The organism is Bacillus sp. z26 (genome assembly GCF_058313635.1).
The window spans coordinates 57,672-115,342 of the sequence record NZ_JBZFQM010000005.1 but is presented as its reverse complement, the minus strand read 5'-3'; the positions used below and the strand labels follow the sequence as shown (position 1 = coordinate 115,342).

Below are 57,671 nucleotides of genomic sequence, written 5' to 3'. Positions count from 1 at the left end.
AGGGTTTGAGTGGCATTAGAGATGAATAGGAGCAGGAGCTTTTCCTGCTGGATCATGAAGAATGGGAACAGAAACAAGCCCGGATTCGTATTGGATGGAACCCGGGTTGATATTGAGTCAGACCCGGAAATCGGAAAAGTTTACTTTACCAAAAACCGAGTCTGAATCGGAAAACTTTATTTTGTCTAGGAAAACTTTATTTTATGGTTACACCTTCAGCATAATTTCCACAACACATTCGACGTGGGAAGTTTGTGGGAACATGTCCACTGGTTGAATGTATTTTGGTCTGTATTTTTTGCTTAGGTAGTCCAGATCCTTTGCCAGTGTGGATGGGTTACAGGATACATAAACGATTTTTCTTGGACGTGTCCGCAGAATGGCATCCATTAGCTTTTGATCCAAGCCGCTTCTCGGTGGATCAACGACAACGACATCCGGCCTCCAGCCTTCGCGCAGCCATTTAGGCATGAGGACTTCCGCTTTACCTACTTCGTAACTGACGTTATCCATGTTATGCTTCTTAGCGTTTTGGATGGCATCTTCAATCGATTCCGGAATGACATCCATTCCACGGACTTCTTTACAATAATCTGCAAGCCATAGTCCAATGGTTCCCACTCCGCAATAAGCATCTACCACTCGTTCATGACCATGAAGGCGGGCAGCTTTTTTCACTTCATCATAGAGCTTTACTGTCTGAACCGGATTCAACTGGAAGAAGGTACGTGCGGATAACTCATAAGATAGATTGCCAAGTTCTTCTTCTATTGCTTCCTCTCCCCAAAGGTGAATGGTCTTTTCACCGAATACAAGTGGGGTCTGTTCTTTATTCACGTTTTGAACAATCGAAACCACTTCTGGTAAGCGCTTGTTGATTTCTTCAATGATTTGGCGCTTCTTAGGTAGCTTTTCAGAAATAGTGATAATCACTACTTGGACTTGATCCGAAGAGAAACCAACACGGGTTACGACTGTTTTAACGATCCCGCTTTTCTTCTTCACATCATAGGCCGGCAATCCAAATTCCTGCAGAATATCTAGTACCGTACGGGTAACTTTGTTTGTCGCATCATGCTGAACGATACAATTTTCGATATTGATCAGATCATGAGTGTTAGCCGCATAAAGGCCCGCAATCAGTTCCTGTTTCTCATTGGTACCGACCTGGAATTGGTTCTTATTACGGTAATTCCATGGATTCTCCATGCCAATTGTTGGGCGGATATCTACATTGCTGGCATCGAATTTGCTATGACGCTCCAATGATTGAATGACAATATCACGCTTTTCCTTCAATTGTTGGCTGTATTCCAAATGCTGCAATTGGCATCCGCCGCATACGTCATAAACCGGACATGGTGCGTCGACTCGATGTGGCGATGCTTTTTTAATCTTTTTCACAAGACCTTCCGAATACTTCGGATGGACCTTCGTAATCTTTACTTCTACGATTTCATCTGGTAGAGCACCTGGTACAAATACAACTTGGCGTTTATAGTAGCCGACTCCCTCACCGTTTATACCAAGGCGTTTAATTGTTAGTAAAATCTCTTGTCCTTCACGGACTAATGTTGCCTGCTCGTTCATCCATATTCCTCCGTTTTTCAATGCTTCTCCATAAGTAAAGCGTGGCGTAGCTTAAATAAGGGTGCCACTCCTTACTGAATTGCTCCATCTCTTCCATTGTTGGCTTTCGTTCTAAGTTATATAGCAACTTAATGGCATTTTGAATACCAATATCTGCTTTTGGAAATAAATTCGGACGGCCAAGGCCAAATAACAGGAAGTTTTCCGCTGTCCATCTCCCGATACCGCGAATACTAGTTAATTCTGCTATAACTTCTTCATCCGTCTTTGTACGTAACTCTTCTAACCTGAGTTCACCACTTGCGACTTTTTCTGAAAGACCAATCACATACTCCGCCTTCCTGCCGCTGAATTTTAATCCTTTTAGCTCATCCACCGTCAGAGCAGCGGTTGTGGCTGGAGATGGATAAAACCATACTCCATCCTTTTGAAATCCATAAGTTTTGACAAAATCCTTCGTCAATCTCTGGGCAAACGCCATATTTAGCTGCTGGTGAATAATGCTTTTTACGAGGCAGCTATATAGATCAAATTCCAAAATAAGCGGGGTTCCACGGTGGAGAGTGAAAATATCATTTAGTTTCGTCCCGCCAAAATGGGCATGTATATCGGAAAGTGGCAGATGCCACTGAAAAATCTCCATTAAACGATTCGTGGCTAAAGCCTGTTCCTCTTTACCGGAAATCGTAAATGCTGGTTCATCTACCGTCCCAATGGCTTGAACAGAATAAACATTCGGTTTGCCATGGATCAGTAAAGGCACTTGAATCAATCGATTATGGTAATCTATTTCATACAAAGGATCAAGACCGATCCTTTCCAATACAAGGTCAAAATCATAGGGAGCTTCTACATGGATGGTTTCTTTCCACATCACTAACACTCCTTTACAGACTAGTCCCGTTATTATAACAGGTTTCACTGCTATATGGGTACATAGGAAAACGGCCCATCAAATCGGAGCTGTATCCATTTTCCGCTTTAGCAACACTGCCTTTATGGCACTATAACTGATTTCATCGGGAAGCTGTTCTTTTATTGGCTTTAAAAATTCACTATCTGACTTCTCAATTGCCTGTAAAATCTGGGTCTCCTCATCAGGTGAAAAGAAGTAGTTCCAATCAAACGGCAACCCTTCCTCTACACAACGGAGCAAGTGCCCTTCAACTGTAATTGGAGACAATTCTCTCTCCTTGGCTATGTCCTTCAACGTATGACCTTGTTTATATAATTCGTACGTATCCAAATGTGAATTAGCTGATCCAGCCTTCGCTTTTTTCACTGCCGGCTTAATTTCATCTGCCGCCGCAACCGATACCTCATATTCATTTTCCTTTAAAAATCCACTGATTACCTCTACAAATCGAACGCCATATTTATCAGCCTTTTGGGCACCGACCCCTTTAACCTCAAGGAAGTCACCCGTAGTCTGTGGCAGTTTTATACACATATCATGCAAAGCTTGATCGGAGAAAATTAAATATGGCGGCACTTTTTCTTGACCTGCAATTTGTTTTCGAAGGTCACGCAGTACTTCAAATAAAGGATCATCTTTTGAAATGGTTGCAATACGCACATCTTCTTTTCTCATTACCGTTCGTTTACCGAGCAATACTTCCTTACCGGCAGGTGTTACAAATAAAAGTGGATATTGCCCGCCTGTAATTCCAATCAATTGCTCAGAGGTTAGAAAATCGATAAAATCAGCTACCTCTTTCGTCGATTGATTTTTCATCAGCCCGTAAGTAGATAAGGATTGAAAGTTCTGTTCAAGCAGTTTTTTATTAGATGAGCCTGTTAACACCTGAGCAATCATCGTTTTTCCAAAACGTTCACCCGTCCTGATCATACAGGATAAAACCATTTGCGCATCCTTTGTTACATCCTTGGTGCTTCTTTCATCCAGGCAATTGGAGCATCGTCCGCAATCCTCTGCCTTCTGTTCACCAAAATAGTGCAGTATATAGGACTGCAGGCAGCCTTGTGTATGGCAATAATCACGCATTTGATAGAGCTTTTGCAGCTCTTGATTTTTATGATTCTCGTCCCCAAATGATTGATCGATCAAAAAACGCTGAACCTGTACATCCTGCTCAGAATGAAGCAAAATACATACACTCGGCAAGCCATCACGTCCGGCACGACCAGCCTCTTGATAATAACTTTCCATATTTTTAGGCATTTGAGCATGAATCACATATCGTACATTTGATTTATCAATCCCCATGCCAAACGCATTGGTTGCAATCATGATGGAAATTTCATCGCTCAGAAATCTACTTTGCTCGATGTCACGTTCTGCACTTGATAGACCCGCATGATACCTGCCAACGGCGATGCCTTTTTGCTGAAGGCGCTCATATAGATGATCCACTGTTTTTCTTGTAGCGCAATAAATAATCCCAGATTCTTGTTTATTTTCCCTTACATATGCATCAATATATTTTTGCTTATTCTGCCCCTTTACGACCTGGAAGCTTAAATTCTCCCGTTCGAATCCGGTTATGACCGTACGTGAATCTTCAATATTCAGAGATTGGCGTATATCTGCCTGTACCCTCGGAGTAGCTGTTGCAGTTAAAGCCAGGACAACCGGGTTTGAATCCAATTGTTCAGCTAATGATTGGATTCGTAAATAACTCGGGCGGAAATCATGTCCCCATTGTGATATACAGTGGGCTTCATCGACGGCAATTAATCCAATCGGCAATTGGCGAATTTCTTCGATAAATCCCTGTGATTCAAGTCTTTCAGGTGCAAGATATAATAGCTTATAAGCACCCTGATGGATATCATACAAACGATCATTCGCTTCACTCGCGGTTAAGGAGCTATTAATAAAGGTTGCGGGAATACCTGCCTGGTCCAGTGAATCTACCTGGTCCTTCATGAGAGAAATTAATGGAGAAATAACGAGGGTAACACCTGGTATCATCATCGCCGGGATTTGGTAACAAATCGATTTACCCCCACCTGTCGGCATAATTCCGAGTGTATCGATCCCTTGTAATACCTGCTCAATAATTCTGGCTTGTCCATCGCGAAATTGATCATACCCAAAATACTTTTTTAAAAGAGAGCTTGCTTCTGTAAGCATAAATTCCCTCCTCCGTTCATTTATCATTCTACCTTTCATTATAGCTTATCTGCCTCTACCAATTCTAGTAAGGCAGAACAGCGGTGTCACAAAATCTCAAAAAACAATTCCAATATTATGGTAAAATGGCAGCAAGCAATGATTGAGATTTCCTAATGCTACCTGATTCCCTAGTAATGCTTAAAACAATATGAGGTGAAATTAGTGAGAACATTAGTCTTGTACGCTTCTCTATTGATATTGGCAGCAAGCCTACTATCCTGTCAAAAAATGGACGATGGAGTATCTTTCAAATCAATCTATTCAAACAACGACATAAATAAAATCATAATCAGAGATAGAAACTTAAAATTTAAAGAAATAACTGACAATGAAAGTATTAACAACTGGACAGAAAAGGTTGGAGAGATAAAATTTATTCGTGACGAAAATCAAAAAGAACGAGATTTCCTTTTAATTTATGATGGTTGTTTAGTTAAAGCATTTCATCAAGATCAAGAGATTGGTGACTTTAGGCAAATAAAATTAAAAGATGTGTACTATAAAGATAACGCTGAATTTAATAAGCAGGTAGAATTGTTGTGTAAATAGAAGTTAGAGTTTTCTTATTCGCCCATCGGAGACGTTGATTCAATAACGGAGACAGCAAAAACTATCTCTTTTTTGTTTCAGGAAGGCAAATTAATCGCAAGTTAAACTAGGTGTGTTGTTTATCCGCATAAAAAATAAGACAGATAGCACAGAGAATGGATTTGCACTCTCTTACTATCTGACTTTTTCTATTCTCGATCATAGACAGCAAATATGATTTGTCTACTCACGAAGTTGTGTACTCTTTTGGTGATTCTTCTTTTATTTCTTTCACATTTTCTTCATCAAAGAAGAACCTGTAATCCATTGAGTCCACCAACCATTTCTTAGCCTTCTCATCATAAATCAGCGTAACCTCATAGGTATCATTTTGATCTTCAAATTCAGGAGTTTCATCCTTATAATAGTAATCACCCTGACTCTTGATAAGGGCATCAACATTGGCCTTCCAAGCTTCCTCTTCGTATGAAATCGCAAATGAATTAAGGTCGAATGTCGTACTCAGGTATTTCCCTTTGAATAATTCCTCAAATACCTTAGCTTCATCAATTTCTTCCTGAACAGACTGCTTGAAATCTTCAGTGGCCCTTGTCATTTTGGAAGTAGTACCGCTCGTAATGGCAATCAGACTTTCACGAGTATTCTGTACCACCGTATCCATGATTTGTTTTTGTGTTTCTTCATTTTCCCCTAGATTAATCTCTGTATAAGTACTGTGAATTTCTTTTTCTTTTGTTTTAATGGTCCCCCATGGAAGTTCAGCCTCAATAGCTGCCTTCATGGTTCCGTCTGTTAAGACCGGTCCAAATTCTTCGTTCTGAAATGGATTTATTCCTACATCTTTACCATTTATATAGAGTTTCCCCTTAAGTTCAACTTCTTCCGAGTCAATCGATGTATCAATATGCACATCTTCGCCTTCTAGATACAAATCAACTGTAGGCTGATCTCCGCCATGTGTTGTTATAGAATCTTCAACGACTAAGTCAACAAAATCAGTTTTTAACTTTGCTTTTACATCATGGATACCTGGAACATACGGCCCATATGTTTTTACAAAATCAGCTTGATTCGCTTGATCCACTTTTTCGTTATTAATATATAATTCTGTATCCTTATAATTAGTTTCTACTGTTAAATAGGCAGAATCAATCATTAATTGATATTTGTCATAAAAGATAAACTTTCCATCTTGGAGAATAGTAACCATTTCATCAGATGTGGAGCTGAAGAGATCGTCAAAGTTTTCAGCATCCTCCTGTAAATCCGTCATTTCCGATTGATTTCTTAAAGACTCTACGGTTACCTTTATTTCGTCTGGATTCTCTTTATAATATTTCATAAATGCCTTAACGGTTTCTTTGTTTATATCAAGCTTTTTATCATTTGAATGTAAAAGTTCTGCCATTGCCTTTTCATCATGATTAATTAATGCTTCTTCAAAATTATTGATTAATCGTTCTTTCGAAAAAAGACTTTCCCCAATTTTATAAGCGCCAATCAAAAGTATCGCAGCTACTACTCCGGCAATAATCCATTTCTTTTTTTTGGGCGACATCGGTTTTCTTTCAGAAACACTTTGAGAATTGGAAACCTGCATGTTCGTTTGTTGATGAACTGGTGTGCCGCACTCCTTACAAAATTGGGCATTTCCACTCAGTTCTTTGCCACAATTCTTACAGAATTTCATCCTTATTCCTCCATCAATTATTGGTCTATGAATAATCAAAATATCTTATGATTACTATCAATCAATGTATGACTGAATATTGGTTATTAGCGAATCAAAAAGCATTTCTCCCATAATCAATATGACAAGAAAAGTAAGTATGTAAGTCAGCAAAGTTCCATATACGGCATCCAAACCTTCACCAGGTGAACTTTTTTTATAGAAAGTAATTAGAACAGGAACCGCGATATATATAGATCCAATCAATCCAATTGCCAGGAAATAAACAAATAGGCTTACTTCTAGAATGGACAAGACAAGTCCGACAGTGAGAATAAAAACAAAAGGAATAAGCAATAATCCAAATCTAGAAAATACTTCTTTAAACGTTACATTCACACCTCCCAATTTGATAGACATATAGGTAAAAGCAGATACTAATACCATAAAGATTGCAAAAGAAAAAAATGGCTGTATAACGACGTCCATAAACGGTAGCGTGATATTATAAGCTGTTGAAAAACTGAATAAACTCAAGCTGTTTATGACTCCTTTTATTCCAAAGTAAATCATTAGCGGCATGAACAAGCAGTATAAAATTAACGTGATGATTGCATAAGTAAAATGTTGATTTTCCATGGAAGCATGGAGGCTCGCATATGGTTTTTTTAGTACATCCATAAAATAGGTGAAATATTGTTTAGATTGATCCTTTGTCTTTTTTAAATAGTCCTCTGTCCGGTAATTCTCACTACTTTCAGCATTCGCTTGGGATAAAGGTTGTTGACTATTATTTTCAGCTGTTTCAACTAACTGATTGCCACATTCTTCACAAAATCTCCCTCCTTCATTTTCGTGACCACAACGTTGACATTTCATCTGAATCTTCTCTCCTTTTCCTCTATATTCTTTAAATTTCAAAATCAAGCCATCTTATACCGGAATTATAGGTATATAGACCTATAAAATATTATATAAATTTTTTTCCTCTTAATCACTTTTTTTGTGATAAAAATCAAAAAATTCAAAATAAACATTCCTCTATTAACATGAATTGGATAATTTAAGGACTATTTTTTCGGAAATTATTTAAAAGAGATAATCTTTTTTTCTGAAGAAATTAGAATATACATTTAATCCATCTTTTCCTTCTTTTTCGCTGACTTCCTCTCTTCACTAACTCACCATAGTCCTCTATACGCTAAAAAAACCGCTCACTCTAACGTAAGCGGTTTTGGTTAGGAAATATAAATCAAATCTTTACCTCTGTTTGCTTTTTTTGTGGCATCTGCTCAGGCTTTACACAATTTATATCATCCAAGCTTTTAAAGGTATATCCTCTCTTTTTCAAATCCGTAATAACACGGCCCAGGGCTTCTGCATTATCCCTGGAGACTGAATGTAAAAGCAATATGGCTCCGGGATGAATTTGGGCCATAATCTGATCATAGGAGTGTTTCCAGCCCTGCTGACGATTCACATCCCAATCCAGGAAGGCAACCGACCATAAAATGTGCTTATACCCAAGGTTATTAGCCGTCTGGAGCGTACGTTCACTAAAGATTCCACGAGGCGGTCTTATATAGGCCATTTCTTTTTGCCCAGTAATTTCCTCTGTTTTCTTCTTAACCTTATCCAATTCCTCTGCTATTTTCTCATCAGATACCTGTGTAAAGTCTGGATGACCCCAGGAATGGTTACCGATTATATGTCCTTCCTTCACCATTCTTTTCACAAGAGGTTCAGCTGTATTCAAATAATGCCCTGTTACAAAAAATGTAGCCGGTACTTTATGTTCTTTCAATACATCCAGCACCTTTTCCGTGTATCCATTTTCATATCCATTATCAAACGTTAAGTAAATCTCTTTCTTTGTTGTGTTTACTTTATAGATCGCTCCATATTTTTCAACAACTGCATTATATTTTGGCCCCGCATCTGCAGGTTGTTCATTCTTCCCCTTATTAAATCCCCAATCATACCGAACATTTGAAATCGCCTCCGCGACACCAAAGAATGTACTCGAAAGTATGATGGCAGATAATCCGGTAATAAGCCATTTCTTCACTGTATTCCCTCCTGCTTTTACTATTGATAGAGATAGTTTTTATCATAGTAAAGGAATTTATGCAGTCGCTTTAGTCAATGTATGGTTATTATTTAGTTTTAAGGAAATCTCCTCCCCCTAAATAAAAAGGCAAATCCTAATGGTTTTAGGATTTGCCTCATACTACTTACTTATGCTTTATCGGGTTCTGTGTCCGGTCGATTTTGAAAGCTTTGAAATTTCTCCTCAATTGAATCCACGATTTCAATTAGGCGGTCAATATCTTCAATATCTGCTGTTTCAGGCTCTATACGGTCTAAAACCTCCATAAATAACTCAAGTCGGTCTTTTAGGTATTTTACTTGTTCATCTTTGTTATAAATTGGTGTTGTCAAACTAATTCGGCTCCTTTCATGCATAAATCTTATCCTAAACGATAGTAATCCAAATCGCAACTAGTCACTTCTCTTTTTCCCTAAAGAAAGAAGCTTCAACCATTCCCGGCTGAAGCTGTTCAAAATCTCAAATTTATGCAATTAGTATGGTCTGTTTTCTGCTCTGAATTGATAAGAGACATGATCCTGAATGGGTATCCAGGCTCCTATCCCTTGTGAGGTCACATTTCTTACTGCAATTTCACGTTTGCTTCCTTTTAACTGCAAATAGACCTCACCATACGTAACTTTCCCTTTTTCATTAATGGCAGGTGCATATCCATAAAGATAACCAAGTCTCATTGGGGGAATATTATATACTCTATCTTTCTTTGTTCCGCCACCAACAACCGTTTCAAACGCAAGTGGCAGTTTCGACTTTTCAGATGCTCTAGCTAGCATCATTTTTTTTATATCGTCACTGGATGGAACTTTAGCTGTCAATCCACCTCGAACAACTTTTTGTGCTTCTTGTACATAATGAATTTGGTGATTCGTATCCCCTCCGCGATTATCATAAAAATTTGTATTAATTTTTTGGTACTCCCAATTTGGAGAGGTTTCCATGGATTCATAATTTAAAGCCCATTTACCTAAATAAACGGTAGCCCGATACCAAAAAGCAACAGGATTATTTCCAATATTGGTTTCATTAAGCATGTGAATCAGTTCAGGATTTTCAATTTTCACATTGCTGGATTCAAGTAATTGTTTGGATAAGTCACTTGGCTCCAGCATAGGCGTGTCCTGACTGGGATTCGGATACGTATTTTCTTTATTAATCGATAAAACGGAATCCGGAATTTTATACTTGGCATCCTCCACCTTAGGTTCAGGTCCATCCTTTGGGGCAGCCCAATTATGCTGAGCAGGAATGATGATAAGCATGGCGATTACGATCAATATAAAAGCATTTTTTCTCATGCTTGAAGCTCCTTTCATACATACAAAAAAGAATGATTGTGCATTTATTTTCCCTCTTTAGCAAAAAATCTATTCAGAATGCAATTATTCTTTTATCCGTTCTGTAAGACCATCATAAACAAGCTGTAAAACAGGGTAAAAGACATTTAATGCCTGCTTATAATACGCGTATTTGTAACACTTTTGTAAAAATCAGAATATTTACAATTCTTATATCTGCTGCTATAATGAGATTAACATATTGTAAAGGAGGCGAAATCAACAGCCGGAATAACTACGGGGAGGAATGCTTATCGAACAATCCTCACACAAGAAAACATAATGTGGATTTCGTCACGAAATTAAAAAATTTTGTATAAGGATGTGACTTATAAAGCTAACTAACATGACTGTTTTATAAACGGTAAGACTCCTTTAAAAAGAAAACTTAACGTTGGAAAGATTAGAATGTAGTTAGACAAAACTTATGAAGAATCAAATGATAAAAACATAAAAAGACTCTGAATCTAAAGTAGATCAGAGTCTTTTTATATGTTTTTATCATAATAGGAAAAATCCGATTCCCATAATTAAATACGCAGCAATTAAGGTAAGGCCTTCAAACCAGTTTGTTTCCCCATCGTTTGTAATGACAATCATTAAAAAGACAGATAGCACCATGGCCACCAGTTCAGGCATTGTAAAAACGAGCGGCATTTGCGTTTCAAATAATAAAGAGATCAGAACTAACGCAGGTGCTACAAACATGGCCACCTGCAAAGTGGAACCAACGGCTATTTCAACAGCAATATCCATTTTATTTTTATAAGCAAAAATTATAGCAGATGCATGCTCAGCTGCATTTCCAACAATTGCCACAATAATGACCCCAATAAACAGTTCAGACCATCCCAGCTGGTCCCCTACATCTTCAAATGTATGTACCAAATTCTCTGACACATAAGCTACTGCCACAGTTGCTAAGGCAAGAATCATAATCGCCCATTTTTTACTCCACTCTGCTTCTTCAACTTCTTCTTCTAGATGAGTCAATTCATCCTTACGCTGATAAACTCCTCGATGAGTCACCAGTCTAAAGAACAAAGCTGCCAGATATAAACAAATCAAAATAATAGAAATACCTGCACTCATAACCATTTGGTTGTTCGCTTCCATTTCCCCGGCAAATACCTCAGGAATGATAAAAGCAACCAAAACACCAAATGTCAAAAGCCCTGCATTATGCCTGGCATCAAATACATTAAATTTTTGCCGCTTATACTTAATACCGCCCAAGAAAAATGAAGCTCCGGCAACTAATAATAAATTGCCTATGACACTCCCCGTCAAAGAGGCCAATACAATTCCAACCAGTCCCGCTTTCAAAGAAAAAATAGATATTATCAGTTCAACTGCATTACCAAATGTTGCATTTAACAGTCCGCCGATTCTCGGTCCGGATATGATGGCTAAGCTTTCAGTTGCTCTCCCCATAAAACTTGCTAATGCAATAATCGTTAGACAATACACAGCAAACATTAATAGGCTTGGCCAATGTAAAATAGAACCCGCAACAGAAACTGGTAGCCCAATTATTAACATAGCAAAAAATATTTTTTGTCCCATCCCTCAAATTCCTTTCCAAACTAAATATATCTCTTTAATTCCCAAAAAAATATTAAATTACTCCTCTCAATTTCTCTTGCTAAAGTTTACAAACAATTCTAACATGGACTTCAGATAGGTAGAGGAGCGATAAAAATGAACTATCAGAAAATCAGATTTTCCGCACTTATTATTTTGGTTGCCGTTTCAGGTTTCTCACAGGGGATGCTATTACCGTTAATTGCCATCATTTTTGAACAAGATGGCGTCAGCTCCGGACTAAACGGATTAAATGCTACTGGACTTTATCTTGGAATTTTATTAATCTCACCCTTTATGGAAATTCCTTTGCGAAAATTCGGGTATAAACCTCTGATTGTTTTCGGCGGACTGTCTGTCATTATTGCATTTTTATTATTTCCGATTCTTAATACTTTTTGGTTCTGGTTTATCCTCCGTATGATCATTGGGATTGGCGATCATACGCTGCATTTCACTACCCAAACATGGATCACTGCTTTTACTCCAATGAACCGTAGAGGCAGAAATATATCGATTTATGGATTATCCTTCGGGATCGGTTTTGCTGCAGGCCCATTATTAACCAATCTAATTGAAATCAATCGAACATTGCCCTTTGTAGTTGCATCTGCCATCAGCTTAGTTGCTTGGTTAACCGTCTTCTTATTAAAAAATGAATTTCCGGATGAGGATTTGGAAACAACCAATGTTTTCGGTACTTTATATCGCTTCAAAAAAGTGGCCAAATATGCATGGGTCGCCTTCTTACCTCCTTTTGGATATGGCTTTTTGGAAGCATCTTTAAACGGAAATTTTCCTATTTATGCACTCCGGCTTAATATGGATGTCCAACAAGTCTCCATCATTCTCCCTGCTTTTGCAGCTGGTAGTATTATTACTCAAATTCCCTTAGGGATATTAAGTGATTCTTTAGGAAGGAAACGTATCCTGCAATATGTCCTTTTTGGTGGATTTTCTATCTTCTTAACAGCGGCCTTAATTGAACAAACTGTTACAGGATTATTTATATGCTTTTTTATTGCAGGGATGCTCGTCGGTTCAACATTCTCTTTAGGAATCAGTTATATGACCGATTTACTGCCTAAACAACTGCTTCCTGCCGGTAATATTATTTGTGGTATTGTTTTTAGTCTAGGAAGCATTTCCGGTCCGTTTTTTGGCGGCTTGGCCATTCAATATTTGCCAAACGGAAATTTCCTTCTGGTCATCAGTATCATTCTATTGCTGATTTTCATTTCTCTTAATCAGTTTAAACAAAAATCATATACCAACCACATTCAATCCTCTGTGTAAGCAGAGGATTTTTTAATTCAAGATGTTTAATTGTTTCGTATACTCTCTCTAAATATCCTTTTTTAAAACCTCATAGACAATAATATAAGTTTCCTACTTTCCCAAAACAATTCCCTTAACATATTAGGCTATACATGTTATAATGATACGTAGATAATAATTATTATAAATAAGTGGTTAAATTATTGCTGTCACAGTATTTGTGGCAGCAAAAGTTGTTTTATAAGCTTAATGACTTTGAACATCATTCTCAATTAGAAATGGAAAATAGGTAATAGATGAAATCTATTCTCAATTACGGGAGGTTATTGACATGGAGACGGCTCTGAATAAAATGAGCGCGAAAAATTCACCTAAACCATCCAATAAATGGAAAGAACTAAGAGATAAACTCACATCCAATTGGGAGCTTTTAGCTGCCGGTTTAAGTGGTATTCTGATTTTATACGGATGGTTATTGTCTACAAAGGATTCGGCTTCTGCATCTGCGTTCATCTATATCCTGGCTTATGTGATTGGCGGTTATGCAAAAGCTAAAGAAGGAATCACGCAAACAATAGAAGAAAAAAAACTAAATGTGGAACTTTTAATGATTATGGCTGCAATTGGTTCAGCCATCATTGGATATTGGACTGAAGGAGCAATCCTGATCTTTATTTTCTCATTGAGTGGCGCACTTGAAACATACACGATGAATAAAAGCCATAAAGAAATTTCTTCATTAATGGATTTACAGCCAGAACAGGCTTTAAGGATTATGGATAATACAGAAGAAATTGTACCCGTATCTTCCTTGAAAGTTGGAGATCTAATTCTTATCAAACCTGGAGAACGCATTCCCTCTGATGGGAAGATTTCATATGGCGAAAGCACCGTTGATGAAGCGGCCATTACTGGAGAATCGATTCCAGTCAGTAAAAATGTCCAAGATGAAGTTTTTGCAGGAACAGTTAATGGACATGGAACTATAAAGGTACGAGTTACGAAGCCCAACAGCGAAACATTGTTCCAAAAAATTATCACACTAGTTCAAAATGCACAAAGTGAAAAATCTCCTTCTCAATTATTTATCGAAAAATTTGAGGATATCTATGTAAAAGTAGTTCTTATCGTTGTAGGAATTATGATGTTCCTCCCACATTTTGTGTTGGGATGGTCCTGGACCGAAACGTTTTATCGTGCAATGGTGTTATTAGTTGTAGCTTCACCATGTGCACTGGTCGCTTCCATCATGCCGGCGACTTTATCTTCAATCTCGAATGGCGCTAAAAACGGAATTTTATTCAAAGGCGGTGTCCATCTCGAAACCTTAGGTAATGTTAAAGCCATCGCATTCGATAAAACCGGGACACTTACTCAAGGAAAACCAGTGGTAACGGATATTTTAATCCGTGATGATATCGATCGAAAAGAATTTTTATTTAGTGTGGCTTCCCTTGAACAAAATTCGAATCATCCTCTGGGTCAATCCATTGTTAAATTTGTGGAACAACAATATCAACAGACATTGCCACGTATAGTTTCAGAAGAGATATCCGGATACGGTGTTCAAGGATACGTAAACGGACACTACTGGAAAATTGGTAAGAAAGATTTTGTTGGACATGAAGCTGCTTTATCATTTGAAGATGGAGCTGCAATTGAATTAATGTCTGAGGGGAAAACATTATCCTACGTAGAAGATGAGAAGGGTATAGCTGGAATTATCGCTTTAAAAGATGTCATCCGTAAAGAGACTGCAGAAGCACTCCATACTTTAAAAGAATTAGATGTATACACTTGTATGCTGACTGGAGATAACGAGCACACAGCTCAAGTCATCGCCAAAGAAAGCCAATTATCAGGGTTTGTGGCTGGTTGTTTGCCTGAACGTAAGGTAGAAGAGGTTAAAAAGCTAAGGGAAAAATATACAACTGTGGCTATGGTAGGAGATGGTATTAATGATGCACCGGCTTTAGCAACTGCTTCTGTCGGAATTGCCATGGGTGAAGGCTCTGATGTGGCTCTTGATACAGCGGATATTGTCCTGATGAAAAATGATTTACCAAAAATAGCTGAGGCCATCCAATTATCCAAACGTATGAATCAGATCATCCGCCAGAATGTAATTTTTTCTATTTTAGTCATTATGGTTTTAGTGGCATCAAACTTTTTCCAGGTACTAGACCTCCCCTTTGGCGTAATCGGCCATGAAGGTAGTACTATTCTTGTCATACTAAACAGCCTCCGTTTGCTAAAATCTAAATAAGCTGGATAGTCTATTTAATCCCAAATCAACCATGGGTGGAGAAAAACCGTTTTGTTTTCTCCACTTTTTTGTATCTTCATATCACTATTCTTAAGAAAACTATACATTTCGATACAATAACATAAATGCCAATTTAATCAGCCCAGAAACTTACTGGAACCGATCCCTCGCTACCCAGACAATGATATACAGGACAATTCCCCTAAAAGTGCCATCAAAAAAGAGACTGTACGATAAGCACCTAAATAACTCATCGGACGGTCTCATTTTTTAATCAACGTACACTTCTAAAAGCAATACATCTGTCCTCCACAATATGCTGACTATTCATTTAGTAAACAATTGCCATTCATCTATACTTTAGTCACCCTGTTCTTGGACCATACCGCATTTACTTCTCCTCCGATAATAATCACAAGTCCGGTTAAATAAAACCAAAGCATTAATACGATTAATCCTCCAAGACTGCCGTATGTAGATGAATAGTTCGCAAATCTACTTACGTAAAATGAAAATGCCAAGGATGATCCAGCCCATCCAACACTTGCAAAAATTGCTCCAGGCAAAGCGTTCATGAATTTCATCTTTAGATTAGGCCCAACCCAATATATGATTAAAAATACAAAGGTAATTACAGCAATGGATATCCCCCAGCGTAACAAATCATAAACAAAGGATGGTTCAAAACCAAGGAAATCAAATACAATATTGAGAATGTATTTTCCAAACACCGGCAATAGTAAAGACACCACTACTACCAAGATTAATCCAATGGTTAAAATCAGAGCTAATCCTCTTACTTTAATAAATGATCTGGTTTCCTCAATATCATATGCATGGTTGAGTGCACGCATTATGGCGTTTGTCCCATTGGATGCAGACCAAATCGTTGCCAGGATCCCGAAGGATAATAAGCCGCCATTCTGGTTACTCATGATTTCTTTTAAACTTGCTTCTAATAGCTTTGCCGATTCTGCCGGTGCATACGTATGCAAGATGTCCATTATATCTGCTTGATTAACCGGTAAGAAAGGCAACAAAGTGATAACAAATATCAACAGCGGAAAAATGGATAGTAAGAAGTAATAGGCTAACTGTGCCGCTAGTCCTGTTACTTCATCATCTTTAATTTTTTCAACTAAATGTTTAATCATAGATTTATTTACATGCTGTTTTGCATCATTCATCCTGGAGCCACCTCTATTCAACTGATTCACCTTACTTAGTAGAAGTGGTACTTAAGCCATCAGATGAAGTGCTATTAGACTTGTCAGAAGATTTTTTGTCCACTAGAACTTCTTTTGTTTCTTTAATAACCCCTGCTACTTGCGGAGGCATTTCTTTCATTTCATCTACTTTTTCAGAGATAAATTGAACGTCTTGACCAATTTGATCGATGTTTGTACGAATTTTACCAGAAATATCTTTCACATTTTCCACAACTGAATTAGGATCTTTCGCTACCGATTTAAGATTGGTCAGCATATTTTGACCGCCTGTGATCACGGTATTGCGAGTATTCTTATCTAATAAACTAATCGCAAAACCTGCCGCTGCTCCACCTAAAATTGCCATCCACAGTTTACTTCCCTTTTGATTGCTTCTATTCATCATTATCCCTCCAGAATTAATATTACTTACTTATCTTATATTCATAGATTTACCTATAATGACGGATTTCTAAACATAAATGTCACTAGATTATTATTATTATTATTATTACTCGAGGCAGAAGTATTCTTATAATATTATTAATAAAATAATTCATTTGATATTTTTTTATAGAGTTTTAAGGGATTTAACTGTATTTTCACAATCGATTAATGATTTTCTTTGGGGTCGTTGTACTTAGTTTTAATAGTCAGTAACAGCGAAAACAAAATAAACAGGCACAGAATTTTAAACTTGAATTTGACAGATAACGAATTACATGGAATGATATTGCTAATATAAGTGAAGAAGGGATGAATGAAGTGGCAGATTTATCAATTAAATCCACTGAGAATATCAACTTGATGATTACGGGCATCCAAGAAAAATTACAAATGATCAATAGTTCCGCCATGCGACCAGACAGCTTTAATGAGAGTACTTATGAGGATTTATTAGAAATATATGAAATGGTCATGTCCAAGGATCGCTTCAGTCCCAGTGAAATGCAAGCAATTGTAGAAGAAATCGGAAATCTAAGAAAATAACTAAAGTAAAATAACTCCTCTGCTATCCTAGCAGAGGAGTTATTTTTTATTTAGATAGTAAAGCCAATGATTCTCTGTTAAATGCGGGAATATCATCTGGTTGTCTGCTTGTAACTAATTGCTCTCCACATACAAATACCTCTTCATCATGATAAGTGGCACCGGCATTTTCAATATCGACCTTAATCGATTTGTATCCCGCTACATCTCTTCCCTCAAGCGTCTTTGCGGTAATTAATAATTGCGGGCCATGGCATATCGCAAATACCGGTTTCTTTGCATCCATGAAAGCTTTCGTAAATGCAACAAAACGATCATCAGCTCTTAAAATGTCAGGTGAGAATCCACCGGGAATGAATAAAGCATCAAACTCTTCAGCCGTTACCTCATCAATTCCTTTTTGGATTTCCACTTTTTCTTTTCCTTGCTTTCCTTCAACTGTTTGTCCCTTTTCAATGCCGATTGTTACCACTTCATGACCTGCCTCCTTATAAGACTTGGCAGGATCTGTATATTCTACATCTTCAAACATATCTGTTATAACACATGCGATTTTTTTACTCATCTAATCAATCTCCTTTATAAAAGATAGTACATACCTATTTCTTCTTCCCCGGCAGGATTTTTATAAACATTAGCTGTTCACCATATCAAATAAAAACCAGCGTGAAATATATTCACACTGGTTCATCAGGTCATTCCTTGTTACTGTAAGCTTCCTTAGAGAAACTTCACCCCAAAAAGTCAGTCAGTTTCTGAGTAGATGAATGCTACATTCTATCAAAACAATTTGCTCTTCGATTACAAAAACGATAAATAACTTATTCTTAATGATTTCAAAACCATGATAAGTTAGTTACCAATTAAGGTTTTACGGGGCATGATGAGGATTTCCACACGTCTATTTTTCTCTCTCCCACTATCAGTATCATTGGAATATACCGGCTTAAATTCTCCAAATCCTTTTGCACTAAACCATTCTGGACTTAACCTTTTATTATCTTGCAGAAGCTTCATAAAATTGACAGCCCTCATAACGCTTAATTCCCAGTTCGATTCAAAGTCAGCATTACTGATCGGTACATTATCCGTATGTCCACTAATGATAATATTCCTCGGCGGTTCCATCACTAACAGGTCTGATATTTCCTTAGCTATTGTTTCGTCCTTCTCCCTGACCAACGCTATTCCTGAGTCAAATAAAACATTATCACTAATAGTTAATAACAGTCCTTCTTCTGTCAAAGAGGTTTTTAAGTTTTTCTTTAAATCGCTATCTTTAATATAAGCATCCAACTTCGCCTGAACTTCCTTAAGTTCTTCCATTTCAGGGCCAGGTGACTCTTTCCCCTCCTCTGATTTACCATCAAACTTTTCGGGATCTGTCTCTGTCATTATCCCCTCAGGCAATGGACTGGGATTTTCAAAAACACCCGTTCCTCCATCCAATGCTTCATTAAAAGCTTTAGATATTTCCGAAAATTTCTGTGCATCTACAGAGCTTGTAGCAAATAGGACAATAAATAACGCCAATAATAACGTCAATAAATCACTGTATGGGAGCAACCATGCTTCGGACATATGCTCTTCATGCCGAGATTTCTTTTTTCGCTTGGACATTGTTCCTCATCTCACCTTCCAACCATTTCTTTCTTTCCGCAGCAGGCAAATAAGAAGATAGTTTTTGCTCTATTGTCCTTGGTGCTTCACCTTCCAGGATAGATAGTATGCCTTCTACCATCATTTCTTTAATCCGTACTTCCTGAGTGGATTTTCTCTTTAATTTATTCGCAAACGGGTGCCACAACAAATATCCCGTAAAAATTCCCATTAATGTAGCAACAAATGCAGCACTTATAGCATGTCCCAGCACCTCTGTATCGCTCATATTGCCCAAGGCGGCAATCAACCCTACTACCGCTCCTAAAACTCCGAGAGTCGGGGCATAGGTACCAGCTTGTGTAAAAATCTGAACCCCAACTGCATGCCTATCTTGCATAGCATCAATTTCTTCTGAAAGAATGTCCCTGATATAATCAGCACTTTGTCCTTCTACTGCCAAATTTAAACCATTCCTCAAAAAGGGGTTTTCTACAGATTCCGAAATTTTTTCTAACGCCAGCAATCCCTCTTTACGTGCTGTTTGAGCCCATTCAGAAAATGTATGAATTAATTCTTCCTGTGAAATCATTACTTTTTCCGTAAAAATAATGGAAAGCAGTTTCGGAATCTTAATCAATTCATCAACCGGAAAAGCAACTGCAATGGCTGCAGCTGTTCCTAAAAAAATAATTAATATGGCAGCCGGATTAATGAGAACTGCTATATCAACACCTTTAAGAACCATTCCAACACCAACTGAAATGAAAGCCAAAATAATCCCTATGATCGAAGATTTATCCATATAATTCACCCGTTTTCTACTATTCTTTTATCTCTTCTAGTATCGACATTTAAGAGAATTCCTTTACATAAATTAATTGTATAAAGCTCAAGTTTATCGACAATTAGGTATAAAGACACAAAAAAAGTGATGAAAAATCATCACTTTTTCTAATAGATTAAAGACAAATAAATAGCTGGACAGATTAATTGAAGCTAACACTTATCTGTTAGCTATTATGTTCAGTTTGGCAACTCTGTTACAGGCCCTTACGTAAATATTTTGGTGGTTTTTAACAAATATGTCGAAGGTAACATGTTTTTGTAATATTAATGTAAATTAAACTCAATAATGCTGTAACCATAGAAACTAGTATTTTAGTTATAGTAAGAAAGTAGAGAAAAGGCGGTAGGATATCATAATGCTGCTAAAAAAACATTTTGGGGGTCAATATGAAAAAAATTATTATTGCTCTAGCTATTTTTCTGTCGTCCACACTTGTGTCTTTTGGACCATTTGAATCTGAAGCCTCAGCTGCTATGTCGAATAATAACATCAATAAAGTCATATCCACTGGAAAAAAATATATTGGAACGCCTTATCGATACGGCGGAACGACACCTAAGGGTTTTGATTGCTCTGGTTTTGTTGGTTACTCCTTCAAAAAAGGAGCAGGAAAGAATCTTCCAAGGACATCAACGAGTATGTATAAACAAGGAAAAAAGATTGCAAAATCTAAGCTTAAAAAAGGAGATTTAGTGTTCTTTAACACTTCCGGAAAAGGAGTCTCCCATGTCGCAATCTATATTGGAAGCAACAAAGTTATTCACTCAGTGTCTAAAGGTGTAAAAACTGACTCACTAAGCTCATCCTATTGGAAGAAACGCTATGTAGGAGCTAAGAGGTTATAAATTCAATTTTCCAGGCGGACATGTTTCGCCTTTTTATTTTGCTTATTTTTTTATACCCATCTGTAATAATTGAAAACCTTTTATTATATATACATTTAGAATTAATCATAAAACCCGAATCTCACTTTCTAGTAATAGCCCTAATAAGGCAAACTTGAACCGTCCGCATTAATTTAATCTCGTTGAAACGTATAGCATGGTCTCTGTTTGTTTATACATACTTTTACCTTAAGTTTAATTAGAATCCACCTTTGTAGAAATACTCCAACAGATTCACCGCAGCCAGTATTCGATTTCTATCGCTCTCATTATAGATTTGTATTCGCTTTTAGTATCTCCAGTTCTCTAATTACCTTCCATGCTTATTTCCATTTAAAACAAAAAAATAGCAGGAAACCTCAAAATGAAGTTTCCTGCTATTCAAATTCGAAAACGATTCGTAATAGTGGACAGGTTGGATAGTGACTCGAAAGACTGTTTTTCCCAACCTGCGTTGCAAGCCGGTTAGACTGCTTTTACGTTTTTCATATACTTGGTTAACATTTTATAGGCATGTTCTACACTTTCATCACTAGGAGATTGGATTCCGGCCAGTGGATATTTATAGCCCAGCGTTTCCCATTTATAAACACCCAGTTGATGATATGGCAAGATTTCTACCTTTTCAATATTATTCAGTGTACCTAAGAATTGTCCCATTCTTTCCAGATATTCGTCTTGATCATTAACAGTTGGAACTAATACATGTCTGATCCAAACCGGTTGGCCCTTGTCAGAAAGGTAACGGGCACATTCCAGGATGTGTTCATTTGGTTTACCCGTGAGCTTGATATGACGTTTGCTGTCTATATGTTTAATATCCAATAGGATTAAATCTGTATATTCAAGTAGTTCGTCAAATTGCTGCAAGAAATCGGGTGATTTGGAAAAACAACCTGCTGATGAATCAATGGTTGTATGGATTCCTTTTTCTTTACATAATTTAAATAGTTCTATTATGAACGGAATTTGCAGAAGCGGTTCACCGCCACTGACAGTAACTCCTCCGCCTGATGCATCCATGAATGGTTTATATAATTCTATATCTGCAACAATTTCTTCAGGACTCATTTGCTTGCCTGTGCCAATTTCCCAAGTGTCGGCATTATGACAATATTGGCAGCGCAATAAGCAGCCTTGGGTAAAAATAATGTAACGGATCCCTGGGCCATCTACTGTACCCATTGTTTCAACGGAATGAATGTTCCCGTATGTTGTCATGAGAACCCATCCTTTCTTTTGATGAAAATATCCATCTGACAGTTAAAAGTTAGTCTCCCTGATAATACAGGGAGACCTCCTAGTAACGTGCATAATTTATATTACATAGTTTCGTGGAACGTACGGTTAATAACATCAATTTGTTGCTCACGAGTCAACTTAATGAAGTTTACAGCGTATCCAGATACACGGATTGTTAATTGTGGATACTCTTCTGGATGTTCCATAGCAGCTAGCAATGTGTCACGGTTGAATACGTTGATATTCAAGTGGTGACCTTCTTTGGAAGCATAACCATCCAGGATTGCAGCAAGATTCGCTTCACGTTGTTCTTCTTCACGTCCAAGTGCTTTTGGAACCATGGAGAATGTGTTAGAAATACCATCTAAAGAGCAATCGTACGGAAGCTTAGATACAGAAGATAGAGAAGCTAAAGCACCTTTTGTATCACGTCCGTGCATTGGGTTCGCACCTGGTGCGAATGGTTCGCCAGCGCGACGTCCATCTGGAGTGTTACCAGTTTTCTTACCATATACTACGTTAGAAGTAATTGTAAGAATGGATTGTGTGTGCACAGAGCTGCGGTATGTTTTATGCTTTTTCAATTTTGTCATAAAGTTTCTAACAAGTTCCACTGCCAAGCTGTCAACACGATCATCATTGTTTCCGTATTTAGGGAAGTCGCCAATGATTTCAAAATCAACTGCTACTCCATTTTCATCACGAATTGGTTTAACTTGTGCATATTTAATTGCGCTTAATGCGTCAGCTACTACAGACAATCCAGCAATTCCAGCTGCCATTGTACGAAGGATTTCAACATCATGCAACGCCATTTCAATACGCTCATAGCTGTATTTATCATGCATGTAGTGGATTACATTCAATGTATTGATGTAAAGCTCTGCAAGCCATTCCATCGTACTATCGAAGTTAGCCATAACTTCATCAAAATCTAACACTTCAGAAGTAATTCGTTTGAAGTTCGGGCCGACTTGAATTTTAAGTTTTTCATCCACACCGCCGTTGATTGCATATAGCAATGCTTTCGCAAGGTTTGCACGAGCTCCGAAGAATTGCATTTGTTTACCAATACGCATAGCGGATACACAGCAAGCAATTCCGTAATCATCGCCGTATTCTCTGATCATGATATCATCGTTTTCGTACTGAATCGCACTTGTTTGGATAGACATTTTCGCACAGAAGCGCTTGAATCCTTCAGGTAACTTCGTAGACCACAACACAGTCAAGTTTGGCTCTGGAGCTGGACCAAGGTTTGCTAATGTGTGCAAGAAACGGAAAGAGTTTTTCGTTACAAGTGTTCTTCCGTCTAATGCCATACCACCGATTGATTCTGTTACCCAAGTAGGATCTCCACTGAACAATTGGTTGTAATCAGGTGTACGAGCGAATTTTACAAGACGGAGCTTCATGACAAAGTGGTCAACAATCTCTTGTGCTTCTTGTTCTGTTAATGTGCCTTCGCGAAGGTCACGTTCAATATAAATATCAAGGAAGGAAGAAGTACGTCCAAGAGACATTGCCGCACCATTTTGTTCCTTAATTGCAGCAAGATAACCGAAGTACAGCCATTGTACTGCTTCTTTTGCATTTGTAGCTGGTTTAGAGATATCGTATCCATAAATTTCTGCCAATTGTTTTAATTCACCTAACGCGCGAATTTGTTCACTTAATTCTTCACGTTGACGAATAACTTCTTCTGACATTGTTCTTAAACCGTAGTTTTTCAGATCTTTCTTACGTTCAGCGATTAAGAAGTCTACACCGTATAATGCTACACGACGGTAGTCACCGATGATACGTCCGCGTCCGTATGCATCTGGAAGACCAGTGATGATACCAGCTTTACGAGCAAGTTTCATTTCATCAGTATAAACATCGAATACACCTTGGTTGTGTGTTTTACGATAATCAGTGAAGATTTTTTGTACTTCTTCATCTACTGTAAATCCATAAGATTCTGCTGCAGCTACCGCCATACGGATACCACCGAACGGTTGAAGAGAACGTTTGAATGGTTTATCTGTTTGGAAACCAACAATTGTTTCAAGTTCTTTGTTTAAATATCCAGGACCGTGCGATGTAATAGTAGATACTACTTTAGAATCTAGATCAAGGACACCGCCTGCTTCACGCTCTAATTTAGCTAATTCCATTACTTGTTTCCATAATTCTTTTGTTGCTTCAGTTGCGCCTTCTAAGAATTCATCGTTTCCTGTATATGGAGTGATGTTTTTCATAATGAAGTCACGTGTGTTAACTTCTTTCTGCCAATCGCCGCCAGCAAAGCCTCTCCATGCATCTTTATTAGTTACTTTATCCATAACCATTGCCATTTTGTTTACCTCCTAATTTTACATTCAGGAATCTTCTTTTTATTACTAGTTGTTAATTTTCCGAATAAATATAACAGCTATCTATAGCTATATAATACACCTTGAATGTGAATTAGTGAACATGTAAATTATGACAATCCAGTGAAATCGGAATCAATGTTGTTAAATCAACATTTGTTATATAATTTCAAACAATTATGAATTTATAAGTTTGAGTTAACTTATAAATCTGTTATAGTAAAATCATCTATCCGCACATATCTGTACTATAAAAGGCATCTGTTTCTTTAATACAGATGCCTTGTGTACCATTATATAACAAATTTGTTATTTATGCACATCTCCCCTGTTTTTAAAGGCTTCCTTCGTCACAATATATTGTTCATGGTTTGTATGCTGTTCCTGATTTCCACCCGTTTCTGCATGATGCGGAAAATTTCCGGGGTGGCCTTTACGTTTATGATTAAAACCTTTGCCTCGAGCCATAACTAACCCTCCTTTCCCTTATCATCATTTTCTGCAGAAAGGTGAGAATTATGGCAGGTAAGTTGAGGCAATATAAAAAATAACACCCATTATTGATAACCATAAACCGCGTGTTTAAGCAATTTCGGAACAATTTCAGTGGAAAATGGGATATGGAGTCTTTCTGTACGCTTATGTGCATCCTTTCCATATGGACCTATATTTATGGCCGGTATATCCAGCTCCCCAATAACAGAAAGCGGAAGGTTATACCCTTTCCCATATAGCGGCATTTCATTTTCCAGCACCGACATAACTAAATCACGATCGCGTAATCGACAATAACTTACATCAGAAAGACCAGGGAAATAAGACAGTATCGTTATTTTCTCATTAAATTTCTTTTCAGCAATTACAACACAGTCTTCTACTATTTCTTTTGCTTTTTGATCCCTCTCATCCTCCTCCAAATAAACATGCGGATAATATGGCGGAGCAAGCATTATCATATAGAAAGGAGCCTCTGATTTAAAAAAGGCTGCCACCACGTCCGCAATTTCTGCTGTTAATTTAGCCATATTCATGCCTGAGTCCTGTTCAAGCAAAGCAATCTTTGCTTTTATTTCTTTAACGAACACATCACCATATTTTATGCGACCTTTTTGAAATAATTCATGATAGGAATATACTTTTGGCTTAATGATCGGCTTTCTTAAATTATTCTTGTCATATCCAAGTGAGTCATAAATCGTTGAAAGTCTCTCCGAAATATACTGACTGCTTTCTTCTACAATTGCTTTCAGCTTGTTTAAGATCTCTTCAGGATTTTGCTTCAGCGTAAGAATATTCGCAAGTACATATGCAGCTGTTGGTGTCTGGACATTATATCCTTCTTTTAAATCCATTAGTTTTAATGTAGTGGGCAGAGGATTTCGTTCCTCATGTTCATACTCTAGAAAAGCTAATGATAACTCCAGTTTGTCCGCAATTACACCTGCCATCCAGGCTGCATTCATCCCTTCGAGTGGTTCGCCCACATGGGTTTCCGTTCCTGCACAAAAAATTAGCGGGAGTAACTTACCTACAGATCCCGTATAGAAATATTTAGAACGATCTCCTGGGTAAGCCCCAAAACTTGGCTCCGAACAAATGACCACTTCCAAATCTAGTTGGAATTGATCCCTGATTTCTTTAACCATTTCCACTCCGGCAAACATACCTGCTGAATATCTCTCTTCGTCCGGAGTAGCCAAAAATAACAGATTATATTCCAAATCACTCTTTTCAGCCACTTCTGAAAATAATGCCATTTGTATGGCCAACCCTGCTTTCATATCCATAATCCCTCGTCCAAATATCCAGTCTCCCGACTTCAAATCCTCCTCTGCATCATCAGGAATTTTTTCGTCCGCCATAGCACTGGTACACTCCAATGGCGAGAAAGCCAGCGGTGCAAGACGACCATAATCCTCAACACCCACGACATCATAATGGCTTAATAAAATAATGGTTTTTTTGCTTTTTTTATTCCCTTTATAAAATCCAGCTATCGCTCTTCGATTTAAGATATCTCCTGGAATTTGTTTTCTGTATATTCGATCCGGGTATTTTTGAAAATAAGGCATTTCCATCAGGATTGCAGCAATTTCATCCTCCATACGCAACTCACCCCTTGTACCAGTAACACTTGGTACCCTCACAACCCGGTATAATAATTCCAAAATTCCTTCCTTAGAATTCCAGTGTCGCATGCCTCCACCCCTATTTTTCTCTATCTCTTCCTAAAATTATATCAGTAATATATGGAATATTCAGTTAAATGTTCGTTTGCAGGGTTCCTTTTTTTGATGTAGGAAAACAGATATGATACGGTATTCTTACAATTAAAGGAGCGATTGAAAAATGAATAATCCCATCATAATTAAAAAGATAACCCTCCATTATATTTCGATGGAATTGAAGAATCCTTTTACGACGAGTTTTGGTACTGTGAAAGACCGAGAAATGATTATTATTGAAATGTTAGATAAGGATGGTACTGTAGGATGGGGGGAATGCGTGGCTTTCCAGGAACCATGGTATACAGAAGAAACACTCCAAACAGCGGCGCATATGATGAAAGATTTTTTAATCCCCAAGCTACTTCAACAACCAATCCATCACCCAGATGAACTTCAGCAGCTTTTTTCTCCTGTTCGTAAAAATCCCATGGCCAAGTCAGCCTTGGAGGGAGCTGTATGGGATTTATATGCAAAGAAACATGATATTTCATTATCGAGAGTTTTGGGCGGTACAAAAACAGAGATTGAAACGGGGATCAGTATCGGACTTCAGTCCAGAGATACAGATTTATTCCACTTGATTGATCAAAGCCTTGAGCAGGGATATAAAAGAATCAAATTAAAAATTAAACCGGGCCGGGACATCTCTCTTATTCATACGGTCCGTAAAAGATATCCTTACTTACCGATTATGGCAGATGCCAACTCTGCCTATAGTTTAGCTGATATTGAACGATTAAAAGCGCTGGATGAATATGAACTAATGATGATTGAACAACCACTTCGTTTTGACGACATCTATGAACACAGTATTCTTCAAAAGGAAATCTCAACACCGATTTGTCTGGATGAAAGTATACAATCATTCGACAATGCTAAACAAGCAATCGCTTTAGGCAGCTGTAAAATCATTAATGTAAAAATAGGACGGGTTGGGGGATTCACAGAGGCTGTTAAAATCCTTCATCTTTGTGAAGCTGAAAATATCTCCATTTGGTGCGGCGGTATGCTTGAATCAGGAATAAGTCGTGCACACACCATTGCGCTCGCTTCCATGCCACAAGTTAACCTGCCCGGTGACATCTCAAGTTCGAGTAATTATTGGAAACAGGATATCACGTATCCTGAAGTTATTGTCCAAAACGGGATTATCCAAGTACCCGAACAAGCAGGATTAGGATTCGAAGTTGACCGAACTTGGTTAGCCTACTACTCTACACATAAAGAAATATTCACTTCCAAATAATGTGTATTCATTTTCTATATGGGTATAAAAATAGAAAACAAACAATTGGAGGGGATATTTATGACAAAGGAAAAGCAGCCCTTATCAAACAAAAAAATGGACAATCCTGAGAATTCTATGACAGACAAAGAGCATATGCTCGATAAATTTGAAGACGAACAACATGTAGATACAATTCCTATTGAGGATTTACGTGAAGAAGTTCTTGAAGAAAAAGACAAAACAGCTACGAAAAGCACCTCCTCGAGTGAAAAGAAATATGAACCTGAAAAACAGTAAGAGTACGGAATGCGTGGTTCAGCTGTAAGGTAATTTAAAAAATGGCCCATGCAGGCGATGTTTACTTTCGTTGCTATGAACTTGATGAAGTTGACCATTTGGACTTTGGAAAGTCCAAAAACGACTAAATAATAGTAGGGGATAGGTCTATCCCATGTGAGAAAGCGAAAAAAATAAAGAAGGAATTCAGTATATGGCCCATACAGAGCTATTCTGAATTCCTTTTGTCTACACTCTACTCTACTCATTAATTTTATAGAATTTTTTATTACAGGAAGACTATTTAAACAAAAAAAAGACTCAAATAGAGTCTTTTGAATGAATTAATTAAGCTTTTTGAACATTTGTAGCTTGTGGGCCACGTTGTCCTTGTTCTACTTCAAACGTTACGCTTTGACCTTCGTCTAAAGATTTGAAACCTTCGCTTTGGATTGCTGAGAAATGTACGAATACGTCTTCTCCGCCTTCACGTTCGATGAATCCAAAACCTTTATCTGCATTAAACCATTTCACTTTACCTTGTTCCATAATTGTTGCCTCCTAGTGTGAATCATACCCACACAATTTATTACTACTCTTGCTCAAATACCTTAGACGAAAAACAAAATTTATTCTCAATCTGAAACCGAACAAAAATAATTCTTCTTAAGAATAACATGCTATTTAAAAAATATCAAATATTAAGAATGATCAAGTTAATTTTACCGACACTTTTCCTGATATTTCTTTGCTAGATGATCCTAGTCTGTTCACATTGTACCTATAAAACATATATTATTATTTGCAAACTCAAAAAGAGCCGTCTAAATAACTTCGACAGCAAATGTATAAGAAGCCTCCCCATTTGACCATTTACCCCTCACTTCAATGACTTGCCTCCCTGTTTCTGAAGGCAGGGTTATTTCTTGACCGGATATCGGCAACTCTTTTACCACCTTTTTTTCATTCCATAAAAACACCTGCAATTCAGGCTTAGATCCATCATTGAAAGAAATGGCTGCAACAGAATCTTTATTAACTTTGCCTGCTCTCAATTTTAATTCTTCAGCAATTGATTAGGTGTCAGTGCATCTACATTAGCGGTCTCTGTAGTAAACCATTTTTCCACGCTCCATTCATACCCTCCTTTTGCTGATTCGAGTTCTTCTCCATTAATTTTGATAATGATAGAAGGCGGTTCTTTTAATTCACCATTCGTGCATCCTCCGATGTACAGTATAAGTAGGCTTAATCCTACTATATATATCCACTTTTTCATTGTATACCTCCAGTTCACATCTGTATAAATATTGCATAGTATAATAAACCAGTTCGTTAATTGGAGCGCAAAATCCTCTTTCCCAATAAAAAAATGACGTGCTCTTCATTCACACGCCATTCAACAATTTAGTATAAAGTTTTATTCCTCTGAATCTACATACCCATTGACAACCACAGACAATTTCCCAGTCGATGGATGAATAACCATTCCCGTTACCGGTATATGATTCGGCATTAAAGGATGATTCTTAACCAAATTGACACTTTCCGTTACCGATTCATTGACATTCGAAAAGCCTTTTACCCACTGCTTCACATTAATTCCTACGTGTTCCAGAGTAGAAAAGGTGTCTGCTGGAACTCCATTTTCAACCATTTGTCCAATTAATTGATCGGGATCCATCGCAGCCATACCGCAATCCTCATGACCAACGATAAATACCTCTTGCGCTCCCAGGGCATGAATTGCCACAAGGATTGAACGCATTACTCCGCCGAATGGATGATTTACGATTGCCCCAGCCGTTTTTATGATCTTAACGTCCCCATTGGCTATGTTCATTGCCTTTGGCAACAGTTCAACCAATCTGGTATCCATACAGCTTACAATAACGATCTTTTTATCCGGGAATTTTGTAGTTTGATATGGTAAATATTCTTTATTTTTTACAAATCCCTCATTATAAGCAAGAATTTCATCTAAAGTATTCATTTCTCTCTCCCCCTTCATATAACCTTACATTCATTGTACATAAGTGTTTATAATAGTTGAAATAATATACAATTTTATGTGAGGGAAACTTTAATCGATTAGATGCGTACACTATCATAATAAGGAAGGGGCTAAACGGTACTTCTGTAAAGACTAAATGAAAGGATCCATTTACGGTGAAAACAAAATTAAGTCTACTCGAGCCTTATGTACTTTCTATTTTTAAATATTTGCACACAAATCCTGAAATAAGCTGGAAAGAGCATGAGACTTCAGCCTTTATAGTACAACGATTGAGCGAAGAAGGGATTATATGCAAACCGTTCGACTCCTTTCCAGGTTTAGTTGCTGAAATTGGTTATGGAAAGCCAGTTATTGGTGTTCGCGCTGATATGGATGCACTTTGGCAAGAATGCGACGGAACTTATAAAGCTAATCATTCATGCGGACATGATGCGCACATGTCGATTGTATTGGGTGTAGCTTTGATGCTCAATGAGTTGTCTGCCATTGAAAAAGGAACTGTCCGTTTTATCTTTCAGCCAGCTGAGGAAACAGGTGAAGGTGCCAAGGCAGTTACGAACCTCGGAATTGTGGATGATGTTGATTATTTATACGGCCTGCATCTTAGGCCAATAGAGGAATTGCCTCTTGGGCTGGCAGCACCTGCTATTAATCACGGAGCAACCTATCATGTATCAGGAAAAATAATCGGAGAAGATGCACACGGAGCACGCCCGCATTTAGGGACAAGTTCTATAGAGGTCATGGTCATGATGCACCAGTTGCTTCAACAAATTAAACTGTCACCGATGAAACCTCACACCATTAAAATCACCCGATTTGAAACGGGCAATGAAAATTTAAATATCATACCAGGTACTGCTTTATTTGGAATTGATGCCAGAGCTCAGTCATATGATGATTTACGCATCATTAAGGAAAAAATACAACAATCATTCGCCCATTTAGAATCTATATTCAAGATCCGAATTCAGCTTGAACACCATCCGGATACACCGGCATCCATCATCTCCGACCAAGCAACTCATTTTATGGAAAAGGCTATATTAGATACATTAGGACGCGAGGGATTAAGTCCAATGGTCGTTACACCCGGAAGTGACGATTTTCACTTTTATACGAAACTTCGGCCATCCATAAAGGCGACGATGCTGGCGCTGGGTGCTGATTTAACTCCCGGACTCCATCATCCAAACATGACATTTAATCGTTCCTGTTTGATGCACGGGGTTGAAATACTGACAAGAGCAATCCTCCACACGTTAAAGGCTGAATCTCACTCATAAAGATTCAGCCTTTCGTTATATCCTATTCCAGCGCTTGTTCTATATCCTCCCATAGGTCTTGCCAGTTTTCTAATCCTACAGATACACGCAGCAACTGGTCTGTTAAACCCATTTCCAATCGTTCTGACCTTGGAATAATGGCATGTGTCATGGAAGCTGGGTGACAAATCAATGTTTCGACATCCCCCAAGCTGACTGCAATTTTAATAAGTTTCATCCGGTTAAGGAAGGCTTGAGCATCCTCTTTACTGCCTTTTATTTCGAATGCAATGATCCCTCCCGGCTGACGCATTTGTTTCATAGCTGCCTCATATCCCACATTTTGCTGATCTCCAGGAAAATAAATACGCTCGACTTTCGGATGTTCTTTTAGTTTTTCATATAATTTTTGAGCATTTTCGCTATGGCGGTCCATGCGTATTGGCAAGGTCTTAATTCCCCTTAGCAACAGCCAGGCGTCAAAAGGAGCCATAATTCCACCGACATCCTTTAAAATTGTTTTTCTTACTCGTGAGATAAATTCATGAGACCCAGCAGCTAAGCCTGCCACTACATCCCCATGACCGCAAATATACTTTGTTGCACTGTGGACAACAACGTCGCAACCCAACTGTAGAGGCTGTTGTAAGTATGGAGATGGAAATGTATTATCTACAATGACTGGGATGCCATTTCTTTTAGCCACCCTTGCCACCATTTCCAAATCAATGACTCTCATAGTTGGATTAATCGGTGTTTCAACAAATATGCAAGCTGTCTCGGGCTTAATGCAATCCTGTATCTGTTCTTCTGTTTCCATTGGGCTAAAATCATACCCAATATTATATTTTTCTTTCATCATTACTAATAAATCAAAAGTGCCACCATATATACCAAGTGAGCAGAGAATATGGTCATTTGCTTTTGTCATTTCCATTAGAACAGCTGATACAGCAGCCATACCCGAACCAAATGCAATCCCTTCTTCCGCTCCTTCCATTACAGCAATCTTTTCTTCTAAAGAACGTACGGTTGGATTGCCTAATCTCGAATAGATAAATCCATTATCTGTACCCGCAAATCGCTGTTCCCCCTGTTCAGCAGATTCAAAAGTAAAGGTGGAAGTTTGGTAGATCGGCATAGATAAGCTTCCCAGATGTTCGTTTGAATCATATCCGGCATGAATAGCCGCCGTTTCAATATGCGTATATTTTTTTTTCATCATGCTTCCCCCTAAATGTTAAAAATTCAATCAATCTCCCTTCTCTATCATATGGCATATAACCAAAAATTGTAAACCAACTTTTCTGAAATCAAATGTTTCTACTTTCCGCTTGATCACCTGTCAGAATAAAGGGGTAACACCGATTTCTAAACTAGATATAGTTTTCATTAACAAAGCTGATTAATAAAAATAAAAAAGGCCTTTGCAAAGACCTTTTCACCTATGTATAACTTCAGCCCATTCACCATTTACAGTTTTAAGGAGAGCAGGTACATTTAATTTCATTTGAACTCCTACTTTCCCTGCGCTGACGATGATCTTATCCTGTTTTTTAGCTGATTCATCTATGTATGTTCGATACTGCTTTTTCATCCCAACCGGAGAACAGCCTCCTCGAATATAACCTGTCCATTTTTGAATATCTTTCATAGGGAGCATCTCAATTTTCTTTTCGCCGCAAACTTTAGCTGCCTTTTTTAAATCCAGCTCACAATCTACAGGAATCACGAAAACATAAATTTCGCCACTTCCCGAAATGGTGACGAGTGTCTTATAGACAAGTTGAAGATCCTCCCCAATCTTTTCTGCAACGGAAAGGCCATCAATTTTTCCATCCCGATTATCGTACTGTAATATTTCATATTCAATCTTTTTTTGATCCAGTATCCGCAATGCATTCGTCTTTACCTTCCCCACTTCAACTCTTCCTCTCAAAATCGGCCCGATTTAAAAATGGAATAAAGTAAATAAAGTACCATTAAAGTTGCAATAATGGAACCAATCTCTATAATAGGCACTTGCCATAAAATAGAATGACCGCCTCTTGAAGATGAGCCTATGATCAAACCTGCCATAATAATACTAAAAGAGAGCAGAATGATGGCATAAGAAAGCTGGTTCCCTACCTTATCCATTTTACCAAGAAATATATCGAGTTGCGGTACTTTTATTTGCACATTGAATTTACCCTCTTTTAGCTTATTTATCAATTCGTTTAAGCTTCGAGGCATTTCGCTTAAGATATCCGAGTATTCCACAACCATATTCCATAAAGAGTCTGTTAGGTTTTTAGGCTTCAATCTCTCCTTGATCAGCTTTTCTCCAAATGGTTCTACCACATCAATGATGTTGAACTCTGGATTTAAAGTCTCTACCACCCCTTCAACCGCAAGAAAGGTTTTACCCAGCATAGTCAAATCAGATGGAATACGGATATGGTGTAAATAGGTTAAAGTAAAGAAATCATTTACTGCATCACTCATATTTAAGGTGTTTAAAGGCTGTCCATAATACTTATCGATAATTTCCTCCACGTCAGATCGCAATTTATCATAATTAATATCATCAGGTGTGAAGCCCAGTTTCAAGAGTGCACGCATGACACTATCCGTATTACCTCGTTTTAGTGCAATAATCAATGTCGCAAATGCATACTTTATCCGTGTATCAAGATGCCCAATATTACCGAAATCAATAAAAACAATCCGATCGCCTGGCTGAATCAGGACATTTCCTGGATGAGGATCTGCATGGAACAAGCCTGTGATTAAGATTTGATTCATCATCGCATCTGTAAAGCGTTCGCTGATTAATCGCCTGTTAAAACCAAGTTCATCGAGCATATTAATATCGTTAATTTTAATACCTTCCACATATTCCATCGTTAATACTCGCTTAGTAGAGTAGTCCCAATAGATAGATGGTATCTTAATTTTTTCATTTCCGATAAATTGATTGGCGACTTTTTCGGCATTCCTTCCCTCTATCCCATAATCCAGTTCTTGATGTAAAGATAGGGAAAATTCATCCACTATATCACTTATTCCATAATCTCTTGCCCAGCTAAATCGTTTTTCTGCCAATCTCGCTATATTATGCAGAATTTCAAGATCTGTCTCAATATTCCCCTGAATATTGGGACGTTGGACTTTCACAGCCACCTGTTCTCCTGTATGAAGAACAGCTTTATGCACTTGACCAATGGAAGCTGCAGCCAATGGTTCCTCCGTAAAGTCGGCAAACAGTTCATTAATTGATGATTCCAGATTATTTTCGATAATCTTTTTAGCTTCTTCTGGGGAGAAGGCAGGCACATGATCCTGTAGCTTTTCCAGTTCTAGAATAACGGAAGGAGGAACAATATCGGGTCTTGTGCTCAACATCTGTCCAAGCTTAACAAAGGTCGGACCCAATTCCTCAAGAATGGCGCGAACCCGCTCGGCAGCTGGCCGATTTTTAACCTCCTTGCCTTCAAAAGTCCACTGCCCACCAAACGGTAACATATCGGATAAACCAAGTTCTTTTGCAATCGATCCGAAGCCATTATGTATCATGGCGCGGATGATATCCTGATACCGATTAAAGTGACGTATCCTCTTTTTTAGCACCTGCTTTCCCCCTAACCTACTCAGTCATAAACGTGTATCCTTATTGGTTTTCCGCTTCTAACAAAGCAATTCGATTTTCCAGCCGTTTAATGTCTTCTTTTGTGGCAAGATCCATTTCAGCCATACGTTGCTTAACCTTTAAGTTTATTTGTTGTTCAAATTCTGTCCGGGCTTCATCTCCCTTTTTCACCAGTTCATCAACCATTGATTTGGATTCAGCACGAGATACCTCGCCTTTTTTTACCAATTCATCCACTAATTTTTCAATTTGTTCCTTACTGGTTACAGCTGCTCCAATTCCCATAGAGAACGTCTTATTTATGATATCTCTAATCATCACTTACTTCTCCTCCTTCTAATTTATGGTCGATAGAATGCGGTAAACAAAGTAATTTCCTTTATTACCTTTCCTCCGTCAGATTAAAACAAACTTATAAATTGTGTATTTTTTGTGAATAGTTAAAATTGTCTGTTGAAAAAAAGAAGACAGTGCCATTAGGCAGTCTTCTATTATGAATCATTACATAATGTCTGTTTCTTTTTCTGTACCAAATATAATTCCATTTTCTTTCCGGGAGCGCTCAGTGACTTCCAGTACGTCTCTACTTATTTCTACCAATTGTTGGTAGTCAGCCTGTTTGTCATGCTTGATTATATCGACAAATGCTTCAATTTCGTAGGTCATATCATTCTCTTTTTGAGGGATGGAAAATGGTTCACACACTTTCGTTTCTCTATTAATATACTCAAGCTTTTGAATCGTTCCTGATCCAGGAAAAATTATGTTCCCCGACTCTCCATGGATTTCATTTGACCCATAGGAATTCACAATTTTCGAGCATACAATTGTACATACAAACTCTGCATATTGGAGTACCAGTGTTCCTCCTCCATCTACTCCACTTTCAAGCATAACAGGAGTATAGCTTGTGGAAATAGGTTTTCCGAAAAGAGCGATGGCCATAGATAAAGGATAAACCCCAAGGTCCACCAAGGCTCCACCTGAATAGTCAGCTGAGAAAATATTAGGAACTTCTCCCTCCAGGAACTGATCATATCTCGAGGAATATTTCATATATTGTAAATTTACATTGCGAATTCTTCCCACCCGCTTTATATTGTCTTGCAGTAATTTAAAGTTTGGTGTATGAATGGTTCGAATAGCTTCAAAAAGATACATATTGTTCTTTTTAGCTGTTTGATAGGCCTTATTTAATTCGCCCATATTCGAAAATAATGGTTTTTCACAAATGACATGTTTTCTATTCTCGAGCATTAATATCGCTTGTTCGAAATGGCATGAATTCGGAGAAGCGATATAGACAATATCAATTTCTTCACATTTGGCCAGTTCTTCCAGTTGATTAAAGACAAGATCAACACCGTGCTCATTGGCAAATCGGGAGGCCTTATCCAAGTTTCTGGAATAAACCGCCTTCAGATGGAGGCCTTCACTTTCCGATACTGCATTTATAAACCTTTCAGTAATCATACTTGTACCAATTGTCGCTAGATTCATAACTAACCTCTCCCTTGCCTATCAAAATAAAAACCATCATTTAAAATAAATACTAATGTATGTATACTGTTACCCAATTTACCTGACATACGGTACCTAAAACGAAAAATAATTTTATAATGGGCTGCCTGTACATAAATCATATCAAAAAAAGAACCGCCTATATCAAAATATAATATAGTTTAGTACATAAAGCATCGGCTGATATATATGATGATCCTCCCGAATACCGTAGTACCTTGCTCATCAATCTTATATAAAAGGGAAATAGAGCCGTTGAATAAAAAAAAGAGACTAAAACAGCCTCTTTCTATTAATCCTCATCTCTTGCATCCCAATCTTCAGGAATCGGCTCTGTTAACCATTCCTGGAATAGCTTTTTATATTCCTGCAGCTGCTCTTGATAATTAGTAAATTGGTCGGTGTTAATCAAATATTGTTCTCCATCAAATACAGCTCGGATTTTCTTTTGCTTAATTAGTGTTTCAAGATAGGATTCCGGCAATGATAAGTTTTCTGCTGTTTCTTTTACGGAAAGATACACTGATCATCCACCTCTTGTCCCAAAAATAGTTTTTCATTTAGTCTATCATATTTTTTAACGTTCTTCATTCAGATGAGGATTACGTTGCACAAACTAGAGATAATATAGGGATAACCACTTCTATTATGTATCTGTATTTTTACTGTTTTATTCCAAGCTGAAAAGATCTTAAATCTATTCTCCTGATTATTAACTATTTTAAAATAACTTATTTTTAAAATTTAGTGATAAATTACACGAATGTAAAGGTCCCGTAAATTTGTGTTAAACATTTGTAATTAGTATTTACTTTCATCGTTTGGTTCATAATAATTATACTTAGAAAAAAGTTTTCCAAAATAATAATGAGGTGTAAATAGTGGATGTAAGTATTCAACAGATGCTTTTTGAGTTTCTTGGCGGACTTGGTATCTTCCTGTTTGGTATTAAATACATGGGAGATGGACTCCAAAAATCTGCAGGAGATCGGCTAAGAGATTTATTGGACAAATATACAACTAACCCTATTATGGGAATTTTGGTCGGTATCCTGGTTACTGTTTTAATACAAAGTAGTTCAGGCACAACGGTTATCACGGTCGGATTGGTAAGTGCCGGATTTATGACACTTCGCCAGGCGATTGGTGTCATTATGGGGGCCAATATCGGGACAACCGTAACAGCCTTCATTATCGGTATTGATGTCGGTGAATACGCATTGCCAATTATCTTTGTCGGTGCATTTCTGTTATTCTTCTTTAAAAACCAAAAGCTACACAACTTCGGTCAAATCCTATTTGGATTCGGATTATTATTCTATGGCTTAGAGCTTATGAGCAGCGGGATGAAGCCACTTCGTTCCTTCGAATGGTTCCATGATTTAACTGTCAGCTTAAGTGATTATTCCATACTCGGCGTTTTAGTAGGAACTGTCTTTACATTACTCGTACAAAGCTCTAGTGCGACAATCGGGATCCTTCAGGGATTATTTGGCGAAGGGCTTATTGACCTGCAAGGTGCTTTGCCGGTACTATTCGGAGATAATATCGGAACAACCATTACTGCTCTGCTTGCGTCAATTGGCGCATCGATTGCAGCCAGACGCGCAGCTTGCGTACACATACTTTTTAATGTGTTCGGTACCATCATCTTTATGATTCTGCTCGTTCCGTTTACCGCTCTTATTAATTGGTTCCAGCAAACACTTGGATTGAATCCGGAAATGACCATCGCCTTTGCACACGGAACATTCAACATTACGAATACACTGATCATGATTCCATTCATAGGTGGATATGCTTGGATTGTTACTAAACTCATTCCTGGAAAGGATACTGTGATTGAGTATAAACCTGAGCATCTAGATGAAAGAATCATCGACCAATCCCCTTCCATTGCCCTTGGACAGGCGAAAAAGGAAACATTGCGAATGGGTGAGTTTGCGATTAAAGGATTGGAAGAAACGTATAACTACTTGTTAACGAATGAAACTTCTTCATTGAATACAGGCAATCAAATCGAAGAGGCTCTTAATAATTTGGATCACAAAATAACAGATTATCTTGTTAAAGTCTCAACAAGTTCATTGTCTGCCCATGAATCTGATGAGCATAATATTCTGATGCATACAATCACAGATATTGAGCGAATTGGAGATCATTTCGAGAATATCCTTGAATTTGCAGAGTATAAAAAAACGAATAAAGCAACATTCACAGAAGAAGCCACAGAGGGCATGTCTCAAATGTTCACTACTACTATTGAAGCTGTCAAAGAAGCAATCGCAGCCATAGAACATAACGATAAACAAAGGGCATACAAGGTGCTTGAGTTGGAACGTAAAATCGATAAGATGGAGCGCCAATTCAGAAAGCAGCATGTCATCCGTTTAAATAATGGAACATGTTCTGCACAAGCAAGCCTCGTTTACGTTGATATTTTAAGTAATCTCGAACGAATCGGCGACCATGCGAAAAACATCGCTGACACAATTATCGGTGAACAAGAATAAAAAGAAGCTGAAACAAAAAATTAAACCGAACTATTTTTAAAAGAATAGTTCGGTTTTTATTATTCTTCATCCTTGAATATAATTATTTGACTTCAGAAGTAGGTATTTACACATTCATTATGCCACTATTATAATACCTTCTAACTTACCCTCTAAAATATATTCTTCTATTTTCAATCATTCATACATGGTCTAATCAAAACCATCAGATTATACTGTCAATCTAACAGGTTTATTACTATAAATATAGGTTAAATAGTATTTTTTGATTTGAAAACGTTTTCTTAGAGCAAATTATTTTGTGAATATATACACAAGGAGTATGCTTAGAGTAGAGAAATTATGGTTATATAAAAATAACTAATTTAATTTTTTGCTATAACAAACAGAAATGGGGTATTTGCTATGTCAGACACAATCTTCTCCAGTTGCTTCACAAGAAGAATTGTTAACTCAATTATCAAAACCAGAAGTTCAGGAATCATTAATTACTCTATTAAATCAATTACCACAATTAACTGAAGTTGTAACTGCTATGAACAAATCTTATGAATTTGCTCAATCCATCGCTACTGATGAAGTATTGGTAAATGATTTTGCTAATACAGCGAAGGAATTTGCAGAGCCTGTTACAAAAACAGCCAAACAGATAGCTGTCAATGCAATGGAAGCAAAAGAAAGAGCTGAACAAAGCAAAGAAGTCATCAGTGTATTTGGTTTAATGAAAATGCTAAAAGATCCTCAAATCCAAAAGGTTCTTCGTTTCGCAAGTGCTTATCTTCAAGTAAGCAACGAACGTTCTAAATAAACCTTTTCCATTAACGTAAATCAGTACTTATTATATGATTCTTAAAAAATACTAATTAAAAAATATACAAACAAGGGTGGAGCTTATCATGGCAAAAGAAATTGTTATCTTAGGAGCAGGGTATGGCGGTCTTCTTTCAGCATTATCAGCACGTCAGCATTTAACTCCTGAAGAAGCTACTATTACGGTTGTTAACCAATATCCGACACATCAAATTATTACTGAACTGCATCGTTTGGCAGCAGGCAATATTAGCGAAGGTAAAATTGCTATGCCATTGGATCGTTTATTTAAAGGAAAAGATATTAATCTCATCATCTCTAAAGTTGAATCTATTTCAGCAGATGAAAGAAAAGTAATTCTTTCAAGCGGTAAAATCTTAACCTATGATAAATTAGTCGTTGGATTAGGCAGCCAAACTGCTTATTTCGGCATTCCTGGTCTTGAAGAAAATAGCATGGTCTTAAAATCAGCAGAGGATGCCAATAAAATTAACAAGCATATCGAAGATAGAATTAAAGAATATGCAAAAACTAAAAATCAAGCAGATGCAACCATTGTTATCGGCGGCGGCGGACTAACCGGTGTTGAATTAGTCGGTGAAATTGCAGATACGACTCCTAAAGTAGCTAAAAAATATATGGTTGATCCTTCTGAGCTTAAATTTATCCTAGTAGAAGCAGGTCCAAAAATTTTACCTATGCTTCCGGATCATTTAATTGAACGATCTATGACAAGCTTAGAGAACCGTGGTGTTCAATTCTTGACTGGACTACCTGTCACAGGTGTAAACGGTAATGTGATTGATTTAAAAGATGGCCAACAAATTATCGCGAACACGTTTGTTTGGACTGGCGGCGTACAAGGTCTTCCAGTTGTTGGTGAGTCCGGTTTAGCTGTAGATCGTAACCGTGCAACTGTTAATGAATATCTTCAATCCACTTCACATCCTGATGTCTATATTGCTGGTGACAGTGCAGTTGTCTTCCCTGCTCCTGGTGCAAGACCATACCCGCCAACTGCACAAATGGCTTGGCAAATGGGCGAATTAATTGGATATAATATTGCGGCTTCCATTAAGGGTACTCTTCCTGAAGTATTTGCTCCAGTAAACTCAGGAACATTAGCAAGCCTTGGACGCAAAGACGGTGTAGCGATTATTGGCGGCAATTCCACGCCATTAAAAGGCTTACCGGCTACATTGATGAAAGAAGCAAGTAATATACGTTATCTATCACACATTAAAGGATTATTCAGCATCGTTGATTAATAAATTGGAAACTCCGGTCCGCTTATAAGCAGACCGGAGTTTTTTTACTTTACATTTCTTTATACTACTTCAACAATCTTCGTTCTTCTCGTAACTCCTCTGCTATTTCAGTCTATGTTAGCTTCTGGCTTTCTATAAATTGGGTCTATATAAAAAGCCTTGAACCTGTTTAGTACACAAGTTCAAGGCTTATACTTTGTTTATTTCAGCACACCATATTTAATATAATGAAATTGCCGCTCCATATCCTCTCTTTTCTGTTTCACAGTTGAAAGATCTGTTAACGCCAAGATAATTTGATTGAGGGTTATATTTCTCAAAATCGCAAAAACATGAAGCAAATCCTCTTTTTTTTCAAGCTTCAATAAATGAGTGTCAGTAATCAAGTTCATTATTGTCTCTTGGTTCTCTTCCATTTCACGAGCATCCGTAAAGCTCATTAAATGTTCTGCCAATCTAATATCTGTCCTTGTAAAAACATTAATCAAAAACTTGGAATGTGCGGGATCCATCGCTTTGTTGATTACAAAATCAAATAGCGTGAAGTGCAGCGAAAAGATATCGCCTACCTGATTGTCAATCATACAACTAATTCGATTAAAGAGATCGCTTTTGTACTCATTTAATAGATATAGAAACAAGTCTTCTTTATTTTCAAAATAACGATAGAAGCTTCCCCGAGGAATTTGCGCTTCTTTAATAATTCGATTAATTGATGCATCATAGAACGAGCATTGACTGAATTCCTCTTTAGCAGCCTGAATTATCCTTCTTCGCTTTTCCGTTGGTAAGTTCGCAAATGTCTGGGTTGGCATGTACTCCCCTTACTCTCTGCGTAAAGAGTCGACCGGATCTAATTTAGCCGCCTTATTAGCAGGCATAAGTCCGGAAAGCATGCTGATAATGATACTTGCAGCAATACCAAAAATGATATACGCTGGGCTCATTTGTACGATTTCAAAATCAATTAATTTGGTTGAAAGGCCGTTAGCCACAACCGTTAATAAAGAAGCAGCCAGAACACCGATGATGCCACTGGATAGTCCAATCAGAAATGCTTCAGATACAAAAATTCTTCTAATATCCATACGTCTTGCACCGATGGCTTTTAGTACCCCGATTTCCTTCGTACGCTCAACAACACTTATATGGAGAACAACCAGAATCATGATCGCTGAAACAAATAGTGAAATACCTGAAATTCCGGTTAATACATATGTCAAAACATCCAGCATTTCATTCATCATGTTTGTCATGGTTTCCTGGGATGAACCACTGTAACCCATATCCTTAATTTCAGCCTTTATATCTTCCGTATAGTCTTCATTATCTGCAACTAAATAGATACTTGTCGGTTCTAACGTCATGCCGTTCTCCTCTGCAAGTTGGACAAGATCATTGTAATTAACATAGATCAAATCCATTGCCGCAAATTGACTGCCTAACGATATAACTCCACTAACCGTATAGGTTTTTTCAAATAATTTTTCATTGAGCATCAACGTTATGTTTACATCTTTACCAATCATATCTCCGCCTAATTTTTCAGCAGTACCTTCCGCAAGGAGAATTTCTTGTTTTTCAGGTAAAGAGCCTTCTTTCATACTCGTATCCGTTAGATTAGAGGAGACGGTTGAAATCATCATCAAATCAACCTTTTTGTCCGCATATTTAACCGCATTGGAACCAAATGAAATGAGATTGAACCCTTTTTCCACTGAAGAGACGTGCTCGATTTTGGATAATTTATTAATATCCTTTTCCTCAAATGGTGTCTGTTCGCCCATCATCGATAGCATCATGGCCTGATTTTCATCAACTGATGGTGGCAGTTCTTCTTCCTCTGATGGCATATTTACTTCTACGACAAGCGGATTTACCATACTGTTCATAGAGTCATTCATGTATGTCTTCACACCATTCCCAATTGAAAGGAAAAAGATGACACTCATAATCCCGATACTCGCACCCAATGAAACCCAAATGTTTCTGCCAAGCTTCTCTTTCATATTGAGAAAAGCTAATTTCACCGCAGCACCAAAGCTAAGGTTTTTGCCGGTCTTCTTTTCTACTTGATTGGACCCGGATTCTTTTTGCACGAGAGGCTCTCCTCTGTCATCACGAACAATTTCCCCGTCCGCTATTTGAATCACCCTAGAGGAATGGTTTGCTACTCGCTCAGAGTGAGTAACCATAATAACCAGCTTACCTTGCATCGCAATCTCTTTGATGATAGCCAACACTTGTTCCGTTGTTTCAGAATCGAGTGCTCCTGTTGGTTCATCTGCAATAATAATTTCAGGGTCATTAATTAAGGCACGCGCAATCGCAACCCTTTGCTTTTGACCGCCGGATAATTGATTCGGCTTTTTATAAATATGATTCTTCAAACCAACCTGAGTCAGAATCTCTTCCGCTCGTTTAATGCGTTCCTCTTTTCCGACATTCGATAAAGTCATCGCAATCGTTACATTATCGAGAACAGACAAATGTGGAATCAGATTAAAGCTTTGAAAGATAAATCCGATTTTATTTTTTCGGTATTCATCCATTTCTTTTTCATTAAAATCACCAATATTCTTCCCTTCAAACTGAACAGAACCGGTAAAATCTGAATCCAGTCCGCCGATCAGATTCATTAAAGTGGATTTCCCACTTCCTGATTCACCGATAATCGAAACCAATTCCCCCTTCTCAAAGGAAACATTAACATCTTTAAGAGCAAGGAAGAATTGACCATCTGCTATTGGGTATTTTTTGTTCACATGATGCAATTCAAGTACTTTCATATAAGTTTTAGGACACCCTCTACTTGTTAATCTTCTTGATATAATTAGTCTGATCATTTATAAGATAATTTATCAAGTAAATCCAATATAAGTGACAACCTGTCACTCGTCAATAAATTATATTAAAATAATATTAATTAATAAAATATACTTGATTTAAAATGATTTCTGTTTAAATTTTATTATTTTAAAAAATATATACCCTTGATGAAAATAAAAAGCAGCTTATCCCTCTAAATTAGAGAAATAAGCTGCCTGACGATTATCATTTGTTTTTATTTATTAGAATGCTGAAGTCCAACCACCATCAACTACTAGAACTGTACCGTTTACAAAGCTGGAATCTTCAGAAGCAAGGAATAGCGCAGCATTTGCGATTTCTTCTGGCTGTCCTACACTAGGAATCGCAGCTTGTGCTAATCTAGCACGTCCCATACCAAACTCATTTATATTTTTCATAGATGCAGAAATATTGGTTTCAACCGCACCTGGTGCGATGGCATTACAGCGAATACCTTCTTTCGCATACATGAAGGCAGTGTTTTTAGTAAGTCCAACCACCGCATGTTTGGAAGCTCCATAGGCTGCACCGGCATGAGCACCGTTTAATCCACCAGTAGAAGCGATATTAATAATAATACCTTGGCCTTTTTCAAGGAATAATGGTATAGCTTTACGCATGGAACGCATAACACCCTTTGTATTCACATCAAAAATTAAATCCCATCTTTCATCTTCTATATCCCCAACAGGCTCAAATCCATCCATAATACCTGCATTATTAACAAGAATATCCAGTGTTCCAAATTCCTTAACAGCTGTATTAATCATTCCTTCGATATCTTCAAGATTCGTAACGTTCACTTGAAGCGCTTTCGCTGTACCGCCGTTATTTGTAATACCTTCAGCTACTTTTTCAGCACCCTCAAGGTTCATATCAGTCACTAAGACTTTAGCCCCTTCTTTTGCGTAAACCTCTGCAATCGCTTTCCCCATTCCAGATGCCGCACCTGTTACAACCGCTACTTTTCCCTCTAATTTCATTATAAATACCTCCTCTTAAAATTGTTGGCTCTTTAATATAAAACTGCTGATATTTATACAATGATAACCTTTAGACAACTTCTAGCCCTCTGATATTGAAGCGGGAAAAACATTGCCCGCAGCAATATTATTTCAAACATAGCCGTCGCCATAAACATTGCAGTTATCACCAATATGTCACCCGTAACCTAATCACACTTAGTAGTTTTCACGTTTTTTCATTCCATAAAAGAAAGTGAATTTATCGAAAAATACCTCTTCATGAATAGTTTAACTTATTTTTAACTTTAACAAAATAAAAACATTAATCTACTAGATCAAAAGTTGGACAAATGAGTACAAAAAGTAATGATAGAGAAAAAATGAATGGAATGGTGTTCATGATTTTACTGAATTAAATATCCAAGGTCCATTTTTTCTGTTCAGCTTCCTTCATCTGTTTTTCAGTTTGCTCCGGATAAACAGTACGGAATTTATGGTGTTCTGAAGGGATTATTTCTATCATTTTTTCAATCATATCCTCTGGGTCCATTTGATTTTTCAATCCCTCTTCCATTGCTTTCATATCTTCTTCACGGGTAAAGTGTTCTTCCTCATTAAACCATTTCCATTTTTCCTCTACTGCCCGATCATTGAATCCCGTATCGAATGAACCTGGATTTATGGTCGCCACCTGTACGCCAAACTCTTTTAATTCATCCTTTAATGTCAACGCAATCGCTTCAATAGCATGCTTGGTCGCAGCATATGGACCCGCATACGGTGTTGTCATAATGCCGGCCATAGAACTTAAGAAAATAATTTTCCCTTTCCCCTTTTCAACCAGTTTTCTTGCAGCAATTTGAGCTGATTCAAGCGTAGCAAATACGTTCACTTCAAAGATAGCACGGAATCGTTCTATTGGTATTTCACCAAGTGGTCCCCCTTCATTAATTGCGGCATTCGCTACAAATATATCAAAATCATATTTTTCAATTTCCTGAAGATCAATTGGATTGGTAATATCGAGTTTAATAACCTCCATATTCACATCCAGGTCTTTCGTTTCCCGCATAAGCGCTGTTTTCTGGGATGTCGTCTCAGTAGTAGCTATGATGTGATGACCTTTCTTCGCCAAGCCGATAGCCGTACCTTTCCCCAGTCCACTTCCTGCACCCGTTATAAATATACTTTTAGACATTTGTTATTCCTCCTCATTTTTCTTCCTCCCTTTTCTTCTTCCCAACGGATATTGGTATAAACATTCCAGGCCACCTGGCTGATTGTATGAAAACAAAATGATGAGAACAATGTTAACTAGAAATTTGGTATAATTGGAAAAGAGAAGCGAAATACCTTTTTAATAAAACCCCATTTCATTGAGCAATAGACCTATTCATGTTCTGCGATAGCAGAATCTAAAACAAGCAAATGAGTAGGTTGGGCGATTTTCGAATCTCTGTTTATGTGAAATAAAATAGAGAGATTAAATTCATTTAAAGGAGAAATGGAGACATGTTCAGAAAGTGTTTAGCCATCTTATTTGCATTATTCGTCATAGTTTCAAGTTTTCCTATGGAAAAAGATGTTCAAGCTGCATCCTCTAAAACCAAATATGTAACAGCTAGTACACTCAATGTACGTAGTGGTCCAGCAACTACATACAAAGTCATCGCAACGGTCAAAAAGAACACTTCGGTAAAAGTGACTCAAAAGAACGGTTCTTGGGAAAAAATAATCCTTGGGAGCAAAGCCGGTTGGGTATCCAGTACCTATTTAACTACCCAGAAACCAGCTGAAAAAGTCGCTGCGAAAACGATGTACGTCACAGCCAATACGTTAAATATTCGCAGTGGTGCCGGGACGAAATACAAAGTCATTACAACCGTCAAAAAGAACAGTGCAGTCAAAGTGACTCAAACGAAAGGTTCCTGGAGCAAAGTAATCGTTGGAAGCAAAACTGGTTGGGCTTCAAGTAGCTATTTAACGTCCACAAAGCCAGCAACTCCTAAAAATCTGGCTGAAGGCTTAAAAACAGTCGGAAGCAATAAGCAACTCATTCTCGTTACTTCAAATGGATACAATTCTTCGAACGCAGAAATCCGCACATTCGAGAGGAACTCTAAAGGAAAATGGGTACCTGTATTAACAACCAAAGGGTATATTGGGAAATATGGATTTTCGAAGGAAAAGGATATGACAGAAGGCGGCAAAAAGTCTCCGATTGGAAAGTATACAATCGGTACAGCTTTCGGTCGTAAAGCGAATCCCGGAACAAAGCTGAATTATCGTAAAATCACAGCGGATGACGTATGGGTTGATGATCCGAAATCAAAGCTATATAACACTTGGCAGTCAAAAAAGAAAACCAAGGGACAATGGAAAAGCGCAGAAAACATGAATATATCAGCATACTCATATGGTTTTGTCATCAACTACAATACAAAGCGAACTCCTTATAAGGGAAGCGCAATCTTCTTCCACATTGGCAACAGTTATACTTTAGGCTGCACCGCCACTTCTGAAGAAAACGTGAAAAAAATTCTGAAATGGTTGGATCCAAAAAAGAATCCCGTCATTATTCAAACTCCGATTAATGAGTTAAATAACTATTAATATTAAACCCTGCATTAGTAGTCAATGCAGGGTTGTTTTAACAGCTTTAATTCAAATGGATTAAACAGAGCATCTACCAGTATGGCTAGATATCCTATCTTTAAAATATGATTAATAGCAAACCATTTCTTTAGTACACAGCCCAAGGGCTTCAGTGGTTGATTTATTAATTTCCTTGTACAGGTCTGGATTTTCCATCAATGACACTCCATAAGAAGGAATCATTTCTTTTATTTTCGGTCCCCACTCAGTTTTGTATTGCGGGAAACATTTATCTAATACCTTAAGCATAACGTGAACGGCAGTAGAAGCTCCTGGTGAGGCACCGAGCAATGCAGCAATTGATCCATCTGCGGCACTAACAACCTCCGTACCAAACTGAAGTGTCCCTTTACCTTCTTCCGTATCTTTAATCACTTGCACACGTTGGCCTGCTACTACTGTATCCCAATCTTCGATATTGGCATTTGGAATAAACTCTCGTAATTCTTCCATACGCTTTTCATCTGATAAAATGACCTGCTGAATCAGGTATTTTGTCAAAGCCATCTCTTTGACGCCAGCTGCCAGCATTGTGATCATATTATTCGGTTTAACAGACCCTAATAAATCGAAATTGGAACCCGTTTTTAAAAACTTAGGCGAAAAGCCGGCAAATGGACCGAACAGCAAAGTTTTCTTATCGTCGATATAACGTGTATCCAGATGCGGAACAGACATTGGAGGAGCACCCACCTTGGCCTTTCCGTACACTTTTGCATGATGTTTCTCTACGATCTCCGGATTGTTGCATACCATAAATAACCCGCTCACAGGAAACCCACCAATATGTTTGGACTCCGGAATACCGGTTTTTTGAAGTAAAGGCAGACTTCCACCTCCACCACCGATAAAGACAAAGTGTGCCGTATGGTATTCTAGTTTACCATTTTCCATATCATGCACTTTCACTTGCCACAAATCTTCAGAGGTACGCTTAATATCCTCTACACTGTGCTTATAGTTGACCTCCACATTGTTGCTCTGCAAATGTTCAAACAACATCCGTGTCAACGCCCCAAAATTAACATCGGTTCCAGAATCTATTTTTGTGGCAGCAACCGGTTCTTCTAATGTACGCCCTTCCATGATAAGCGGAACCCATTCTCTTAATTTATCAGGATTTTCCGAAAATTCCATTCCCTCAAACAAAGGATTTTTAGAAAGCGCTTTAAAACGTTTTTTCAAGAAAGTTATATTATCTTCTCCCTGTACTAAGCTCATATGAGGGATTGGCATGATAAAGTCCTGTGGATTGCGAATCAAATTGTTGTTAATCAGATAGGACCAAAACTGCTTTGATTGCTGAAACTGTTCATTAATCGTAATAGCCTTGGCAATATCTATAGATCCGTCAGCTTTTTCGGATGTATAGTTAAGTTCACACAGTGCAGAATGACCCGTCCCTGCATTATTCCATTCATTAGAGCTTTCTTCCCCTGCACTTGCAAGCTTTTCGAATACTTTGATCTCCCATTCAGGTGCTAACTCTTTAAGTATTGACCCTAATGTAGCACTCATAATACCGGCACCAATTAAGATAACGTCTGTTTTCCTCTGCATGTTGCTCATTATAACCATCCCTTATCCCCAAAATTGTAAAAATAAGACACATCCCCTGTTAGATGCAACAAAAAGAAAGGCTCTATCCAGGAAACCCTTTCATCTCAAAATTTACCATATCACTTTTTATTATAATGATTCATCCACTAAAATATCTACTATTCACAGATAATTATAAACTATTTGATGATTTTAAAAAAGATGGATGTTTTTCATCACGTATTAGAACAAATAATAATAAAGCCTTTTATCAAACTGTTAACTAATACTTTTGAATTGACGATAAACAAGGACATCTTAATTTAAGATGAAAAATTCTCCAATCGAAAAGTTCCCTAAATTAGGGAACTTTTCGATTGGTGGACATGGACTTCATATTCATTTAGTTAAAAAACCACGAAATGGACCCTGAACATAATGAACAGAGTCCTAACATTACATATAAATAAAACAACGGATCCCTTATTTATTCGCACCAAAATTATTTAAAATGGATCCATCCGGGTTTGTACGCCAATGCCCCTTTTCACTCCCCTGGTTGCGAAACAAATGATTCTCCTCATTTTACTGCTACACTGCAAAGGACATAATCTAACTGCGAATATAATAACTTTATGGTAAAATAAGGATAAAAGAACATTATTTAATCAGAACAGGGGGGCAAGATGTCCACAAAAAAAGTGATTATCACTATTGTTCTTTCTATATTTATTTTAGTAATCAGTATAGTGGGATATGTTCAAGTAAAGTACTACACAACAAAGAAAGAAGTGAAAGAATACCTCTTAATTGAAAAAGGCTATTCAGAATCTACTATTCTGGAACTTGAACCTTTTATAGCTAATCTCTCTGGTGACATGAATTGGATGGTAGCAGTTGAATTAAAAGGAGATGAGGGTCACTATTACTATTATTATGATCGGAAGAATGAAAAGGTCGTATTCGAATCATATATCTTAAATGGCATGGAATATGGGGATTTATCAGAAATTCCAAATAAATAGACAAGAAAGAGGCGGGACTATCCACCTCTTATTTTTATTATCTATCCGTTTATAGAAACAATTTCCATACCGACATTAGTTTTATTTATATCAGGAACAGATTTGCTTATAAATTTTTAAAATGAAGGACAACAAAAAAACCCTTTTACCAAAATTCATTTCATGGTTTAAGGGTTGAATGAATCTCTTTCATTAAAGCTACAGAGCCTTGTATTTCTTAAGTCTGTCCTGGAAATCTGTTTTTTTCTAGTTGTAACAATCTAGCCTTACTCTCCATAAATGATTTTAGAGATACCGTATTGACTGATATTTTCAATTAGATTTGCAATCTCAGAGGGAGATTCCTTGAAATCATTCTGAATCCACTCATTCAGTATGCCTATCGTCCCTGCAGAAATAAATGTGGATATATATCCAACCTGTGCTTGGGGCACATTCTTCCCGTAACGATCCCATTTTTCTATACATTTCTGATGGGCAATGTCTAAGACATCATCCAAAAAATCTTTCCCGTTCTTCAAACTAAAGAGAACTCTGCTTAGTTCTTTATTGCTTAGAATGACCTCGAGAATTTCACTTGTAAATCCGGAAATCGTATAGTCATCCTTCGAAATAGAGATAGCTGCCTTCAGTTCATCGACATACTGACTCTTTAGCTTCTCCATCAAATCATATACATCCTCATAATATCGATAAAAGGTAGCCCGATTGATTTCAGACTGTTTACATAGCTCGGTTACGGTAATTATATTGATTGGTTTCTTCTCTAACAATTCGATAAATGTATCTTTTATTACTTTCTTGGTATATCTTATTCTGCGATCTTCCATCCATTCTGACTCCTATTCTTAAACAAATCTTTCCATTCTGTTTAATAACTTTCATTCTGATTAAAATTGATGATTGATGCTTCCGGGCCATCATTATACAATGATAACAAATTTTATACAACATAGTGTTTAATAACTTGGAGGTTTTCATGAAGAATATATCAATTATTACCGATGGAAGTTGCGATATCCCTACAGAGGTAATCGAAAAATATGGAATAAAATTAATTCCTCTTCATTTTCAGTTCGAGGATCAAGTAGAGTACGGTTCCGAACGTAAGATGGAACTTGGGGAGTTTTATAAAAGATTAGCAAACGGCGAGGTTGCCAAGACAAGTGCCAGCTCTCCATCCGCCGCAATTCAAGTATTAAAAGAAGAATTGGAAAAAGGGAACGATATCATTTGTGTAACTCTTTCCAGTGCATTAAGTTGCACGTTTAATAATATTAGATTGGCAAGTCTGGAATTACTAGATTCATATCCGGAAAGTCGTATCACCGTAATCGATTCCTTAACTGGTTCTATGGCTATGGGAATGTTAGTGGTCAAAGCTTGCATGATGAGAGATGAGAAGTATTCCTACGATCAGATTGTCGAATACCTAGAAGAAAACAAACAATCCTTCCACGTGGAATTTTACGTGAATGACTTACAATACCTAGCAAGAGGGGGCAGACTTAATCCTGCTATCGCAAAAATTGGTGGACTAATCGGAATCAAACCAATCCTATCTGTTACAGATAATGGAGTCATTGAATCTGTCTGCAAAGCCCGCAAAACATCCGGTGCAACCAAGCAAATCAAAGAGAGATTCCTAGCTTCAAATGTTGAGAGAGAAATGATTTGTATTTTACACTCTAATAATCTTGATCATGCATTATCCTTAAAAGCTGATCTTGAATTAGAACAATCCTTCGCGCAAGTATTCATCACCGAAATCGGTCCATCCATTGGCAGCCATACCGGTCCAGGGTGTCTAGGACTTGCTTATATAAAACAATAAACGAGAATAGAAGGATATCTCCCTTCTGTTCTTTCTTTTATAGTACTTCCCAATCTAAGAGGGTTTGTATGAATAGATTTTGCTATAAACAAAAAAAGTATCCTTATACGTTGGATACTTTTTACTCCACCTCGAAATAATGCAAATACGGGTTACCTTCCTCTAAAAATTGCTTCCACTTTCTTTTCGGTTCTATTATATGTTGATAGGCAATCTGCGAAGCATATTCCATCTCTTGATTTTCTATTAATTGGATAATATCTTGATGTTGTTTAATCGCGTCACCAAAGCTATTGTTGATTTCAGAAAGTAATCTCATACGATTATAATGTGTACTTAGACGCATAATCGCCTCCCATATATGCTCCTTCTTATTCTCTCTAAAAATTAAAAAGTGGAATTGTTTATCCAATTGATGAAACTCTTGTACATCTTCTTTTTCAAAAATAAGCTCTTCTTGTTGAGCTACTATTCTTTTCAACTCTCTTAAACTCTTCATTGAAAACGTCCGACAAGATAATTTCAAAATTTCCTTTTCTAACGTAAAGCGCATGAAAGCTGCTTCCTCAATTAATTGATAATTAATCTTAGATACATATGTACCTATTTGCGGAAAGACATCCACCAGGTGCTCTTCTTTCAATTTCCCCAATACTTCTCTAATCGGTGTTCTAGAAATTTGCAAAGAAGCAGCTAAATCTGCTTCTCTAATGGATTGGCCCGGTTGCAGTTGCAATGACATAATAGCGTTTTTAACCAGGCGATAAGAATACTCTTTCGTATTTTCTCCAACTGCTCTCGGTGTCACAACTAACATAAGCGGACCCTCCTCAAAAAATTAGAGCTTAACTTAACAAACTTGTTATCAATTCATAAGTAAAGAAGATAACTAATGAATCATCAGCTATCTTCTTTTTATTTCCATTTATCTATAGAGGTTATTGTTTTCTTCTTGCATTCAATTCAACAACCATTTCGTCTGTACGTTTCTTATTAAGTGGATATAAGAAAACTAGTATAACAAAAATTATCGCAAAAACAATGGCAGGCACTAATGTTGCTAACATGTGAATACCATCAAGAGCGCCTTGTGTTTGCACACTATTTGCTGCATTGTATCCCACAAGGCCAATGGCAAAACCACCAATTCCACCGGCAATTGCTTGGCCAACTTTACGTGCGAACGAATAGATAGAGTATACAGTTCCATCTTCGCGTAAACCAGTCAATAATTCATGGTAATCAATAACGTCTGTTACGAATGCCCAAACTACAACATTAAAGAAAGCTAATCCTATCATACCAAGTGTTGCAATAGCGATGTACTGCATAGCACTTAAATCTTTCATGTAGAATAAGACTAAATATACAACAGTTGCCACTAACATACCTACAGATGATATTTCTTTCTTACCGAACTTTGCAACAAGCGGTTTAACAAATGGCATTACTACGAATGTACCAGCTGTCTGAACAACTCCCATAAGACTTAAGGCAGCTGCATTTGTGAAATAGTCTTTGAACAGATATACGTTGACTGCACCCATAAGCATTGTGTTCATCATTAGTAATAATGATGCTGTCAAAATCCAAATTAATGGTTTGTTTTTCACTAATCCTTTAACCGTAGCTTTCATGTTACCTGTTTCTTTTGTTCCTTCTGATGCCGTAATACGTTCAGTTGAAAGTTTATAGCATGCCATATAGCAACAGATTGAAAGAACCCCGAAAATACATGCCGCCATAAACATACGGTTCGCATCGATTTGATTATCTACGAACACGATTAATGGAGCAACTGCGTTAATGATTAAACTTGCTGACATTGCACCAGCTGTTCTCCAAGTGGATAAGGTTGTACGTTCATCCGGGTTATCTGTAATAACAGATGCCATTGATCCATACGGAATATTTACTGTACTGTATAATGTTCCCCAAACAATGTAAGTAACAAATGCCCATGCCATGTAAAAGCCATCGCTCATTCCAGGAATGGTTACAAACATTAAGACGCCTGATAAAACAAGAGGGAAAGACATTCTAAAAATCCAAGGTTTAAATTTTCCGTTTTTAGTTGCTGGCCTTGTGTCAATAAAACGACCCCATGTTACATCCGCAACGGCATCCCACAGACGTGCCACCATGAATAATACCCCAACAGTAGCTGCACTGATATGGAATATATCTGTGTAGAAGACCATTAAATAAGCACTTACTAAAAGAAAGAAGAAATCATTTCCAAAATCACCCATCAAATAACCAATTTTGTCTCTCATACCAAAAGGACGATGTGCTACTGAAGATTCTTTTGCTTCAGTAATCGTTTTCATTTGTGGTTCACCCATTTACTTCTCCTCCAGTACTTAACTATTTTTAAATGTAATGGATCTTGATTCATCCACTTGGACACTAATTTGCAAGCGTTCTCAATATTACTCCAAAATCAGTTGAGCTTAATTTATGTTTCTTATAGAAGTATTTCTAGTCCTTAATATCAGTTCTAACTTGCATACATACTAAAAATAAATTTTAATATTGTTCAACACTTCACATAAAGTTGCTCAATACTTCACAAATTAATAACCAATAAAACAGGTTCCATCACCATTCACACTAGTATACTAGCATGTTTATGATTAAATGCCAACCCAATTTTTGAACTTTTTACACATTTCCAATATTTTTATCAAATATGAAAATAAATACACTTGTGAAATTAACCTAATCATGTAAAACCATCAGAGGGATTTACCAGTCCCCCCTTTAAAAATCATTCCTTGGGCACCCCTATAAGATACTAAGAAAATCATAAAAAAACCCTTAAACTTACGTCTAAGGGAATAAACTTGACTATTAAACTTTAGCTACACAAAGTCTTCTATTACCCACCTGGATAACTTAATAAATACCCACCGCATCAAAACCAGAATGAACGCCTGACTCTTCCTCGCTACCTTTTCCATACAAATCAACGGCAGATTGGACAATTGCGGTCCGTGCATCGCTAAAATCAGAATTAGCGGTTAAATAAACCGTTAAAGCTCGATAGTAGATTTCCCCCAGCTTTTCTCTTCCAAGTTCTTGACCAATCAAGTATGCAGCATGATTTGTAATGGATGAATTAACATGGACACCACCGCCATCAACGGAAGTCGGCATATGATAAAACTCGACCATATGGTCTGGATGGACACCCCCATTTGTACTATATTCCCTTCTTTGTTCATTGCTGACGACCACACTGTTTGGATTACTTAAACTGCGCAATACGGTGACTCCATCAGCTTTAGCAGCAGGGGCCATAATATCCTCCCCCATTTCCCAGTCATCATCGTCAACAAGTACACCAAACACATCCGCAAACGACTCGTTTAATGCTCCAGATTGATTTAGGTAGACCAGATTTGCCGAATTAGTAATAACCCCATGCGTCATCTCATGCGCCGCTACATCCAGACCAGCCGCCAGAGAAATCATAAACTCTCCATCACCATCACCGTAGGTCATCCAACGCCCATTCCAGGAAGCATTATTATAATTGGTACCATAGTGAACTTTAGAAATGATAGCCATTCCTTCTCCATCAAGGGAATTGCGGTCATGTTCATTGAGAAAATATTCGTATACCTTTTCAGAATTATAGTGTGCATCGACAGCAGCACGATCATAGTCTTTGATAAATGAAGCTGAATTTCCTATATATAGCGTATCATTAGAGGAAGTATTATCATTTTTGGCATCATAAGTTTCAATACCATCAAGATTAGTATGGGCATAATCTGCTAACGAGAACTTAGTACCAGAATTCTTTTCCTTCACTCGGGTAATATGTAATTCCCTGCGATCTCCATGTACACCGATTCCTGTCCCTTTTTGCGTTTTTGTTTCAGCAGCATGCATGAGGGTGTTATACTGATCAATTACCTCACCCGTTTTCGCGTCAACGAAGACAAACCAGTTTCCAGGTTCTTCTCCCATAAAGTTAACATTTACTTTATAGGCGGTATAATTTTCTCCTTTATAAGGGTAAATAACCAGTTCAGCAGTAGGTTCATATGTCAGTTCTTCAGGGGCTTTGACTGAGGATAAGGCTTCTTTTACTGCTCCTTCACTGCTTAGAGAAGTAGCTGTATTCACTTTTGATTCACTAAGTGTCTGATTCATTCTCCCATTAACCGATTCAACATCATGATTCTTATTAAAATGAACAATAATGTCAGAACCTTCAACATTTACTCCATTTACCGTTTGATTGAAACGGATGTGTGTCATGCCAAGTTCATCTTTTTGTACATCTTTCACCTTCAAGTTTTTCTCTGGATTACTGATTCCAGTCTTCCCTTGCCTATTCTTCAAATAATTCAATGCATTTGAAGGAGTACTAGAAGAGTATTTTTCAGCAATCTTCTCCTTCACAAATAGAGGCACGCTTGCTCTCTCATTCCACTCTTTACTTATCGCTTTCGAATTAACCGGCTGTGCAAAAACACTACCAACTGGAATAGAACCTACTAACATGGCAGACGATAGAATTACTGGTATTATCAATTTTTTCTTCATTATCTTACCCTCCTACTTCACTCTATTTTATTCATTATAAAGTGAGGGAGAGGAAATATCATGAATAATTTGAATTGTTAAAAAAATAAAATCAATAGATAGTTAATCCTACAATACTAGAAACAGCAATAGATAATTTTAAAGGAAAAACCCTTAGACATGCGGAAATCACGCAGTTCCAAGGGTTTATTTTAAGATTAGGATTACTTCATAACATACCAAACAGATTTGAAATCCGTTCTACTATAGAGATGTAGCAACAATGTTCTCATTCAAATACTTCTACTATTTGTCCATCCCATTAAGCTCTTCAAATTTTTCGAGCAATGCACGCGCTTCATCTGAGGACTTCGTATTCATCAACTCATTTCGTAATTCACCAGCCCCATGGAATCCACGGACATAGATCTTAAAGAAACGATGAAGATGCGTGAACTTGCGAGCTACTACTTCTAAATATTTATCATGGAGATCTAAATGAAGCCTCAAGAGATCCAGCAATTCCTTACTGCTATGTTCTTTTGGCTCATGCTCAAAAGCAAATGGATTTTTGAAAATACCACGCCCAATCATAATCCCATCTACACCGTATTGTTCAGCCAGTTTCAAGCCCATCTCACGATCAAGGATATCTCCATTGATCGTTAAAAGGGTATCGGGTGCGACCTGATCACGAAGTTTCTTAATCTCCGGAATGAGCTCCCAATGAGCATCCACTTTACTCATTTCATCTCGTGTACGCAGATGGATGGAAAGATTAGCAATGTCTTGCTTCAATATGTGTGTCAGCCAATCACGCCATTCGTCTATTTCTGTGAAACCAAGCCGTGTCTTCAC

52 protein-coding genes (1 of these 52 only partly in view) are annotated in these 57,671 nt (G+C 37.5%); 14 read left to right on the top strand and 38 right to left on the bottom strand.

The window, feature by feature from the left end; translation table 11 throughout:
- Nucleotides 1-207: 207 nt before the first annotated feature.
- The 3 genes from rlmD to recQ all read right to left on the bottom strand — a co-directional run bounded on the left by rlmD (nucleotide 208) and on the right by recQ (nucleotide 4,687).
- On the bottom strand, nucleotides 208-1,590 hold the full coding sequence (gene rlmD / locus AC4G3K_RS15035) for a 23S rRNA (uracil(1939)-C(5))-methyltransferase RlmD (RefSeq protein ID WP_491077837.1): 1,383 nt from the start codon (nucleotides 1,588-1,590) through the stop codon (nucleotides 208-210).
- A complete protein-coding gene (locus AC4G3K_RS15030) occupies nucleotides 1,562-2,464 on the bottom strand; it encodes a DNA-3-methyladenine glycosylase family protein (RefSeq protein WP_491077836.1) in 903 nt (300 codons plus the stop codon). Before AC4G3K_RS15030 ends, rlmD begins: the two co-directional genes overlap by 29 nt.
- Before the next feature lie 78 nt (nucleotides 2,465-2,542).
- Complete coding sequence (recQ, locus tag AC4G3K_RS15025; RefSeq protein ID WP_491133814.1) at nucleotides 2,543-4,687, bottom strand: DNA helicase RecQ; 2,145 nt, start codon at nucleotides 4,685-4,687, stop codon at nucleotides 2,543-2,545.
- A 204-nt stretch (nucleotides 4,688-4,891) separates the two neighbouring features.
- On the opposite strand from recQ, the gene AC4G3K_RS15020 reads away from it, so the two are divergent.
- On the top strand, nucleotides 4,892-5,278 hold the full coding sequence (locus tag AC4G3K_RS15020; protein ID WP_491133813.1) for a hypothetical protein: 387 nt from the start codon (nucleotides 4,892-4,894) through the stop codon (nucleotides 5,276-5,278).
- A 226-nt stretch (nucleotides 5,279-5,504) separates the two neighbouring features.
- Here the strand turns inward: AC4G3K_RS15020 and AC4G3K_RS15015 are convergent, their stop codons facing one another.
- The 6 genes from AC4G3K_RS15015 to cax all read right to left on the bottom strand — a co-directional run bounded on the left by AC4G3K_RS15015 (nucleotide 5,505) and on the right by cax (nucleotide 11,957).
- Nucleotides 5,505-6,968 carry a zinc ribbon domain-containing protein gene (locus AC4G3K_RS15015; RefSeq protein WP_491133812.1) on the bottom strand — a complete coding sequence of 488 codons (1,464 nt, stop codon included), beginning with the start codon at nucleotides 6,966-6,968 and terminating at the stop codon, nucleotides 5,505-5,507.
- Nucleotides 6,969-7,025: 57 nt separating this feature from the next.
- On the bottom strand, nucleotides 7,026-7,826 hold the full coding sequence (locus tag AC4G3K_RS15010) for a hypothetical protein (protein ID WP_491133811.1): 801 nt from the start codon (nucleotides 7,824-7,826) through the stop codon (nucleotides 7,026-7,028).
- A gap of 373 nt (nucleotides 7,827-8,199) precedes the next feature.
- Nucleotides 8,200-9,000: a delta-lactam-biosynthetic de-N-acetylase gene (pdaA, locus tag AC4G3K_RS15005; RefSeq protein ID WP_491133885.1), complete on the bottom strand. Its 801-nt coding sequence runs from the start codon at nucleotides 8,998-9,000 to the stop codon at nucleotides 8,200-8,202.
- A 185-nt stretch (nucleotides 9,001-9,185) separates the two neighbouring features.
- On the bottom strand, nucleotides 9,186-9,389 hold the full coding sequence (locus AC4G3K_RS15000) for an SE1561 family protein (protein ID WP_491077831.1): 204 nt from the start codon (nucleotides 9,387-9,389) through the stop codon (nucleotides 9,186-9,188).
- Between the two features lie 141 nt (nucleotides 9,390-9,530).
- Nucleotides 9,531-10,316 carry a YfkD family protein gene (locus AC4G3K_RS14995; protein WP_491077970.1) on the bottom strand — a complete coding sequence of 262 codons (786 nt, stop codon included), beginning with the start codon at nucleotides 10,314-10,316 and terminating at the stop codon, nucleotides 9,531-9,533.
- Between the two features lie 576 nt (nucleotides 10,317-10,892).
- The gene (gene cax / locus AC4G3K_RS14990) at nucleotides 10,893-11,957 is read right to left on the bottom strand and encodes a calcium/proton exchanger (protein ID WP_491133810.1); all 1,065 of its coding nucleotides are present in this window, start codon (nucleotides 11,955-11,957) and stop codon (nucleotides 10,893-10,895) included.
- A 135-nt stretch (nucleotides 11,958-12,092) separates the two neighbouring features.
- On the opposite strand from cax, the gene AC4G3K_RS14985 reads away from it, so the two are divergent.
- Nucleotides 12,093-13,271: an MFS transporter gene (locus AC4G3K_RS14985; RefSeq protein WP_491133809.1), complete on the top strand. Its 1,179-nt coding sequence runs from the start codon at nucleotides 12,093-12,095 to the stop codon at nucleotides 13,269-13,271.
- A 313-nt stretch (nucleotides 13,272-13,584) separates the two neighbouring features.
- Nucleotides 13,585-15,519 (top strand): heavy metal translocating P-type ATPase, encoded by a 1,935-nt coding sequence (locus tag AC4G3K_RS14980; protein ID WP_491133808.1) that lies wholly within the window; start codon nucleotides 13,585-13,587, stop codon nucleotides 15,517-15,519.
- 353 nt (nucleotides 15,520-15,872) lie between these two features.
- Here AC4G3K_RS14980 and AC4G3K_RS14975 read toward each other — a convergent pair whose 3' ends face one another.
- Both AC4G3K_RS14975 and AC4G3K_RS14970 read right to left on the bottom strand, forming a co-directional pair.
- Nucleotides 15,873-16,706: a YihY/virulence factor BrkB family protein gene (locus AC4G3K_RS14975; RefSeq protein WP_491133807.1), complete on the bottom strand. Its 834-nt coding sequence runs from the start codon at nucleotides 16,704-16,706 to the stop codon at nucleotides 15,873-15,875.
- Nucleotides 16,707-16,737: 31 nt separating this feature from the next.
- Nucleotides 16,738-17,133: a YtxH domain-containing protein gene (locus AC4G3K_RS14970; RefSeq protein ID WP_491077826.1), complete on the bottom strand. Its 396-nt coding sequence runs from the start codon at nucleotides 17,131-17,133 to the stop codon at nucleotides 16,738-16,740.
- A 359-nt stretch (nucleotides 17,134-17,492) separates the two neighbouring features.
- Between AC4G3K_RS14970 and AC4G3K_RS14965 the strand changes: the two genes are divergently transcribed.
- On the top strand, nucleotides 17,493-17,717 hold the full coding sequence (locus AC4G3K_RS14965; RefSeq protein ID WP_491077825.1) for a DUF1128 domain-containing protein: 225 nt from the start codon (nucleotides 17,493-17,495) through the stop codon (nucleotides 17,715-17,717).
- Nucleotides 17,718-17,763: 46 nt separating this feature from the next.
- Here AC4G3K_RS14965 and AC4G3K_RS14960 read toward each other — a convergent pair whose 3' ends face one another.
- The 3 genes from AC4G3K_RS14960 to motA form a co-directional block, all read right to left on the bottom strand.
- Nucleotides 17,764-18,282, bottom strand: coding sequence for a type 1 glutamine amidotransferase domain-containing protein (locus AC4G3K_RS14960; protein WP_491133806.1), 519 nt, complete (start codon nucleotides 18,280-18,282; stop codon nucleotides 17,764-17,766).
- A 287-nt stretch (nucleotides 18,283-18,569) separates the two neighbouring features.
- Nucleotides 18,570-19,337: a flagellar motor protein MotB gene (gene motB / locus AC4G3K_RS14955; protein WP_491133805.1), complete on the bottom strand. Its 768-nt coding sequence runs from the start codon at nucleotides 19,335-19,337 to the stop codon at nucleotides 18,570-18,572.
- Nucleotides 19,306-20,121, bottom strand: a complete 816-nt coding sequence (gene motA / locus AC4G3K_RS14950; protein ID WP_491133804.1) for a flagellar motor stator protein MotA — start codon at nucleotides 20,119-20,121, stop codon at nucleotides 19,306-19,308. The genes motB and motA overlap by 32 nt, the downstream gene beginning before the upstream one ends.
- Before the next feature lie 431 nt (nucleotides 20,122-20,552).
- On the opposite strand from motA, the gene AC4G3K_RS14945 reads away from it, so the two are divergent.
- Nucleotides 20,553-21,011 carry a C40 family peptidase gene (locus AC4G3K_RS14945; protein WP_491077821.1) on the top strand — a complete coding sequence of 153 codons (459 nt, stop codon included), beginning with the start codon at nucleotides 20,553-20,555 and terminating at the stop codon, nucleotides 21,009-21,011.
- Nucleotides 21,012-21,515: 504 nt separating this feature from the next.
- Here AC4G3K_RS14945 and pflA read toward each other — a convergent pair.
- The 4 genes from pflA to AC4G3K_RS14925 all read right to left on the bottom strand — a co-directional run bounded on the left by pflA (nucleotide 21,516) and on the right by AC4G3K_RS14925 (nucleotide 26,847).
- Entirely contained in the window at nucleotides 21,516-22,271 is a 756-nt protein-coding gene (pflA, locus tag AC4G3K_RS14940; RefSeq protein ID WP_491133803.1) for a pyruvate formate-lyase-activating protein, read from the bottom strand.
- 101 nt (nucleotides 22,272-22,372) lie between these two features.
- Complete coding sequence (gene pflB, locus AC4G3K_RS14935; RefSeq protein WP_491077819.1) at nucleotides 22,373-24,631, bottom strand: formate C-acetyltransferase; 2,259 nt, start codon at nucleotides 24,629-24,631, stop codon at nucleotides 22,373-22,375.
- A gap of 327 nt (nucleotides 24,632-24,958) precedes the next feature.
- Nucleotides 24,959-25,117 (bottom strand): hypothetical protein, encoded by a 159-nt coding sequence (locus AC4G3K_RS14930; protein WP_491133802.1) that lies wholly within the window; start codon nucleotides 25,115-25,117, stop codon nucleotides 24,959-24,961.
- 89 nt (nucleotides 25,118-25,206) lie between these two features.
- On the bottom strand, nucleotides 25,207-26,847 hold the full coding sequence (locus AC4G3K_RS14925) for a M20/M25/M40 family metallo-hydrolase (RefSeq protein ID WP_491133801.1): 1,641 nt from the start codon (nucleotides 26,845-26,847) through the stop codon (nucleotides 25,207-25,209).
- Between the two features lie 151 nt (nucleotides 26,848-26,998).
- Between AC4G3K_RS14925 and menC the strand changes: the two genes are divergently transcribed.
- Both menC and AC4G3K_RS14915 read left to right on the top strand, forming a co-directional pair.
- Nucleotides 26,999-28,123 (top strand): o-succinylbenzoate synthase, encoded by a 1,125-nt coding sequence (gene menC, locus AC4G3K_RS14920; protein ID WP_491133800.1) that lies wholly within the window; start codon nucleotides 26,999-27,001, stop codon nucleotides 28,121-28,123.
- Between the two features lie 60 nt (nucleotides 28,124-28,183).
- The gene (locus AC4G3K_RS14915; RefSeq protein WP_491077815.1) at nucleotides 28,184-28,402 is read left to right on the top strand and encodes a YczO family protein; all 219 of its coding nucleotides are present in this window, start codon (nucleotides 28,184-28,186) and stop codon (nucleotides 28,400-28,402) included.
- A 327-nt stretch (nucleotides 28,403-28,729) separates the two neighbouring features.
- Here the strand turns inward: AC4G3K_RS14915 and AC4G3K_RS14910 are convergent, their stop codons facing one another.
- The 4 genes from AC4G3K_RS14910 to AC4G3K_RS14895 form a co-directional block, all read right to left on the bottom strand.
- Nucleotides 28,730-28,930: a cold-shock protein gene (locus AC4G3K_RS14910; protein WP_050614125.1), complete on the bottom strand. Its 201-nt coding sequence runs from the start codon at nucleotides 28,928-28,930 to the stop codon at nucleotides 28,730-28,732.
- Between the two features lie 275 nt (nucleotides 28,931-29,205).
- Nucleotides 29,206-29,436: a hypothetical protein gene (locus AC4G3K_RS14905; RefSeq protein WP_491077814.1), complete on the bottom strand. Its 231-nt coding sequence runs from the start codon at nucleotides 29,434-29,436 to the stop codon at nucleotides 29,206-29,208.
- A gap of 2 nt (nucleotides 29,437-29,438) precedes the next feature.
- A complete protein-coding gene (locus tag AC4G3K_RS14900; RefSeq protein ID WP_491077813.1) occupies nucleotides 29,439-29,660 on the bottom strand; it encodes a hypothetical protein in 222 nt (73 codons plus the stop codon).
- Nucleotides 29,661-29,801: 141 nt separating this feature from the next.
- Entirely contained in the window at nucleotides 29,802-30,374 is a 573-nt protein-coding gene (locus AC4G3K_RS14895) for a beta-class carbonic anhydrase (protein ID WP_491077812.1), read from the bottom strand.
- Nucleotides 30,375-30,550: 176 nt separating this feature from the next.
- Between AC4G3K_RS14895 and AC4G3K_RS14890 the strand changes: the two genes are divergently transcribed.
- A complete protein-coding gene (locus AC4G3K_RS14890) occupies nucleotides 30,551-31,684 on the top strand; it encodes an amidohydrolase (protein WP_491133799.1) in 1,134 nt (377 codons plus the stop codon).
- Between the two features lie 22 nt (nucleotides 31,685-31,706).
- On the opposite strand, the gene megL is transcribed toward AC4G3K_RS14890, so the two are convergent.
- From megL to AC4G3K_RS14860, 6 genes are all read right to left on the bottom strand, one after another.
- Nucleotides 31,707-32,885, bottom strand: a complete 1,179-nt coding sequence (gene megL / locus AC4G3K_RS14885; protein WP_491077810.1) for a methionine gamma-lyase — start codon at nucleotides 32,883-32,885, stop codon at nucleotides 31,707-31,709.
- Nucleotides 32,886-33,104: 219 nt separating this feature from the next.
- Nucleotides 33,105-33,584 (bottom strand): Cys-tRNA(Pro) deacylase, encoded by a 480-nt coding sequence (gene ybaK, locus AC4G3K_RS14880; protein WP_491077809.1) that lies wholly within the window; start codon nucleotides 33,582-33,584, stop codon nucleotides 33,105-33,107.
- Nucleotides 33,585-33,598: 14 nt separating this feature from the next.
- Nucleotides 33,599-35,275 carry an ABC1 kinase family protein gene (locus AC4G3K_RS14875; RefSeq protein ID WP_491077808.1) on the bottom strand — a complete coding sequence of 559 codons (1,677 nt, stop codon included), beginning with the start codon at nucleotides 35,273-35,275 and terminating at the stop codon, nucleotides 33,599-33,601.
- 40 nt (nucleotides 35,276-35,315) lie between these two features.
- Entirely contained in the window at nucleotides 35,316-35,612 is a 297-nt protein-coding gene (locus AC4G3K_RS14870) for a phasin family protein (RefSeq protein WP_491077969.1), read from the bottom strand.
- A 183-nt stretch (nucleotides 35,613-35,795) separates the two neighbouring features.
- Nucleotides 35,796-36,794, bottom strand: a complete 999-nt coding sequence (locus AC4G3K_RS14865; RefSeq protein WP_491077807.1) for a Gfo/Idh/MocA family protein — start codon at nucleotides 36,792-36,794, stop codon at nucleotides 35,796-35,798.
- A gap of 313 nt (nucleotides 36,795-37,107) precedes the next feature.
- A complete protein-coding gene (locus tag AC4G3K_RS14860; RefSeq protein WP_491077806.1) occupies nucleotides 37,108-37,338 on the bottom strand; it encodes an excisionase family DNA-binding protein in 231 nt (76 codons plus the stop codon).
- A gap of 358 nt (nucleotides 37,339-37,696) precedes the next feature.
- Between AC4G3K_RS14860 and AC4G3K_RS14855 the strand changes: the two genes are divergently transcribed.
- The 3 genes from AC4G3K_RS14855 (at nucleotide 37,697) to AC4G3K_RS14845 (ending at nucleotide 41,406) form a co-directional block, all read left to right on the top strand.
- Complete coding sequence (locus tag AC4G3K_RS14855; RefSeq protein ID WP_491077805.1) at nucleotides 37,697-39,328, top strand: Na/Pi cotransporter family protein; 1,632 nt, start codon at nucleotides 37,697-37,699, stop codon at nucleotides 39,326-39,328.
- A gap of 391 nt (nucleotides 39,329-39,719) precedes the next feature.
- Nucleotides 39,720-40,136 carry a DUF1641 domain-containing protein gene (locus AC4G3K_RS14850; RefSeq protein ID WP_491133798.1) on the top strand — a complete coding sequence of 139 codons (417 nt, stop codon included), beginning with the start codon at nucleotides 39,720-39,722 and terminating at the stop codon, nucleotides 40,134-40,136.
- A gap of 88 nt (nucleotides 40,137-40,224) precedes the next feature.
- Nucleotides 40,225-41,406, top strand: a complete 1,182-nt coding sequence (locus AC4G3K_RS14845; protein WP_491077803.1) for an NAD(P)/FAD-dependent oxidoreductase — start codon at nucleotides 40,225-40,227, stop codon at nucleotides 41,404-41,406.
- Between the two features lie 200 nt (nucleotides 41,407-41,606).
- On the opposite strand, the gene AC4G3K_RS14840 is transcribed toward AC4G3K_RS14845, so the two are convergent.
- From AC4G3K_RS14840 to AC4G3K_RS14825, 4 genes are all read right to left on the bottom strand, one after another.
- Complete coding sequence (locus AC4G3K_RS14840; protein WP_491077802.1) at nucleotides 41,607-42,221, bottom strand: TetR/AcrR family transcriptional regulator; 615 nt, start codon at nucleotides 42,219-42,221, stop codon at nucleotides 41,607-41,609.
- 9 nt (nucleotides 42,222-42,230) lie between these two features.
- The gene (locus tag AC4G3K_RS14835) at nucleotides 42,231-44,195 is read right to left on the bottom strand and encodes an ABC transporter ATP-binding protein/permease (protein WP_491077801.1); all 1,965 of its coding nucleotides are present in this window, start codon (nucleotides 44,193-44,195) and stop codon (nucleotides 42,231-42,233) included.
- 282 nt (nucleotides 44,196-44,477) lie between these two features.
- On the bottom strand, nucleotides 44,478-45,239 hold the full coding sequence (locus AC4G3K_RS14830) for an SDR family oxidoreductase (RefSeq protein ID WP_491077800.1): 762 nt from the start codon (nucleotides 45,237-45,239) through the stop codon (nucleotides 44,478-44,480).
- 394 nt (nucleotides 45,240-45,633) lie between these two features.
- Nucleotides 45,634-46,419 (bottom strand): SDR family oxidoreductase, encoded by a 786-nt coding sequence (locus AC4G3K_RS14825; RefSeq protein WP_491077799.1) that lies wholly within the window; start codon nucleotides 46,417-46,419, stop codon nucleotides 45,634-45,636.
- 314 nt (nucleotides 46,420-46,733) lie between these two features.
- On the opposite strand from AC4G3K_RS14825, the gene AC4G3K_RS14820 reads away from it, so the two are divergent.
- Nucleotides 46,734-47,834, top strand: coding sequence for an SH3 domain-containing protein (locus AC4G3K_RS14820; protein ID WP_491133797.1), 1,101 nt, complete (start codon nucleotides 46,734-46,736; stop codon nucleotides 47,832-47,834).
- Nucleotides 47,835-47,945: 111 nt separating this feature from the next.
- Here the strand turns inward: AC4G3K_RS14820 and mqo are convergent, their stop codons facing one another.
- On the bottom strand, nucleotides 47,946-49,445 hold the full coding sequence (gene mqo, locus AC4G3K_RS14815) for a malate dehydrogenase (quinone) (RefSeq protein ID WP_491133796.1): 1,500 nt from the start codon (nucleotides 49,443-49,445) through the stop codon (nucleotides 47,946-47,948).
- Nucleotides 49,446-50,101: 656 nt separating this feature from the next.
- Here mqo and AC4G3K_RS14810 point away from each other — a divergent pair.
- The gene (locus AC4G3K_RS14810; protein ID WP_491077796.1) at nucleotides 50,102-50,440 is read left to right on the top strand and encodes a hypothetical protein; all 339 of its coding nucleotides are present in this window, start codon (nucleotides 50,102-50,104) and stop codon (nucleotides 50,438-50,440) included.
- A 266-nt stretch (nucleotides 50,441-50,706) separates the two neighbouring features.
- On the opposite strand, the gene AC4G3K_RS14805 is transcribed toward AC4G3K_RS14810, so the two are convergent.
- Nucleotides 50,707-51,270 carry a TetR/AcrR family transcriptional regulator gene (locus AC4G3K_RS14805; protein ID WP_491077795.1) on the bottom strand — a complete coding sequence of 188 codons (564 nt, stop codon included), beginning with the start codon at nucleotides 51,268-51,270 and terminating at the stop codon, nucleotides 50,707-50,709.
- A gap of 149 nt (nucleotides 51,271-51,419) precedes the next feature.
- Between AC4G3K_RS14805 and AC4G3K_RS14800 the strand changes: the two genes are divergently transcribed.
- A complete protein-coding gene (locus AC4G3K_RS14800; RefSeq protein ID WP_491077794.1) occupies nucleotides 51,420-52,274 on the top strand; it encodes a DegV family protein in 855 nt (284 codons plus the stop codon).
- A 121-nt stretch (nucleotides 52,275-52,395) separates the two neighbouring features.
- On the opposite strand, the gene AC4G3K_RS14795 is transcribed toward AC4G3K_RS14800, so the two are convergent.
- From AC4G3K_RS14795 to AC4G3K_RS14780, 4 genes are all read right to left on the bottom strand, one after another.
- Nucleotides 52,396-53,091 (bottom strand): GntR family transcriptional regulator, encoded by a 696-nt coding sequence (locus AC4G3K_RS14795; RefSeq protein WP_491077793.1) that lies wholly within the window; start codon nucleotides 53,089-53,091, stop codon nucleotides 52,396-52,398.
- A 121-nt stretch (nucleotides 53,092-53,212) separates the two neighbouring features.
- Nucleotides 53,213-54,619, bottom strand: coding sequence for an MFS transporter (locus AC4G3K_RS14790; RefSeq protein WP_491077792.1), 1,407 nt, complete (start codon nucleotides 54,617-54,619; stop codon nucleotides 53,213-53,215).
- Between the two features lie 553 nt (nucleotides 54,620-55,172).
- On the bottom strand, nucleotides 55,173-56,834 hold the full coding sequence (locus AC4G3K_RS14785) for a M4 family metallopeptidase (RefSeq protein ID WP_491077791.1): 1,662 nt from the start codon (nucleotides 56,832-56,834) through the stop codon (nucleotides 55,173-55,175).
- Nucleotides 56,835-57,119: 285 nt separating this feature from the next.
- On the bottom strand, nucleotides 57,120-57,671 hold the 3' portion of the coding sequence (locus AC4G3K_RS14780; protein ID WP_491133795.1) for a tRNA dihydrouridine synthase. The gene runs 423 nt beyond the window's last position; 552 of the gene's 975 nt are visible here — the last part of the coding sequence; its start codon lies off the right edge, out of view; its stop codon occupies nucleotides 57,120-57,122.

Coding starts and splice junctions, on each gene's coding strand:
- AC4G3K_RS14900 (WP_491077813.1), bottom strand. CDS start 29,660: ATGAAAAAGTGGATATATATAGTAGGATTAAGCCTACTTATACTGTAC.
- AC4G3K_RS15015 (WP_491133812.1), bottom strand. CDS start 6,968: ATGAAATTCTGTAAGAATTGTGGCAAAGAACTGAGTGGAAATGCCCAA.
- AC4G3K_RS14840 (WP_491077802.1), bottom strand. CDS start 42,221: ATGCCAACCCAGACATTTGCGAACTTACCAACGGAAAAGCGAAGAAGG.
- AC4G3K_RS14930 (WP_491133802.1), bottom strand. CDS start 25,117: ATGGCTCGAGGCAAAGGTTTTAATCATAAACGTAAAGGCCACCCCGGA.
- rlmD (WP_491077837.1), bottom strand. CDS start 1,590: ATGAACGAGCAGGCAACATTAGTCCGTGAAGGACAAGAGATTTTACTA.
- AC4G3K_RS14830 (WP_491077800.1), bottom strand. CDS start 45,239: ATGAAATTAGAGGGAAAAGTAGCGGTTGTAACAGGTGCGGCATCTGGA.
- AC4G3K_RS15030 (WP_491077836.1), bottom strand. CDS start 2,464: ATGTGGAAAGAAACCATCCATGTAGAAGCTCCCTATGATTTTGACCTT.
- pflA (WP_491133803.1), bottom strand. CDS start 22,271: ATGACAACATACGGGAACATTCATTCCGTTGAAACAATGGGTACAGTA.
- AC4G3K_RS14850 (WP_491133798.1), top strand. CDS start 39,720: ATGGGGTATTTGCTATGTCAGACACAATCTTCTCCAGTTGCTTCACAA.
- recQ (WP_491133814.1), bottom strand. CDS start 4,687: ATGCTTACAGAAGCAAGCTCTCTTTTAAAAAAGTATTTTGGGTATGAT.
- AC4G3K_RS14825 (WP_491077799.1), bottom strand. CDS start 46,419: ATGTCTAAAAGTATATTTATAACGGGTGCAGGAAGTGGACTGGGGAAA.
- AC4G3K_RS14790 (WP_491077792.1), bottom strand. CDS start 54,619: ATGGGTGAACCACAAATGAAAACGATTACTGAAGCAAAAGAATCTTCA.
- AC4G3K_RS14865 (WP_491077807.1), bottom strand. CDS start 36,794: ATGAATCTAGCGACAATTGGTACAAGTATGATTACTGAAAGGTTTATA.
- AC4G3K_RS14925 (WP_491133801.1), bottom strand. CDS start 26,847: ATGCGACACTGGAATTCTAAGGAAGGAATTTTGGAATTATTATACCGG.
- AC4G3K_RS14980 (WP_491133808.1), top strand. CDS start 13,585: ATGGAGACGGCTCTGAATAAAATGAGCGCGAAAAATTCACCTAAACCA.
- motB (WP_491133805.1), bottom strand. CDS start 19,337: ATGTCCAAGCGAAAAAAGAAATCTCGGCATGAAGAGCATATGTCCGAA.
- motA (WP_491133804.1), bottom strand. CDS start 20,121: ATGGATAAATCTTCGATCATAGGGATTATTTTGGCTTTCATTTCAGTT.
- mqo (WP_491133796.1), bottom strand. CDS start 49,445: ATGAGCAACATGCAGAGGAAAACAGACGTTATCTTAATTGGTGCCGGT.
- AC4G3K_RS14970 (WP_491077826.1), bottom strand. CDS start 17,133: ATGATGAATAGAAGCAATCAAAAGGGAAGTAAACTGTGGATGGCAATT.
- AC4G3K_RS14985 (WP_491133809.1), top strand. CDS start 12,093: ATGAACTATCAGAAAATCAGATTTTCCGCACTTATTATTTTGGTTGCC.
- AC4G3K_RS14805 (WP_491077795.1), bottom strand. CDS start 51,270: ATGGAAGATCGCAGAATAAGATATACCAAGAAAGTAATAAAAGATACA.
- AC4G3K_RS14915 (WP_491077815.1), top strand. CDS start 28,184: ATGACAAAGGAAAAGCAGCCCTTATCAAACAAAAAAATGGACAATCCT.
- AC4G3K_RS14800 (WP_491077794.1), top strand. CDS start 51,420: ATGAAGAATATATCAATTATTACCGATGGAAGTTGCGATATCCCTACA.
- AC4G3K_RS14975 (WP_491133807.1), bottom strand. CDS start 16,706: ATGAATGATGCAAAACAGCATGTAAATAAATCTATGATTAAACATTTA.
- AC4G3K_RS15010 (WP_491133811.1), bottom strand. CDS start 7,826: ATGAAATGTCAACGTTGTGGTCACGAAAATGAAGGAGGGAGATTTTGT.
- AC4G3K_RS14945 (WP_491077821.1), top strand. CDS start 20,553: ATGAAAAAAATTATTATTGCTCTAGCTATTTTTCTGTCGTCCACACTT.
- AC4G3K_RS14785 (WP_491077791.1), bottom strand. CDS start 56,834: ATGAAGAAAAAATTGATAATACCAGTAATTCTATCGTCTGCCATGTTA.
- AC4G3K_RS14870 (WP_491077969.1), bottom strand. CDS start 35,612: ATGATTAGAGATATCATAAATAAGACGTTCTCTATGGGAATTGGAGCA.
- cax (WP_491133810.1), bottom strand. CDS start 11,957: ATGGGACAAAAAATATTTTTTGCTATGTTAATAATTGGGCTACCAGTT.
- AC4G3K_RS14820 (WP_491133797.1), top strand. CDS start 46,734: ATGTTCAGAAAGTGTTTAGCCATCTTATTTGCATTATTCGTCATAGTT.
- AC4G3K_RS14960 (WP_491133806.1), bottom strand. CDS start 18,282: ATGAGTAAAAAAATCGCATGTGTTATAACAGATATGTTTGAAGATGTA.
- AC4G3K_RS14845 (WP_491077803.1), top strand. CDS start 40,225: ATGGCAAAAGAAATTGTTATCTTAGGAGCAGGGTATGGCGGTCTTCTT.
- AC4G3K_RS14810 (WP_491077796.1), top strand. CDS start 50,102: ATGTCCACAAAAAAAGTGATTATCACTATTGTTCTTTCTATATTTATT.
- pflB (WP_491077819.1), bottom strand. CDS start 24,631: ATGGCAATGGTTATGGATAAAGTAACTAATAAAGATGCATGGAGAGGC.
- AC4G3K_RS14995 (WP_491077970.1), bottom strand. CDS start 10,316: ATGCTTATCATCATTCCTGCTCAGCATAATTGGGCTGCCCCAAAGGAT.
- AC4G3K_RS14910 (WP_050614125.1), bottom strand. CDS start 28,930: ATGGAACAAGGTAAAGTGAAATGGTTTAATGCAGATAAAGGTTTTGGA.
- AC4G3K_RS14835 (WP_491077801.1), bottom strand. CDS start 44,195: ATGAAAGTACTTGAATTGCATCATGTGAACAAAAAATACCCAATAGCA.
- AC4G3K_RS14895 (WP_491077812.1), bottom strand. CDS start 30,374: ATGAATACTTTAGATGAAATTCTTGCTTATAATGAGGGATTTGTAAAA.
- megL (WP_491077810.1), bottom strand. CDS start 32,885: ATGAAAAAAAAATATACGCATATTGAAACGGCGGCTATTCATGCCGGA.
- AC4G3K_RS14795 (WP_491077793.1), bottom strand. CDS start 53,091: ATGTTAGTTGTGACACCGAGAGCAGTTGGAGAAAATACGAAAGAGTAT.
- menC (WP_491133800.1), top strand. CDS start 26,999: ATGAATAATCCCATCATAATTAAAAAGATAACCCTCCATTATATTTCG.